We start from the raw sequence: 54870 nt of genomic DNA on the forward strand, positions 1-54870 counted from the left end.
AGGCCGGTGAGGCTCAGGGTCTCGCCGCCGGTCGCCGGCAGGGAGAAGTCGGGGGCGGGGTCGCCCGGGTTCAACGCCATCGTGCCTTCCTTTCGGCCGATTGATGGTGTGCCTCTGGGTGAGGCGATCGGGGCGCGGCGGCGGCGGGGTCCGGCCCGGCGCGCCGTCCGAGGCTTTAGCGGCGGGACGTTACCCTCCGGTCACCGGATCGGGCAATCATTGGCGGTGGGCCTCGGGCGCCCGGAGCGCGGGCTCCGGCCCAAGGGTCCCTCAAACGGCGGCGCCCGCGGGCGCCCGGAGTGGCGGCGCACGCGTGACGACAGGTCGAGCGACACCAGGAGACGCCACGCCCCAGGGGGAGAATGCGGTCGGGCCGGCCTGCGCCGTGCCGGCCAAGCTGCGCCGCTCGTTCCTGCGGACCTGCATCCGCGGCGTGCTGTTCCTGAAGCTCGCGGCCGTTCTCCTCCTCCTGACGGGGATCGGCCTCGCCTATCTGCGCCTCGCCAGCGGGCCGATGAGCTTCGCCTGGCTCGAGCCCCGGGTGGCGGCGGGCATCGCCGAGCGCCTCGGCCCGGGCTGGACCGCGAGCCTGCACGACAGCGCCATCGAAATCGACCGCGACGGCGCGCTGGCGCTGCGCACCACCGGCCTCGACATCCGCAACCCAGAGGGCGACCTCGTGGTGCGGGCGCCGCTCGCGGTCGTCGCCATCGACCTGTGGTCGCTGTTCGGCCTCTCGGTCCAGGCCCGCTCGGTCGAGTTCCGCGACCTGCAATTGCGCGCGCTCCTCCACCACGACGGCTCGATCGCCTTCGCGGCCTCCAACGACCCGGCCGAGGCCAAGCCCCACACGCCCCCCGCGGTGGTGGCCGCCCGCGGCACCGTCTCGCCGGTCTCCGCCACGGTGGCGTCGATCCTGAGCGTGGTGCTCGACCCGTCCGGGGTCATCGGCAGCCTCGACCGGGCCCGCCTGACCAATGCCCGCCTGACGCTGCTCGACGAATCCGGCGCCGAGCGGGTGGTGTTTCCGCGGGTCGACGGCCTGTTCAGCCGCGACGCGACCCGGCCGGCCCGGGTGTTCGAGATGCGCATCGTCGGCCCGCACGGGGCCTGGCGCTTCGGCGGCGACGTCGAGGAGGCGCCCGACGGCGGCCGCCACGGCGTCCTCACCCTCGACGACCTGCCCGCGCCCGACCTGCTGCTGCTGTCGGGCCAGTCGCGCCTGCCGCTCACCACCGACCTGAAGCTCTCCGGCCGCGCCCAGGTGGCGATGCACGGCGCGCGACTCGACGGCATGACCTTCCGGCTCGCCACCAGCGAGGGCAGCCTGCTGATCGAGGAGAAGGACTTCAACCCGGTGACGATCGAGGCGGTGACGGTCGACGGCGCCTGGGACGAGGCCCGCCGGACGCTGGCGATCGAATCCCTCGACTATCGCGGCGGCGGCAACCGGGTGCGGCTCGCCGGGACCTGGGCGGCGCCCCCCGACGGCGGCCCCGCCTGGACCGCCGCACTCTCGGGCACCGACGCGGTGCTGCGCGGCGCCGCCCCGGGCGACGCCCCGGTCAAGATCGCCAAGGTCGATGCTCGCCTCACCGGCCGCGACGGCGGCGTGCAGATCGACGGGCTGACGCTCACCGGCGAGAGCGTGCGCGGCACGGTCAGCGGCACGCTCGGCACCAAGGCCGACGACGGCGGCCTCACCCTTCGCATCACCGCCGAGCGCACCGACGGCCGCGCCGCCCTGCGGCTGTGGCCCGAGAACGTCGCGCCGCCGATCCGCGCCTACCTCGTCGACAACCTGCGCACCGGGCGGCTCGACAGCCTCGACGTCGTGGTCGACATGAGCATGGCCGAGTTCGCCGCCGCCACCCGCGGCGAGCCGATGCCCGACCAGGCGGTGCGGATCGCCTTCGCGGTGAGCGAGGGCGGCCTGACGATCTCGTCCGAGGCGCCTCCGCTCTCCCGCGCCCGGGTGTCCGGGCTCGTCACCGGGCGCAACACCACGATCCGCGGTGCCACCGCCGAGATCCGGATGCCGGACGGGCGCGCGCTCACCCTCCAGGACGGCTCCTTCGTCATCAAGGACGCGGTGCCCCACGACGTCTCGGCCCAGATCGGGCTGCGCCTGACCGGCGGGGCCGACGCGCTCGCCTCGCTCCTGCAGACCAAGCTCTTCCGCTCGCTCGCCGGCGCCGAGGTCGATCCCGCGTCCTTGCGCGGCCAGGCCGACCTGCGCATCGACTTCCCGCTCTCCCTCGAGGCGGTGCCCGACATCGCCGACCTGCCGGTGACCCTGAGCGGCAGCCTCACCGACATCGTCGCCGACCGCATCGTCGGCAAGGAGCGGCTCGAGAACGGCCGCTTCACGCTCGCCTACGACCGCAACGGCTTCAGCTTGAAGGGCGACGGGCGCCTCGCCGGGGCGCCGCTCACCGTCGACCTGCACCAGGCCAAAGCCGGCGCCCCCGGCGAGGCGGTGGTGACGCTCGCCCTCGACGACGCGGCCCGCGCCCGCAAGGGCCTGCCGACGGCGCCCCAGCTCGCCGGACCGATCAATGCCCGCGTCGTCGTGCCGTTCGGCCGTCCGGGCAAGAATCCGGTCCGGATCGAAGCCGATCTCGCCCGGGCGAGCGTCGACGGGCTCCTGCCGGGCTGGACCAAGGCCGCCGGCCGGCCCGGCCGCCTGACCCTCGCCCTCACCGAGACCCCGCAGGGCAGCGAGTTGCGCGACATCGTGCTCGAATCCGGCCAGGTCCAGCTGCGCGGCAGCGCCTTCCTCAACGGCGAGGGCGGGTTCGAGCGGGCCGACCTCACGAGCCTCAAGCTCTCGCCGGGCGACGACATCCGCGCCCAGGTCGAGCGCAGCGGCAACGGCTACCGGATCACCGCCAAGGGCGGCGTCGCCGATGCCCGGCCGTTCCTGCGCGCCATGACGGCGCCGCCGCGCAAGGGCGGGCGGGACGCCAATTCCCGCGACGTCGAGGCCGACCTCAGCTTCGCGATCCTCACCGGATTCAACGACGAGGCCCTGACCAACGCGAGCCTGAAGCTGTCGCTGCGCGGCGACGACCTGCGCCAGGCGCGGATCCAGGGTCGCCTGCGCTCGGCCGGGGTGAGCCTCGAGGTGGCGAAGGCCGACCGCTCCGGCCCGCCGGTCCTCAACGCCGAGACCAGCGACGCCGGCGCGGCGCTGCGCTTCCTCGACATCTACAAGCGCATGCAGGGCGGCTTCCTGTCGCTGCAGATGGGCCTGAACGACGGGCCGCAATCGGGCCTCGTCCAGATCCGCTCCTTCGCCCTGCGCAACGAGCCGGCGCTCGGCCGGATCATGGCCCAGGGCGAGGAGGGCGCCGACCGGCGCAGCGACGCCAACGACGTCGGCTTCGACCGCCTGCGCGCCGCCTTCCAGCGCAACGGCACCCGCGTCGCCTTCGCGGAGGCCGCGATCTCCGGCCCGGCGATGGGCTTCACCCTCGGCGGCTGGATCGACACCGCCAAGGACCGCACCGACATCGCCGGCACCTTCGTGCCGCTCTACGGCCTCAACAACGTGGTGTCCCAGGTGCCGATCTTCGGCCCGATCCTCGGCGGCGGCCACAACGAGGGCCTGTTCGCGATCAACTTCCGGGTCGCCGGCGCGATGAGCGCCCCCAACATCAGCGTCAACCCGCTCTCGGCGATCGCCCCGGGCTTCCTGCGCAAGCTCTTCGGCGCCGGCGGCGGCGACCCGACCGCCGCCCAGGCCCCCCGCTAGAGCGTCGCCATTTCGGGGTGGACAGCGCCGGGGCGAGCCCGTATGACGGACCCCGCTGCGGGCGTAGTTCAGTGGTAGAACGTCAGCTTCCCAAGCTGAATGTCGTCGGTTCGATCCCGATCGCCCGCTCCAATCCTCTCAAGCACTTAGCCGGGGATTGTGGTACGCCAGAAACCGAGCGTACCACCAGCGTACCACCATCAGACTAGATTAACGGGCCTAGCGGCGCGCCGATTCGAGGGCGATCTTCGCCTCGACCCGTGCGGGCGCAGGCGAGAGCCGAGGCCCCTAGCGAACGCCGCGAGGCTTGTCGGGACCGCCTACGCCCACGGGCTAGGGCACCCGGTATAAGGCACGGGCCGCAAGATCGTCGACCACCAGCGTTAGGGTCCCCGGCAGCCGCCTAGTCCGGCCAGGTCACCTCAAGGGCGGAAGCGCCGCGGCGGCGCCTGGGGACGTTCGCAAGCCCCTTTGACGGTCCCGGCGCGAGATGACACGGTACCGGCATGACCGGCCCCCTCTACCCCTCGCACGACGGCCCCGGCGCCGGGCGCGTCGTGGAGGTCACCGTCCGCGTCATGGTCGGCGCGGACCGGAGCACGGTCGTCGTCCGCCGCGGCGGCGAGCCCGCCATCCTGCACGAGGTCCGCCCGCACGGGGCGGAGGCAGACGGCATCGGCGCCGCCGTCGAGGCCGCCGTGCTAGACGGCGTTAAGCTTTCTAAGTAGTGAACACGGTTTTTTCAACATTGCGTCGCATTTTAATAAATCGATTCAGGTAAATATGATTCGCGCCAGAGCATGATGACGCCATCGAAAGTTGGGGAATACACCATGCGCATTTTTTAGAAGAACGCCATCAGCGCCGACAAGCTCGGCGCTGAGCTCGAAGAGGCTCGGCGCTTCTAGGAGCAGTGCCTCGCCAGCGGCGTGAACCCCAGCACTTGGATGGAGAACGCTTTCGAGGGAGCCGACTTCGCGTTCGGCTACTGGCCGGATGACACCGGCATCGAGCGGGCCATTCTGAAAGGAGATAATCTCCTGAAGGAAATTGGAGAAGGGAAGGAGGTCGCGCAGTTTCGCGTTCTGCGTGTTCTCTGCCGTGAGCAGGCGGAGGCGGAAGCCATGTCCCAGTTGTGGGGCGACGACCGTCCCAAGGCGGCCCAAGCGGCGCTGGCCTTCCCCGCCCTCCGCTCGGCATCCCGCCGGGCGTAGGGGTCGCTCACCACAGCGGCATCGCGGGGCAGCCTCTCCTGGCTGTGGGGCGCCTCGCGCAACGCGTGGGCGAGCCGCGGGCTAAGGGGATGACCGGCCGGAGCGGCGGCCTCACAATTCCCCTCCGTCCTGCCCAGCGAACCCCCTGACATTTAGGCGGACGTGGGTAATGCCAGTTTACGCCCACGCCACGTACACCCCGATCTAAGGATAGCTGCTCTCCCGAGAGGCTCTCAATCCTAACTTAAAGGGGGGATCTTGCGACATCGCTCGGGAGTTTGCCGCGTGCTGTGTTGACCCGTGCTTTTGACCCCTTTCGGACCTTCCACCCTGACTGTTCGGATGTCCGCTTAGAAAGCAAAAGCGGACCTGAAGCGGCGGCCATGACATGATCATGTCGTGGCCCATTAAGCGGTCCGTCGTAAGCGTCGTTCGAGTCATCCTAGGCTGCCGGCAAACCGCTCGGCCAGACGCTCCGCCTTGAAGGCCTCGCCCACCCAATCGACGAAGGCTCGCGTCTTCGCAGGCAGGTGGGCGCGCGAGGCGAAGTAGAGGGAGATCGCGCCGGCATCGGCGTACCAGCGCGGCAACAGGCGCACGAGGTCGCCCCGATCCAGGTCGGACCGCACGTCGGGCACCGCTACGAGCGCGACGCCCAGGCCCAGCAGCGCCGCCTCGCGCATCGCGCTGGGATCGTTGACGACGACGCTTTCCCGCTGCCCGGCCACCATCTCGCTGCCGGCGACGTCGCGCATGGTCCAGTGCCGGATGCGGCCGGTCTGTAGCGACCGCATAACGATGCCGTCGAAGGCTTGGAGCCCTGCCGGATCGGCGGGCGGCACCCGACCTCGCATGTAAGCCGGCGACGCCACCGCGATGATGTGGGCGGGAGCCAAGGTGCGTACCACGATGCCGGGGGACAGCGCGAAGCCGCCACCGATGGCGGCGTCGTACCCTTCGGCGACGAGATCGACCTGGCGGTTCTCGAAGTGCCATTCCGGCCGGACGCGCGGATGGCGGGCCAGGAAGCCCGGTAGGAGTGGCAGGACGTGGCTCATCCCGAAAGTTGGCGGCAGGCTGACCTTGAGCGTGCCGACCGGTTCGCCGCCGTCCGCGGAGACGCCGGCAATCGCGGCTTGCAGCCCTTCCAAGTTCCCCGCGACCGCCTGGCGGAAGCCCTCCCCGGCCTCGGTCAGGGTGAGCTTGCGGGTCGAGCGGTGGAACAGCCGCACGCCAAGGTTGCGCTCCAGCATGGCCACGTTGCGGCTGACCGCGGCCGGCGTCAGCGACAGCCGCCGGGCGGCCTCGGAGAAGCTGCCGCATTCGGCGCTGCGCACGAAGGCTTCGAGGTTGGCCAAGGTCTCCATGTCACCACCTTCAACGATCCGTTGAAGGCATAACAAGCCATTCGCGGCTAAAACAGGAGGAGTGCTCGGGCCATCCTCATCCCATCGAACACGCGATGGAGCGATGACATGACCCAAGTATCCCCCCCCCTCGCAGGCAAGGTAGCCCTTGTGACTGGTGGATCGCGCGGCATCGGGGCGGCCATCGTCCGCCGCCTCGCCCGCGACGGCGCTGACGTCGCCTTCAGCTACGCCGCCTCGCGCGAGCGGGCCGAGGACGTCGTCCGCGAGGTCGAGGCGCTCGGCCGGCGGGCGGTCGCCATAAGGGCGGACCAGGCCGACACCGGCGAGGTCGAGGCCTTGGTGCAGGAGGCCCACGCCGAACTCGGACGCCTCGACATCCTCGTCAACTCCGCGGGCGTTTTCGTCACCGGCATGGTCGACGATGCCAAGGCCGACCGGGCCGCGTTCGACCGGCAGCTCGACGTCAACGTCAAGGGCGTCGCCGCGGCGGTCCGGGCCGCCGTGCCGCTGATGACGGATGGCGGGCGCATCGTGTCCATCGGTACCACCGGCGCGGTCCACGTTCCGTTCGCCGGCGCCGCCGACTACATCGCCACCAAGGCGGCGGTGGCGGCCTACACCCGCGGCTGGGCCCGCGACCTCGGACCCCGCAACATCACGGTCAACCTAGTCCAGCCCGGTGCGATCAACACCGACATGAACCCGCAGGACGGCCCTTTCGCCGAGACGCTGAAGGGCTTGGCCGCGCTCGGCCGCTACGGACAGCCGGAGGACATCGCGGCGGCGGTCGCGTTCCTGGCCGGACCGGATGCCGGGTACGTCACCGGCGCCACGCTGAACGTCGACGGCGGCCAGTCCGCCTGAACCCTTGCCCCTCTATCTCGACCCACTATCAAGAGAGACAGGACCATGACGTCCATCGGCATCATCGGCGCCGGACAGATCGGCCTCGCCATCGCGACGGCGCTCGCCCGGCACGCTATTCCCGCCACGCTCGCGAACAGCCGCGGGCCTGACAGTCTCGCGGAGACCGTCGCCGCGCTGGGACCGAGCATCACGGCGGGCACCCGCGAGGAGGCCGCGGCGAAGGACATCGTCTTCGTCGCCGTGAACTGGTCGAAGCTGGAGGCCGCCCTCGCCGGCCTGCCGGACTTCGGCGGCCGCATCGTCGTCGACGCCAACAACCCCATCGAGGCGCCGCTATTCAAGCCGTTCGACCTCGGCGGTCGCTCATCGTCCGAGGTCTTCGTCGGCTGGGCGCCGGGCGCGCGGGTCGTGAAGGCGTTTAATCACTTGCAGCCGCAGCTAGTCGCCGGCGACCCAGCCAGCGATGGCGGACGGCGCGTGCTGTTCTACTCAGGGGACGAGGCCGAGGCGAAGGCGCAGGTGAGCACGCTGATCGAACGGCTCGGCTTCTTCGGCATCGACCTTGGTCCGCTCGCACTCGGCAGCCGCCTCGTTCAGTTCCCCGGCGGTCCGCTGCCGGCACTGAACCTCGTGAAGATCAACTGACCCCACAGCTCGACAACTCATGGAGGTATTCCGTGACTGACACCAACCAAGCCAGCCAAGGATCGGCAGAGCCCGATTACGACGGGCTGCTGCGTGCCAACCTGGAGAGCGTTTTTAACGAGCGTGATTCCGGTAGGCGCGCGGCTGCGCTGAACGAACTCTTCGTGGCTGAGCCGATCATGTACGAGCCGACCAACGTCGTTCAGGGGCGCGCAGCCATTTCCGCGGTCGCCGGCAACTTGCTGGACCAGTTCGGTCCGACGTTCCGGTTCATCCCGATAGGACGTGCAGTCGGCCATCACGGCCTGGGTTCGCTGCGGTGGGAAGCCGGTCCGGAGGGAGGATCAGTCGCGGTAACCGGGACGGACGTCGTAGAAGTCGTCGGCGGCAGGATCGCGCGCCTCTGGGTGCTCCTCAACCCACCTGCAGCCTGAGCCTGCGATGCGGGTTGCCGCATAGTCAGCAAGTAAAGGACTATTGGCGACGTACAGTCCATCCGTGGCGCCCGCCCAGGCAGATGTCAGGTTCTCGGCACCCCATGCCACGACTGGCCACCGGATGCTCACCAACTCTCCCCGGCCGGCGGTCAACGCCGGCCGGGGAGCAGTCAGCTTACATCATCAGGCCTGCGCCTGACCGCCGTCGACGAACAACTCGGTGCCGTTGACGAAGGCTGCCTCGTCGGAGGCCAGGAACAGGACCGCGTTGGCGACCTCCGTCGGCTCGCCGACGCGTCCAAGCGGGATGCGCGTCCCCAGGTAGTCGAGCAGGCCCTGCTGCTTCTCGACATCGTCGCCGGCGAGGCCGACGAGGCCCGGAGTGCGCGTCGCGCCGGGGCTGACCACGTTGACGCGGATGCGACGGTCCTTCAGGTCGAGGATCCAGGTGCGGGCGAAGTTGCGGATGGCCGCTTTGCTGGCCGAATACACGCTGAAGGCCGGCGTCCCCTCGGTGCCAGCGGTTGAGCCGGTCAGCACCACGGCGCCGCCGTCCTTCAGGAGCGGCAGCACCTTCTGGACGGTGAAGAGCGTGCCCTTCACGTTCGTGTCGAAGGTCGTATCAAAGTGCTCCTCGGTGATGGCGCCGAGTGGCGCGAACTCGCCCCCGCCGGCGTTGGCGAAGACGACGTCGATCTGCGCGTGCTTCTGCTGGACCGCGTCGTAGAGACGGTCGATGTCGGCGAGGTTCGCCATGTCGCCGCGCACGCCGGTAACCCGGCCGCCGATCTCCTTCGCCGCCGCGTCGAGCGCGTCTTGGCGGCGGCCCGTGACGAACACCGAGGCGCCCTCCCGCGAGAAGGCTCGGGCTGTGGCGAGTCCGATGCCGCTTGTGCCCCCGGTCACCACCACAACCTTGTTCTGGAACCTGCCGGTCATCGTCATTCTCCTTAGCTCGGCTGCGTGTCAGCCGCTGGCGGGAGAGATGCCTCCAGAACGATGATGCGGACAGACCGCAACTCTGGCACGTAGCGTTCCAATCGGGGAACGATGATGCGCCCAGACCTCAACGACTACGTCACCTTCGCCGAGGTCGTCGCACATGGCGGGTTCACCGCCGCGGGCCGGGCTCTCCGTGAGCCGAAGTCGAAGCTGAGCCGCCGTGTCTCGGCGCTGGAGGCCCGGCTCGGGGTGCGGCTCATTGAGCGCTCCAGCCGGCGCTTCCGCGTCACCGAGATTGGGCAGACCTTCTACGAGCGCTGCCGCGCCACGATGCTGGAGGCAGAGCGGGCCGAGGCGCTCGTCGCAGAGGCCCAGGCCGAACCGCACGGGCGCATCCGCATGAGTTGCCCACGCAACCTCGTGAAGTTCGCATCCGGCATCGTGCGGAGCTTCCTCGACCGCTACCCGAAGGTCCAGTTGCAGCTCGTCGCCTCGGACCGCGCCGTCGACCTTATCGAGGAGCGGATCGACGTCGCGCTCCGCGTCCGACACGAGCTCACCAGCGATGCGTCGCTCACGATGCGGTCGCTGGGACGTTCACGCTGGATCCTCGTCGCCAGCCCGCAGGTCGCGAGCGGCCTCGGCGCCGACCTCGCCGAGCTCGCCTCCGTCGCGACCATGGGCACGAGCGACGAGGCCGGCGAGATCACCTGGGTGCTGGAGCGCGACGACGGGGAGAGACATGAGCTGCGTCACGAGCCGCGGCTGACCTGCGCCGACTACGCGGTTCTCTGCGATGCCGCGGCGGACGGCTTGGGTGTTGCCTTCTTGCCCGATCACGCCTGCGCGGCGCACATCGCTGCCGGCAAGCTCGTTCGCGTCTTCCGGGACTGGCGGAGCCGGGACGGCATCGTCCATATCGTCTTCACGACCCGGCGCGGCCTGCCGCCCGCCGTCCGCGCCCTCATCAACCACTTGGCGAAAGAATTCCCGGACCTGTGAGGGCGTAGAGCCTGCCGTGGACACACGGCGCTTGCGGCGTGTCGACGTCGGCCCATAACCTTCTTAGAAGCCTGCGATAGAGGGCGGTCTGCCTCCGGCCCCCTCGGCAGTCCGATCGTGAGCAGCTACGGGCACATTAGCGACCGACGGGTAGCAGGCATGTCAGTGCGGTTCACTACGTGGTGGAAGGCTATGGGTCCGGCTCTCGACGCGCTCCGGCCTCGCAACCGACCTCCACCGTTGCACCTTCCGCTGCGCGCCCCGGTCGAGTTCGACAATTCCATCGAGGGACACGACCGGCGCGCGGATCGCGCGATCAACCAGCGAGTATGTTCCCGCTGAACATGCCACCGCGGAAAACTGGTGCGTCCTGATCGGTCACGAAGAGGACGAGGTCGGCGTCGGAGACGGCCAGTACCCTCCCGCCGTCCCCCTTGAGGTACGCCGTATCACCCGCCCGCAGCATCAAGCCGCCGACCTCGACGTCGCCGCCGAAGACGTGGAGCAGGCGAACCGCATCGGGCACCGGAAGCGGCGGCAGGGACAACGCTGGCCCGGCCGCAACATGCGCGTCGGAGACCCATGCCTGGGCTCGGACCTCCAGCGGCGCGCCCTCGGGCCCCGCGATGAGGCGCCACTTGCCGCGGCTCATCACCTCCCCGAAGTCGTGGAGCTGGACCTTGGGTCCGAGGTCGGCCGCCCGCGGCCGCAGGAAGATCTGCAATGCCTCGACCGGGCCGTGGTCGAGCATGCGCTCCTCGTGCTGGAAGGCATGGCCGGCGTTCATCATCATCAGGCGCGTCGCCGTGATCTCCTGCTCGTTCCCGACCGTGTCCCGGTGGAGCATCCGCCCGGCCCGGACATAGGTCAGGATCTCGTCGTCGCGGTGCGGGTGCATCCCGATGACGTGCCCGGGCGCCACGGTGGCGCGGTCGATCCGGCCGATGGCGCCTAGGCCGCTATCTCCGCCGCCGAGGCTCAGCCCGGGACGGATGATCTCGACGGCGAAGCCGCGGGCCGGGTCGCCCATGCGGTCGCCGCGTTTGAGCTTGGTCGCGTCCATGGTCTCGTCCCTTATCAGTGGGCATCTCCGCCATGGAACGTAGCGTCGTCGTGCCGGGGACGGTATCGTCCGATCCGGGCAAGCTCCGTCCCGGGAAGCGGAACGCGCATGGACGTCGACGACCTGAGGACCTTCGTGGAGGTCGCCGACGCGGGAGGGGTCTCGGCCGCCTCCCGCCGCCTCAACATGGCGAAGTCCATCGTCAGCCGGCGGCTGCTGCGGCTGGAGGCCGAGCTCGGCACCCAGCTTCTCGCCCGCACCACCCGGGGCGCGGCCCTGACCGAGGCGGGCACGACGTTCCGGGAGCACGCCGGCCGGATCTGCGCCGAGGTGGACGCGGCCCTGGAGGCGGTCTCGGTCGGCGGCGAGCTCCGCGGCCTCCTGCGGGTCGCCGTACCCTCCACGTTCGGCCCGACGCACTTCGCGCCGGCCATCGCCGAGCTCACCCGCCGCCATCCACGACTGCAGGTCAACTGCCGTTACAGCGACCGCTACGTCGACCTCGTCACGGAGGGCTTCGACTGCGGCATCCGGGTCGGCTACCTGGCGGATTCGAACCTCGTCGCGCGCCGCATCGGGTCCTTCTCGGTTCGGCTGTTCGCAAGTCCCGACTACGTCGCCGCGCACGGCGCGCCCAAGACGCCGGAGGACGTGCCCGGACACCCGGCCGTGATGATCGGCACGGAGACTTGGACGTTCAGCGCCGGGGGCAAGTCGTTCCCGGTCCGCCCGACGGGCCGCTTCCGCGCCGACAGCGCGGTGGCCATCGCGGAGGCGACGGCCGCGGGCGCGGGCATCGCCGCGCTGCCCGACGTCATCGCGGAGCCCTACGTGTCGGCCGGCTCCCTGGTGCCGGTCATGCCGGGATACGCCCTGCCCTCCATCGGCATGTTCGTCGTGCGCCCGCCCGGGCAGCACCCGTCTCGCAAGGTGCAGGCGCTGACGGACCTGCTGATCGAGCGCCTCGGCCGGCAAGCCACCTAGCGGTGGACGTGGGAGCCCGCCCGAGGACGCGGTCGCCTTCGCCGCGTCCCGCATTGAGGGACGCAGCGTGCCTGTAAAGACGGCTAGTGGCGCCGTACGTGGGACGGCATCTTCGGGGTGTCAGGCGGTTCCGGAGCGGGGCCGCCCCACCCGAAGGAGAACGTCATGTCCTACGAGAGATTGACCGCCGAGAACGCCGCTGTGCTGTTTGTCGACCACCAGACCGGGCTCGCCAACGGCGTGCAGACCCAGTCGCCCGCGGACTTCCAGAACAACGTCAAGGCGCTCGTGACCATCGCGCAGGTCTACGGCCTGCCGGCCGTGGTCACGACCAGCGCCTCGGACGGCCCGAACGGCCCGATCATGCCGGTGGTGGCCCAGGGCCTGCCGAACGCCGCCGTCGTGCACCGGCCGGGCGAGATCAACGCCTTCGACAACGCCGACTTCGCCGCCGCCGTGAAGGCGACCGGCCGCAGGAAGCTCCTGATCGCGGGCATCTCGACGGACGTGTGCGTCGCCTTCGCGGCGCTGTCGGCGAAGGAGGCGGGATACGACGTCTACGCGGTCGTCGACGCCTCCGGCACCTGGAGCAAGCTTGTCGAGGACGCCGCCATCACCCGCATGGTCCAGGCCGGCATCGTGCCGATCAACTGGGTCGCTGTCGGCGCCGAGCTCCTCGCCCACTGGCAGTCCGCCACCGGCGAGGCGCACGCGAGGCTGATGGGCGACCACCTGCCCTTCGCCGGCAACAACTACGCCGGCTTCCTGGCCGCGAAGGGCCATGCGTGACGGTTTCATACCGCCCCGCATCTCATCGATGGCCCCCGCCGCCCGCCGGTCCGGGGGTCAGGTCTTCGGCACCTCCATCCCGCGTTTGACCGCCGGACGCTCGCCGATCCGCTCCAACCAGCCATGGACGTTCGGGACCGAGCCAAGCGTGTCCGCGAGCGGGTCCTTCAGGAAAGACGTGGCGGCCAGCGTCCAGGCGTAGCAGGCCATGTCGGCGATGGAGTAGTCCTGGCCCGCCAGGTAGGGACCCTCGCCGAGGCGCTTGTCCATCACCCGCAGCAGCCGGTCCGCCTCTTCGGTGAACCGCTTGATGGCCAGCGGTGCCTTCTCGTCCGAACGCACCGCGAAGAAGCCGAGTTGGCCCAGCATCGGGCCCAAGCCGCCGACCTGCCAGTGAAGCCACTCCAGGGCCTTGTAACGGGCGGGACCCGACGGCGCGAGGAAACGTCCGGTCTTCTCGGCGAGATAGGTAAGGATCGCCCCGCTCTCGAACACCGAGAGCGGACCGCCCTCCGCTTCGTCGTCGACGATGGCCGGGATCTTGTTGTTCGGCGAGACCCTCAGGAACTCGGGGGCGAACTGCTCGTCCTTGCCGATGTTCACCGGCACGACCGAGTACGGCAGACCGCACTCCTCCAGCATGATCGGGATCTTGCGACCGTTCGGGGTCGACCAGGTGTAGAGCGTGATCATGGCGGATGCCTCGTGGTCGGGGTGGTGCTGGTTGCTCCCTCAGGCCCGAACTAGGGCGGCTGGCGCCGGACCGAGCATCCCGGTTCGGCTCCGGTTGACAGAATCCCGTATCATGCAACATCATAAGTTCCATGAGACGGGACGGCAGGTTGTCGGGCGTGCTGCACGTCCTCCTCCACATGGCGGAGGCCGACGGACCGGTGACGTCCGAGCGGTTGGCCATGATGATGGGGACCAACCCGGTCGTGGTGCGCCGGACCATGGCGGGCCTGCGCGACCTGGGGCTCGTGGCTTCCGGGAAGGGGCATGGCGGTGGCTGGACCATCGCCTGCGACCTCGACCGGGTGACCTTGCACGACGTCTACGTCGCGCTCGGGTCCCCGGAGGTGTTCGCGATGGGACACCGGAGCGAGGAGCCGACCTGCCTCGTCGAGCAGGTGGTCAACGCCGCGCTCGCAGACGCCTTACGGGAAGCCGAGGCACTTCTGCTCTCGCGCCTGGGCGACGTCACGCTGGGCCGTCTCAGCGCCGATTTCCACGCGCGCCTGGCAAAGCGCGGACCGTGCGGGCAGGAGGCCCATCCGATGACGCATAGCGCGCAGCCTGAACCGACCAACTTCGTGGCTGCCTTCTCGGACCCGGCGGCCGCCGCACGGTATGCCGACGGACCACCCCGTTTCGTGCCGGGCTTCGAGGCCCTGCACAGGATGACCGGCATCCTGCTCGCCGAGCACGCGCCGGCCGATGCGCGCCTCCTAGTGCTCGGAGCCGGAGGGGGACTGGAACTGCGGGCGCTGGCCCAGGCGCACCCGGGATGGACGTTCGTCGGTGTCGACCCGGCGGGGGAGATGCTTCGCCAGGCCGAGCGCACGCTCGGCCCGCTGATGGACCGGGTCACCCTCATCGAGGGCTACATCGACGACGCGCCCCTCGGTCCCTTCGATGCGGCGACCTGCCTGCTCACCCTGCACTTCCTCGACCCGGAAGCGCGCGAGGACACCGTCCGGGCCATCCACCGGCGCCTGAAGCCGGGTGCGCCGTTCGTGGCGGCGCACGGTAGCTTCCCGCAGGACGACAGCCGCTCGCGCTGGATTGCGCGGTACGAGGCCTATGCGGTCGCGTCCGGCGTCGACGGCGAGCAGGCGGCGAAGGCCCGGAGCGCCGTGCAGGCCCACCTGCACACCCTCACGCCCGAGACGGATGCCGCCGTGCTACGGGCGGGCGGCTTCCAGGATGTCGAACTCTTCTTCGCCGCCTTCACGTGGCGCGGATGGGTCGGACGGGCGTAAGGGCGCGCCGGCACCCTGCCACGTCAGCGGAAGCGCGCTACGCCGTTCCGTTGCCGCCGCTGGCGCCGTCCGAACCGCGCCGGGGAGCAAGGCCGGGGTTAGTACGCTCCCTCGTCGGGGATGTTCAGGATGTTGCCGCAGGCCTTGCAGTGAACGGCATCCGGCTCGTGGCGCTGCAGCCCGCAGGCGGTGCAGGGGAAGCGCACCTTGTAGGGGCGGAACACCACCTGCGCGAGGCGGAAGAACAGCGTCACGCCGCAGATCATCACGAAGACGGACAGCAGCCGGCCCGTCGGCCCGGGCAGGGTGATGTCGCCGTAGCCGGTCGTCGTCAGCGACGTGACCGTGAAGTACAGCGCGTCGACCGGTGTCTGGATCGCCGGATTGCCGCCGTGTTGGGTGGCGTAGACGATGCCCGTCATGACGAACACGAACACCACCAGGTTCGTGGCCGCCAGGATCGCGTCCTCGTTGCGGCGGAACAGGTCGCTGTCCTGCCGCAGCCGCTCCAGCAGGTGGTAGGTGCGCAGCAGGCGCAGCGTCCGCAGGATGCGCAGGAAGCCGACGCCCTCGACGACGACGGGCGCGAGGAACGAGGCCACCGCCACGAGGTCCGTCCACGTGCTCAGGTGCCGGAACTCGCGCAGCGGCGCGCGGCTGATGAGCAGTCGGGCGGCGAAGTCGGCCAGGACGCAGGCGCCCACCGCGAGGTCGCAGGCGACGATCCAAGGCGACAGCGGCAGGAACGAGGTGACGACGACGAAGGCGATGGTCGCCACGTCGAACACCAGCAGGGCGTAGCGGAAGCGGTGAGCGCCCCGCGTGTCCCCCTCGTACATCTCGCGCAGCGTCGCGGTGATCATCGTCATCGGTCGTGTGACTGGAAGGGCCTGGATCTCAAGAATCCCGTGTAAGGGCGTACCCGGCCACGGCGCCTGCGGCATCGCCGGATAGCCAGGACAGCAGCATGAGCACCCCCACCCCGAGCAGCAGGATCCCGGTGAGGGCGAGGATGAGGTCCGACAGGCGGCCTTCGATGGCGCCGGGACGACGCCGCGGCAACTGACGGGGCATGATGCTTCACCCGCTTCCGGGAAGTGGACGGAGACGTCGCGCTCCGGCGGAGCGCGACAGGTGCCGGCTCAGTGGTGGGCCGGGCGTCCCGGGGCGAGGCGTAGGACCAGCGCACCCGCGGCCATGCAGGCGAGGGAGCCGATCAGCACGCCGACCTTGGTCTCGGCCTCAAGCTCCGGGGCGTTCGCGAAGGCGAGTAGGCCGATGAACAGGCTCATGGTGAAGCCGACGCCGCAGAGGAGGGAGACGCCGTAGACCTGCGCCCAGGTCGCATGGGCCGGGCGCTGCGCCAGCCCGAGCCTTACCGCGGCGAGCACGAGCCCGAACACGCCGACCTGCTTGCCCACGAACAACCCGAGCGCCACGCCGAGCGTCACCGGGTCGAGCAGCATGCGGGGCGTGATCCCCGCCAGCGACACGCCCGCATTCGCGAAACCGAAGACCGGCAGGATGAGGTAGGCCGACCAGGGATGGACCGCGTGCTCCAGGATGTGGAGCGGCGAGGTCGGGTCGTCCGGCTTGCCGACGCTCAGCCGCAACGGGACCGTCAGCGCCAGCAGCACGCCGGCGATGGTCGCGTGGACGCCCGACTTGAGCACGAACACCCACAGCACCGCGCCGAGCAGCAGGTAGGGCCACAGGCGCGCCACGCCGGCCTTGTTCATCCCGTAGAGGACCGCGAGCGTGACCGCCGCCCCGCCGAGCATCGGCAGCGACAGGTCGGCGGTATAGAACGCCGCGATGATGAGGACCGCGCCCAGGTCGTCGATGATGGCAAGGGCCGTCAGGAACACCTTGAGCGAGACCGGCACCCGGGGGCCGAGCAGCGCCAGGACGCCGAGGGCGAACGCGATGTCGGTGGCGGCCGGGATCGCCCAGCCCCGCAGGGTCTCGGGCGAGTTCCAGTTCACGGCGGCGTAGACGATGGCCGGGACCGCCATGCCGCCAAGGGCGGCCAGCCCCGGCAGGATGCGGTCGGGCCAAGTGCGCAGGCGCCCGTCGAGCACCTCGCGCTTGATCTCCAAGCCGACGAGCAGGAAGAACACCGCCATCAGGGCGTCGTTGATCCAGTGCAGGACCGAGAGCGGACCCACGTAGGCCTTGAGCGCGGCAAAGTAGGTGTCCGCCAGGGGCGAGTTGGCGATCACCAGGGCGAGCGCGGCGCTCGCCATCAGGACGAGGCCGCCGCCGGCCTCGCTGGTGAGGACGTTGCGCAGGGCCGACAGGGGACGGCGGCGAGGCCGCGGAACGGCATGGGAGGGCGACGGCACGGGCACGGATCTCCTGCGCTGGCGGCCCGACCAGCGCTCGTCCTGCCGGTCCGACCCACGGACCGCGCACCCTGCGCGGGCTATCGCATCCCGGACCGTGAGGCACAACCCGCGCTCCCTCGGATCCACAAGGAGGGTTCCCGGCACCGGCGACAGGGACGCGGAACGGTCTCCGGTCGGCACCGTCGGGCCTGCCTGGCGTTATCCGGTATTCGGTCAACTGACCCGCTACCCCGCCTCTCGTTCGCTGGACCCGTTCGGAGGGCAACCATAGGTTCCGACTGAGCGGAGGGTTGAGCCATGACGCGTCCCGACGAAATCGGCATCTGACGAGAGCCTCCGCGGAGACCCACGCCCTGGCGTGGGCCGGGATGGCGTTACAAGACAAACGAAAAGGCGCGGCGCCCACCGCGCCTTTTCGTTTGTTCGAAGGACCGCGGACCGGGCGGCTGCCTTTGTTCAGCGTCCTGTCAGGTCATCGGCCTCGACGTTCACCGCCCGCCATACCCTTCCGACCGCCCTGCGCAGGACCTGGGAGACCTGCTCGGCCGAGTACGGCTTGCGCAGGAGCTCGAAGCCGTGGGCACCCTCCTGCGCGAGGACATGGCTGTAACCCGAGGCGAGCACCACCGGCAGGTTCGGCAACCGCCGCCTCAGGAGCCGGGCGAACGCGATCCCGCCCATGCCCGGCATCACGACGTCCGAGAACACCACGTCGAAGTCCGATCCGTCGTGGCCGATCCTGTCGAGCGCCTCCTCGGCGTTCGTCGCCCAGGTCGTGCGGTAGCCGAGATCCTCAAGGATCTGCGTGGCGAAGGTCCCGACCTCGACGTTGTCCTCCACGACGAGCACCCGCTGGCCGGACCCGACGTGCGACACGGAAGCGGCGGCATCCTTGGCGGCCAGGGGCTTGGGCTCCGCGGGCACCTCGGGCAGGTAGAGCGTGAAGGTCGAGCCACCTCCCGGGACGCTCTCGACATCGACGTCGCCGCCAGACTGCTTGGCGAAGCCGAACACCTGGCTGAGCCCAAGGCCGGTGCCCTTGCCGACCTCCTTCGTCGTGAAGAACGGCTCGAAGATGCGCGGCAGCACCTCCGAGGCGATGCCCGCGCCGGTGTCCGAGAGCGAGACGGCGGCGAACGGATGCGAGCTCCCGGCGTGTCGGCGGATCGGCGGCAGCGTGCCGCCGCAGGCCAGCCGCAGGGTCAGCGTCCCCTCGCCGTCCATGGCGTCGCGGGCGTTCACCGCCATGTTCACCAGCGCGGTCTCGAACTGGCTGAGGTCGGCGCGCACGTGGCAGGGCGCCCCCGCGATATCCAGCACCACCCGGATGCGGGCCCCCGTGACCGTGTCGAGGAGGTCCGCCATGGCACGCAGCCGCTCGTCGAGGGCGAACACCTGCGGGTCGAGGGTCTGCCGGCGGGCGAAGGCGAGGAGCTGCCCGGTGAGCTTGGCCGCACGCTCGACGGTCTCGGAGACCGCGTCGAGGTAGCGGGCCTTGCGCGCCTCGGGCAGGTCCGGGCGGCGCAGGAAGTCGACCGACGAGCGGATGATGGTCAGCAGGTTGTTGAAGTCGTGCGCCACGCCGCCCGTCAGCTGCCCGATGGCCTCCAGCTTCTGCGACTGCCGCAAGGCCTCCTCGGCCTTCAGCAACTCGTCGGTACGTTCGGCGACGCGGCTCTCCAGCGTCTCGTTCAACTCGCGCAGGCGGTCCTCGGCGAGCCTGCGGTCATGGATGTCGGTCGAGGTGCCGAACCAGGCCGTCACCGTCCCACCGGCGTCGCGCAGGGGCTCGGCCCGGGCCAGGTACCAGCGATAGGCGCCGTCGTGTCGCCGGTAGCGTATCTCGATATCGTAGGAGACCTCGCGCGCCCGCGCATCGGCCCAGACCGCGGCGGTCCGGGCCCGGTCGTCCGGGTTGACGGCGTCGATCCACCCGTCGGGCAGCGCTGCCTCAAGGGACTGGCCGGTGAACTCGCACCAGCGGTCGTTGAGGAAATGCAGGTGCCCGTCCGGCGAGGCGAACCAGACGAAGGCCGGGACGACGTCGGTCAGGGTGCGTAGCCGCGCCTCGGCCTGCCGGCGCTCGTCGATGTCGATGACCGAGCCGAAGTAGCCGAGGAAGGCCCCGTTCGCCGCGATCCGCGGCGAGGCGGCGTCGATGGCCCAGCGGTAGGCGCCGTCCCGACCGCGCAACCGGTACTCCAGGCGGAAGGGCTTCCGCTCGGCGTTGGCGGCCAGGAAGGTCTGCTCCGAGGGACGGCGGTCGTCAGGATAGATGGCGTCGAGCCAGCCGAGGCCGAGCCCCTCCGCCTCGGTCTGGCCGGTGAACTCGTACCAGCGCCAGTTCAGGTAAATGCAGGCGCCGTCCTCGTCGGTGATCCAGGTCATCACCGGCGCGTCGTCGGCCATCGTGCGGAAGCGGGCCTCGCTCTCCCGCAGGCGCGCCTCCGCCTCGTGCCGGAAGGTCACGTCGCTTGCCGTGCCGAACCACTCGACGATCTCTCCCGCCTGGTCGAGCAACGGGACGGCACGGGAGAACGTCCAGCCGACCGTGCCGTCGGCCCGCCGCACCCTGTGCTCCAGCTCGAACAGCCCCTTGCGCCGGATGGCGTCGGCGATGGCGGCGAGGACCTCGGCCCGGTCCTCCGGCTCGATGTTGCGGTCGAGCCAGCGCTCGCTCGGCTCCGTGGCGTCGGCCAGGATGCCGCGACCGTCGAGCCGGATCATCCCACGCCAGTCCGCGCCCATCCGGTACACCGCGTCGGACGTCGCGTTGACCAGGGCCCGCAGCCGTCCCTCGCTCACGCGCAGGTTGGCCTCGGCGCCGACGCGCTCGATGTAGGCCCAGCAGCGTTCCGTCACCTCGCGCAGCATCAGCAGCTCGGCGTCGGACCAGCGGTGCGGCACGGCATGGTGGATGGCCATGAGGGCCGTGAGGCGGCCCTCCTTGATCAGCGGCATACAGATGGTCGCGGCGATGCCGATGGCTTGGAAGGTCCGTGCCTCGTGCGGGGCGAGCTCGGCGGCGTTGTCGTTGACGACGAGGGGCCTGCCGGCATTGAGCTCCCGGACCGCGAGTTCGCCGAAGTCGGCGAGGCTGTAGTGTCCGAGGATCGAGGGTGCGTCCGGCGCGTGCCAGTTGCCGCGGATGGTGAAGCCGTCGCCGTCGGCGTCCATGTCGGCGTAGGCGCAGTTCGACACGTCCAGGTGCTCGCCGAGGAGACGCGTCGTGGCCTCCAGCACCGCGGCGGCGTCGCGGGCGTCCGCGGTCGCCCGCGCCAAGCCGTCGAGGAAGCGGAATCGGTCCTCGCTCTCGGCGAGGCGGCGTTCGGCCAGCACGCGCTCGGTGATGTCGAGCACCGTCGCGAGCGTGCCGACGGGCCGATGACGGGCTCGATCCTGGCAACCCGCCGAGGAGGTACGGAACCGAATGCGCGCCGTCCCGTTTCCACGACGCATATGACAGCTACCTGTCATTATAGCAGCCAGCTAATTAAGTCGGAGCGTTCCATGGGGCGCAAGCCCAGTGCGGTCTTGGAGGACCGCCTTCCGGCACGCCGCGCCTGGTCCGGTCTCGTCATCGACGTCTTCCGCTTGAACGGGGACCTGATCGAGGCCGGCGACGCCTTGGTGCGTGACCTCGGCCTGACTAGCGCCCGCTGGCAGGTGCTGGGAGCGATTGCCCTGTCCCCGGTCCCGCTGCCGGTCGCCCACATCGCCCGCAACATGGGCCTCGCCCGCCAGTCGGTTCAGCGCGTCGTCGACGACATGCGTGACGACGGTCTGGTCCGGCTCGAACCCAACCCCCACCACCGCCGCGCGCCGCTCGTCGCGATGACCCCGCGCGGCGAGGCCGCTTACGCACAAGCCATGGCACGCAAGGACCTCTGGGCCGACGTGCTCACCGAAGGGATGTCGGCGGAGACCATCGAGGCGGCAGGCACGCTCCTGCGCACGATGCAGCAGCGGATCGCCGCCTCCCACGAACACATCGCTTCCATTGCCGCCACACGAAAGGAGACACAGGAATGAACCGCGCCGAAGCCACGCAGGAGTACGATGCCGACGTGATCGTCGTCGGCGCCGGGCCCATCGGCCTGACGACGGGCAACGCCTTGCGCCACCACGGCGTGTCATGCCTGCTCCTGGAGGAACGCACCGACGTGAAGGCGTACTCGCGGGCGAACAACCTTTGGGCGCGCCCGCAGGAACTGCTCGCCGGCATCGGCCTGCGCGACGTGTTGGCCGAGAACAGCTACGCCATCGACACCATCAACTTCTTCGTCAACGGCACCCCGACGACGTCCATCCCCGTCGCCGATGTCGCCAGTCCCTACCCGAAGGTGCTCTACAGTGGGCAGGACGTGATCGAGCGGACCCTGATCGGCGAGTTCGAGGCGCGGGGCGGTCGGCTCGACCGCGGCTGCACGGTGACCGACCTCCTCCAGGACGAGACCGGCGTCACCGTGGTGCTCCGTCGAGGCAAGGACGGGCCGCAGGAGCGTCGACGCTGCCGCTACGTCGTGGCCGCCGACGGCGCCAAGAGCACGATCCGGCCGATGCTCGACCTCGACTTCGAGCCGGTTCGGCTACCGGACTGCATGAACCGACAGGTGGACGCCAAGCTGTCCTGGCGCCGCTCGCGTGAGCCGAACCAGCTCTGGTTCTTCTACTACGAGCACGGCTTCGCCGGCATCCTGCCGGTCTGGGGCGGCTACCACCGGCTGTTCTTCCTCGCCGACGACACCGGCGTACCGGACCGCGACCCGACGCTCGACGAGATGCAGGCGGTCGCGCGCGAGGTCACGGGCGACGAAACCCTGACCCTGTCGGACCCGCAGTGGGTCACCCATAGCCGCTTCCAGTACGGCGTCTCGCCCGGCTACGCCCGCGGCCGCGTCTTCCTGGCGGGCGACGCCGGACACCTCTCGCTGCCGATAGGCGGCCAGGGCATGAACGCGGGCCTGCACGATGCTGTCGAGATCGCGTGGCGGCTGGCCATGACCCTGCGCGGCGAGGCGGCGCCGGTGATCCTCGATTCCTACGACGGCGAGCGGGGCGGCGAGCACGCCCGGTTGAGCGCCCAGCAGGCGCGCGGGTTCCGTTGGACGGTTTATCGCGGGGCGGTCACCGACACGGTGCTGGGCTTGGCGGCGAAGGCTCTGCCGAACCTGGGCTCGCTGCTGCAGGGGACCGACGACATGCAGCAGATGGGCGTCGAATACCCCAAAAGCCTCCTGAACGAGGACCGACTGTCCGGTCTGGCGACCATGCTGCGGCCGGGGCCGAAGCCCGGCGAGCGGGCGCCGGACGCGGAGGTGACCCATGACGGCGAGACCACGAGCCTGTTCCGGTTCCTCACCAACCCGGACGGCCATACGACCGGCTGGGCGCTGCTCTGCTTCGACGGACGGTCGTCGGATGCGGGCGCCTCGCTCCTCGACGCCGTCGAGGCCGTGACGCCCTGGACCTGGGTGCGGCCGCGCCTCGTGCTGGCAGGCCCCTTGCTCGACGGCATGAGCATCCCCGTGCTCTCCGACATGGACGGGAAGGCGCACGGAGCCTACGGGCTGGAGGGCCGGCCGGCCTTCGTCCTCGTCCGGCCAGACGGGCACATCGCCTTCCGCGGCGACGCCGGCCGGGCCGACCGCTTGGTCGCCTATTGCCGGAAGGCTTTCGGTGCGGAACCGGTACGGTCGACGGGCGTGCTCCTCGCCGCCCAATAGGGCGGAAGACCCGGACTATGCCGAAACGGTAGCACGCCGCGCGACGGTCGGCTCGAAACTTCTCGGTTCCCGGGACCAACCGTCGCTTCGGCTCGGAAGCGGCTGGAACGACCGTGCCGAGGGCTGGTGGCTAGGCCGGCATCCGGCCATCCGGCGTGTAGCGGTCGACGGCCTGGGGGAGCTCCCGGGACAGGCGGGAGAGGAGCTCCTCGCGGGACAGGCCCGTGCGCTGGGTTAGGGTCGCGAGGACATCCGGCCCGATGGCCTGCTCAAGGTGCTGCGGCGGGAGCTCCTGGTTCGGCCCCTGGGCGATCCAGGACTGCGCGGCCGCCCCGTGGCCGGCCTGCTGGAAGCGATCGAGCATTTCGCCCAAACCGCTGTGCAGGAAGCCGCCAGGGGCTTGGTCCCGCAGGTTGCCCAGCAGACCGCCGAGAAGGCCTCCCAACCCGCCACCGGAGGCATTGGACGCCGCACCGGGACCGGTGGGTGAAGGGGCCGATTGGCCAGCGCCCCCGAGCAGTTCGGCAAGCTTGTCCCGGTTCTGGTAGCCGGCGAGGGCGAGGAGGCCGAGCAGGGCCGTCATCGAGGGGTAGCCGTCACTCATGGTTCGTCTCCCGCTTGCGGGCGGGGTGGAGCCCGTCCGCTTGAGTTCGAACCCTACGAACGCGCTCGTGCGCCGAGTTGATGCACAAGAAAAGCCGTCATGATGCCCGACCTCAGCCGCGCTTGGTCATGTTCATGGACATGCCCTCGCAGCAGCATCCGCCCTTCTTCCCCTTCATGGCGCCGTGGTTCATGGCCATGCCGCCCTTCGGCCCGGCCTTGCCGCACATCATGGCACCCTTGCCCTTGCCGCCGCCGCAACACGACATCGCCATGGCGGGGGACGCCGCCAGCAGCAGCAGGGCGGCCGAGGCCAGTACGATCCGCTTCATGAACCCCCTCCATACCCGATGAACCCGTCGGTCTCGCTTTCGATAGGGCTTCCCATCGTGGGAGGATCAAGCCGCGGTGCCGTCGGTCGCTCAGTGGTGCACCGCCAGCATCCAAACGGCCATGGCAACCATCATAAGATTTTCGGTCAGCGAGACGAAGCCGAGCGGCACCTTGCTCGAGCCGCCGACGCAGGCGCACTTGATGTCCCGCTTGTCGACGTAGACCGCCTTGAACACCGAGACCGCCCCGACCGTACCGATGAACAGGGCCACCGGGATCGAGATCCAGTTCAGGGCGCCCGCCACCATCAGGACGCCGGCGACACCCTCCAGGAATGGGTAGGCGTAGGCGTAGCGCACCCACCGCTGCCCGAGCAGGTCGTAGCCAAGGAACATCGAGGAGAAGCTCTCGACGTCTTGCAGCTTCAGGAGGGCGAGCACGCACATGCTGAAGGCGATGAACCATTCGGCGGCGCGCATCGTGAGCGGCGTTCCGTAGACGGCCTGGCTCGCCGCCAGGGCCATCAGCGCGGTCATCGAGAACACTGCGACGACGGGCGTGTAGGTCGTCGCGTTCGGGTCGTTGACGGCCTTGCCGAAGTGGCGCCTGAGGTCGCCGAAGCCCCCGACCCGCTCGCCGTTGATGAAGGTCTGCGGCGTGGTCCTGACTTGATGCTCGGCCTTGAAGCGGTCGGTCTCCTCCTGCGTGGTCAGGAGGTGGTCATCGACCTGGAAGCCCTTACGTTCGAGCAGGTCCTTGGCCTTGAGCCCGTAAGGGCAGGTGTGTTCGGGGGTGGCCATCCGATGGAGGGCGGCCTTGCGGACGGTGGCTTCGGGCATCGTGCTCTCCTGCCTGATCTCGGGTGACGGGGGGGGCGGACCGGGGCCGCCGAAGGGCCGCCCCGATCCGGCGTTTCCGCTACTTGCCGTGCTGCTTCAGCCAGGCCTCCATCTCGGAGATCTCCTTCTCCTGATCGTCGATGATCTTTTGAGCCATCGCCTTGGTGGCCGGGTCCTTGGCGTGCTTGAGCGCCACCTTGGACATCGCCACCGCGCCCTTGTGGTGCGGGATCATGTGCGTGCGGAAGTCGACGTCGGCGTTGCCGGTGTAGGGGACGTCCATGTCCTTCATCATCGCCATGTCGGCGGCCTTGAAGTCCTTGGTCGAGGCGTTGTCCTTCGGGGCCGGCTTCATCGAGACCGTCTCCTTGCCGGACATTGAGCCGTGGTCGTGCATGCCCTGCGCGAGCGTAGGACCGGCGAGGCCGGCCGACAGCAGGGCGACGACGGATAGGGTGTGGAGGTGGGTCATGGGTCTTCCTCGCTCGATGGGGGTCAGTTGAACTTGCCGCTGGCGGTCGCGCCGTCGGGGCCGGTGAGCTGCACGGCGCCCTTCGGGCTCGCGCCGAGGGCGGTCGCGGCCTTGCCGGTGAGGCGGTTGCCGTCGGCCGGCTCCAGCGTCACGCGGGCCGGCTTGCCGCCGACGACGAGGATGGCAGTGCCCTTGTAGCCGGCGGCCGGGACCGGCTTCTGGCCCTCGTCGGACAGGAACACGTCGACGGTGTCGCCCTTGGCGACGAGCTCAACGTGGAACTTGCCGGCGTCCGCCACCCGGCCGCCGTGCTGGCCGGAGGTCTCGTGGGCGCACACGGTCGTCGCGGCGAGCAGGCCGGCGACCAGGGTCACTCTGGGTAGGATCACGCTCTCGTCTCCTCTTGTGGGTCAGTAGGCCTCGGCTGGGCGCGGGCGCGCGCCGTCCGGGGATGGTTTCGCCGGCGCCTCGGCGTGGAGGGCGCGCAACCGCTCCAGCGGCTTGCGTCCGAAGCGCAGGAACAGGACGGGGGTCAGGAAGGTGTCGAGCAGGGTTGCGCTGACGAGGCCGCCGAAGATCGTCACCGCGACCGGGTGCAGGATCTCCTTGCCAGGGCTCGCGGCGTCGTAGAGCAGCGGCACCAGGGCCACGCCGGCCGACAGGGCCGTCATCAGCACCGGGGTCAGCCGCTCCAGGCTGCCGCGCACCACGAGGTCCGGCCCGAACGGCACGCCCTCGTGCAGCGACAGGTTCAGGTAGTGGCTGATCTTGAGGATGCCGTTGCGCGCGGCGATGCCGGTCAGCGTGATGAAGCCGATCATCGACGCCACCGAGAGCGGCTGCCCGACGAGCCGCAGCGCAGCGACCGACCCGATCAACGCCAGGGGCACGTTGCCCATGATGATCAGCGCGAGGGCGGCCGACCGATAGCGGCTGAACAGGACGGCGAAGACCAGCGCCAAGGACAGCGCGGACAGCGCCGCGATGGTCCGGCTCGCCTCCTCCTGCGCCTGGAAGGTGCCCTCCAGGCTGGTGAAGAAGCCGGGCGGAAGCGGCTCCTTCGCCAAGGCCTCGCGGATGGCCGCCACCACGGTCGCCATGTCGCTCGCGCCGTCGGTGTTGGCCTGCACCACGATGCGGCGGCGGGCGTTCTCGCGCAGGATCTGGTTCGGCCCGTCCGTCTCGCGGATGTCGGCCACCTGCTTCGCCGGCACCCAGCCCGAGGGCGTCTCCAGCAGCAGGTCGCCCAGCCCCGTGGTCGTCCGGCGGTTCTCGGAGAGGCGCAGGACCACGTCGAAGCGGCGCACGCCGTCGACGACCGTAGAGACCACCCGTCCGTTCGATAGGCGGCTGATCTGCTCGACGACCGCGGCCGGCTGCACGCCGTAGAGGGCGGCCCGGGTGTAGTCGACGCGCACCTCAAGCTGCGGGATGCGCACCTGCCGCTCGACCTGCAGGTCGACTAGACCCGGAATCGCGGCCATCCGGTCGCGCAGGGAGTTGGCGACCCGGCGCAGGGCGTCGAGATCCTCGCCGAACACCTTAAGCGCGATCTCCGCCCGCACGCCGGACAGCATGTGGTCGAGCCGGTGCGAGATGGGCTGGCCGACGTTCACCGCCACCGGCAGGGACGCGAGGCGCCCGCGCATGTCGGCGACGAGCGCCTCCTTCGGGCGCTTCTGGTCTTCGTCGAGCGCCACCTCGATCTCCGAGGAGTGAACACCCTCCGCGTGCTCGTCGAGTTCGGCCCGTCCCGTGCGGCGGCCGACCGCCTTCACGCCCGGGATGTCGAGGAGCAGCTTCTCGGCGATCAGCCCGACCCGGTTGCTCTCGGCGAGCGAGATGCCCGGGTTGAAGGTCATGTTGACCGTGAACGAACCTTCGTTGAACGGCGGCAGGAAGGCCCGCGGCAGGTTCCAGGCGGCGACGCCCGCAGCCACCACCGCCACCGCGACGCTGCCGACGAGCAGGCCCTGGTGCCGAAAGGCGACCCGGAGCAGGGCGGCGTTGCCGCGCTTGAGCAGCTTGAGGAGGCGGCTGTCGTGCTCCTCCAGTTTCCTCAGGCCCGGCAGCAGCAGGGACGCCAGGACAGGCGTCAGGGTGATGGATGTCAGCAGGCTCGCCAGGATCGAAATGATGTAGGCCTGCCCCAGGGGGGCGAAGAGCCGGCCCTCGATGCCCGAGAGTGCGAACAGCGGCACGAACACCAGGATGATGATCAGCGTCGCGTAGACGATGCCGGAGCGCACCTCGTTCGAGGCCTCGACCACCACCTGGAACACGCCCTTGGGGTTGCCCTCCCGCCGGTTCTCGCCGAGGCGCCGGTAGATGTTCTCGACGTCGACCACGGCGTCGTCGACGAGTTCGCCGATAGCGATGGCGATCCCGCCCAGCGTCATCGTGTTGATCGACAGCCCGAACAGGTGGAACACCACTGCGGTGGTCAGGATCGACACCGGGATGGCGAGCAGCGAGATCGCGGTGGTGCGCACGTTCAGCAGGAAGGCGAAAAGCACCACCGCCACCACCAGCATGGCCTCGACGAGGACGCGCTCGACGTTGCGGATCGAGGTCTCGATGAAGTCGGCCTGCCGGAACAGGACCTGGTCGGCCCGGATGCCGGCCGGCAGGGTCGAGGACATCTCCCTCAGGGCGGTCTCGATGCTGCGGGTCAGCCGCACCGTGTCGACGTCGGGCTGCTTCTCGACCGAGACGATGACCGCGGGCTTGGCCATGTAGCCGGCGTCTCCGCGTTTGACCTTCGCGCCGAAGGACACCTCGGCGACTTGGCGCAGGTGGACCGGCGTATCGGCGACCGTGGCGACCACGAGGTTGCGCAGGTCGTCGAGGCTCATGGTCCGGCCGATGCTCCGGATGAGGTACTCGCGGGAATGCTGGTCGGTGAAGCCGCCGCCGGCATTGGTGCCGAACTGGGCGAGCGCCGCCTCAAGCCCGGCGTTCGTCACCCCGAGCGAGCGCATGGCGGCCGGGTTCGGGCTGACCCTGAACTGGCGCACCTCGCCGCCGATAGGGATGACCTGCGCCACGCCCGGGATGGTCAGGAGCCGCGGCCTAATGGTGAAGTCGGCGACCTCGCGGACTTGCATGGGGGTCGCGGCCTCGCCGGTGACCGCCACCAGCAAAATCTGCCCCATGATGGACGAGACGGGCCCCATCACCGGGGTGACGCCCCGCGGCAGCTGGTCCTGCACCATGGCGAGGCGCTCGGCGACCTGCTGGCGGTTGCGGTAGATGTCGGTGCCCCAGTCGAACTCGACGTAGGTGACCGACAGGCCGACGCCCGAGACCGAGCGCACGCGGGTCACCCCCGGCAACCCGTTCATCCGGGTCTCGATGGGATAGGTGACGAGCTGCTCGACCTCCTGGGGGGCGTAGCCCTCCGCCTCCGTCATGATGGTGACGGTGGGCTTGGTGAGGTCGGGGAAGACGTCGACGGGCAGCTTGGTCGCGGTGAAGGCGCCGAAGAGCACCAGCACCGTGGCCATGGCGAGGACGAGCAGGCGGTTGCGGACCGACTGGCTGACGAGGAAGGTGAACATCGGGCGGTCTCCTCAGCGAACCTGGTCGAGGAGTTCGGCGCCCTGGGTCACCACCCGCTTTCCGGGTCCGATCCCCTCGGCGACCAGCACGCGGCCGCCGTCGAGCGGCTCGACCCGCACCGGCCGGGCCTCGAAGCGCTCGGCGGTGGTGTGCTCGTAGACGACGTCCTGCCCGTTGCCGGCGCGCACGACGGCGGCGCGCGGCAGCGCCAGGCCGGACTGCTCGGTGTCGGTTCCGGCCAGCACGGTCACGAATTGCCCGACCCGCAGGCCGGTGGCGTCGCCCTGCACCGCGAACTGGACCGGGATGGCCTGGTTGCGGGCGGCGAGGCCCGTGCCCTGGTAGGCGAGCCCCAGGGTGCGTCCGTCGGCGAGCCGCGCCGTGGCGTCCTGCGCCGCGGTCAGGGCGTCGAAGCTCAGCGCCTCGACCCAGAGTCGGTTCGGGTCGACGATCTGGAAGACCATGGCGCCGGGCGCCGCCATCTGGCCGGCGACCGCGGTGGCCTGCGCCACGACCCCGTCCACCGGAGAGACGAGGGTCTCGGGCTGTTGCCTGATCTTGTCGAGGGCGGCGCGGCGGTCGTGCAGGCCGTCGAGCTCGGCCTGGGCGTCGTCGAGTTGGGTCCGGGTGACAGCGCCCGAGATGGCGAGGCGCTTGAAGCGCTCGACCCGGCGCTCGACGATGGCGATTTGCTGATCGAGTTCGCCCTGGCGCTGGCGCATGTCGGAGACGTCGATGGCCTGAACCGGCGGGGTCACGGTGGCGAGCACGTCGCCCTTGCGCACCTTGGTGCCGAGGCGGGGGAACAGCCCGGAGGGCGGGGGCGAGAGCCGACCGCCGACCGAGGACTGCACGACGCCGCTGGCGTTCGGGTCCGGGATGATGCGGCCCGGGAGCTCGACCGAGCGGTGGAAGCTGCCCTGCTCGGAAATGGTGGTGCGCAGGACGAGGAGCCGCTGCGTGGGCTTCGGCACGAAGACGGAGCCGTCAGGCAGGCGCTGCGCGAGGTCGGAGGAGCCCGGGGCCCGGGGCTCGATCAGCGCCGCCCCCTGCACGGGCACGCCGTGGTCCTCGTCGCCATGCGCGAAGGCGGCGGTGCCGAGGACGAGGGTGATGCCGATGGCGACTACGGCCAGGACCGGAGCGGCCCGGCGTCCGCGGGCGAGCGCCGTCACGAGGACGCCGAGGAGGAAGGCGACGGCGACCGCGGCCACGAGGGTCGGGTCCTTGGCGCTCAGGCGATCCGTGACGCCGTGGGCGACCTCGGACACCCGCGCCAGGGCCGCCTTCGCCGGAGCCGGCTTGGCGGTTGCCGCCGCGGAAACCTTCGGGTCGGGCACGGTGACCGCGAGGGTGAGCACGTCCACGGCGTCGCCCGCGGTGACGGTCGCGACGAGCTCGTGGCGGCCCGGCTTAGACAGCCACGGGGCCGGTAGCGCGTAGCCGCCGTCGGCCGTGGCGGTCGCTACCTTGGGGCCATCCGGCGTCTCGACCTCGATGGTCGCGCCGGAGACCGGCTCGTTCGTCCGGAAGCGGTCGAGGAACAGCGTCAGGGTGCCGTCGCGCGGGATGGCGACGAGCTCGAAGGCATCAGAGAGCGCCTCGCCGCGCGGGGCGATGGTCTTCGAGACGGGCGGCGGGGCGGCGCCGTGGTCGTGCCCCTCGTGGGCGCGCACGGGCCCCGCCAGGACGGCGGCAAGCAGCGCCACCGCGCCAAAGGCGGCGGCAAGACGGATCGGCATGAAAGGGAATCCTAGCGTCGGGAAGTCCGGACGGCGCCGTTCGCGGGCGCAATCCGGGCGTTGCGCGCCTCGGGCGCGCCCTACTTCACGCGAGGGTTCGTGGGGGCTTGGGCAGGGCCTCGGGGCCGGCGCCCGAGCGGCCGACGACGTCGCGCGGGATCAGCGTGACGGTCCGGAACAGCGATGGGGATAGGACCGAGGGTCCGGATAGGACGCCGGTAGCGCAGCAGGCCATCGTCCCGCAGCAGCGGGTTTGGCAACCGGGCCGGCAGCAATCGTCCTGTACGGGTTCGATGCGCGCCAACGCGACAGCCGAGAGCGCGACCTTGGACAAGGTCGGGGCCTCGGACCGGATCGCCGGCTTGGCGGGGGTAGTCACCGCCGCATCGGTCGTCGCGGGGACGGCCTTGTGCTGGGGCGCGGCCACGTGGTGGCCGTGGTGCGAGTGGCCCTCGTGGGCCTGAACGGCGGACGGCGCGACGTAGGCGATGATCGCGAGGATCATCGCCGCCATCAGGCGCGCGATTTGCCGGTCGAGGCACATGGGTCTGGCTTACACCGTTTCGGGTGGCGGGACTATGCCCACGGGTGGGACGAGAATGCCGGATTGAGGCTTATGGTTGCCGCCGTTCCGGTTCAGGCCGCGGCCAACGGCGCGGCGGGGAAGCCGGCATTCGCGATAGCCCGGGCGATCTGGTCGTCCGGGACGGTCGCACCCGACACCGTGACGAGCTTCGCACCGAGGTCGACCTCGACCCGGTCGTTCGGCTCGATGTCCTGGACGGCGCGGGTCACCAACTTGGCGCAGCCACCGCAGCCCATCTTCTCGGACTTGAAGCGTTGCATGGCGCTCTCCCATGGGTAACGTCTCACCCAGATGGGGTTTCCCATGATGGGAAGGTCAAGGGCCACTTAGGCTCCGCTCAGCCAAGCCCGCCGCTCCCTTCGACGGCGTTCGGCCGTGCGCCCCACAAGGCTATTGCCAGCCCCAGGTTCAACAGCGCGAGCGCCGCCAGCAGGCCGTAGGCGGCGTCGGCGCCGCCGTAGGTAAGCGCCACCGCTCCAAGGGAGGGTGCCACGGCCTGTGCGATCAGGCCCGGCCGTGCCAGGCGCCCCACAAGAACCGGGTAGCGGACCGGGCCGAACAGGGCCAGCGGCACCGTGCCCCGGGCGATGGAGTAGATCCCGTTGCCCGCGCCGTAGAGCACCAGGGCGAGGCCGACCGCCGGCACGCCCGCCGCCAAGATGACCAGCCCCAGGACCACCAGCGCCATGGCCACGGTCAGGGTCCAGAGCGGGTGGTGCCGGCCCTTGTTCGCCATCTCGACGATGCGAGCCCCGACCTGGGCCGGCCCGATCAGCGCGCCGTAGGAGACGGCCGCGGCCAGCGCGACGCCACGGGCCTGCAGCAGAGCGATCAGGTGCACCGAGACCAGCGTCATCACGGTGCCGCCCAGCACGAGCACGCTGGCCATCAGCCGGTAGGCCCGGCGTTCGCGGGGTGTCAAAGGACCGTCCGCGTGGTGCTCCTCACCTGTTGCGGGCTTCCGGGCAGGTGCCTTTGGGATCAGGCCCAGTACCAGTGGCAGGGTCACGACGAGGTGCAACCCGGCATAGGCGACGCAGGCGTGGCGCCAGCCGACCTGCTCCACGAGGGCGGCCGAGAGCGGCCAGCAGACGGTGCTAGCGAACCCGCCCCAGAGCGTCAGGGTGGTGATGGCCGGACGCGCCTCGGCGCCGTAGAGCCGGCCGAGGGTGGCGAAGGCGGGATCGTAGAGGCCGCAGCCCATGCCAAGGCCGAGCAGAAGCCAACCGGCGAGGAACACCGGCAGGCTCGGTGCCAGGCCGAGCACGACGTGGCCCGCCGCCAGCAGCAGGGCGGCGCATGCCAGGACCGGGCGACCCCCGTGCCGGTGGATGGCGATTCCGACCCGGGGCGAGGCCAAGGCCGCCACCAGCAAGCCGATGGACAGGCCGCCGACCACCCATGCCAGGGGCCATCCGGTATCCGCCGCGATGGGCCCGGCGAGCACCGCTGGCAGGTAGAAGGACGAGCCCCAGGCGAAAATCTCCACCACGCCCAGGGCGGAAATGACGACGAGGCGGCTGCAGGCCTCAGACCTCACGGGAGGCGGGCTTGAGCGCCGCTACCTTGCCTACCGCCCCACGCTCGTACCAACCCTGCGAGCGGTTCACGATCCACACCACCGACAACATAACCGGCACCTCGATGAGCACGCCGACCACGGTGGCGAGCGCCGCGCCCGAGTTGAAGCCGAACAGGCTGATGGCGGCGGCCACCGCGAGCTCGAAGAAGTTGGAAGCGCCGATCAGCGCCGAGGGGCCGGCTACGCAGTGCTGCTCGCCCGCGGCGCGGTTCAGGAGGTAGGCCAATCCCGAGTTCAGGTAGACCTGGATGAGGATGGGGACCGCGAGCAGGCCGATGACCGCCGGCTGCGCAAGGATCTGCTCACCCTGGAAGCCGAACAGCAACACCAGGGTGGCCAGGAGGGCGACGAGCGACACCGGCCCAAGCTTGCCGAGCAGCCGGTCGAGAGAGGCTTGGCCGCCGGTGGCTAGCACGCTTCGGCGAACCACCTGCGCGATCACAACCGGGATTACGATGTAGAGGATCACCGACAGCACCAGCGTGCCCCAGGGCACCGTGATGGCCGAGAGCCCGAGCAGCAGGCCGACGATTGGGGCGAAGGCCACCACCATGATGGTGTCGTTGAGCGCCACCTGGCTCAGGGTGAAGTGCGGCTCGCCCTTCGTCAGGTTCGACCAGACGAACACCATCGCGGTGCAGGGCGCTGCCGCCAGGATGATGAGCCCGGCAATGTAGCTGTCGACTTGGTCGGCGGGCAGGTAGGGTCTGAACAGGTACCCGATGAACAGCCAGCCGAGCGCGGCCATCGAGAACGGCTTCACCGCCCAGTTGATGAATAGCGTCACGCCGATGCCGCGCCAGTGCCGCCCGACGTGGCGCAGCGAGGCGAAGTCGATCTTGAGCAGCATGGGGATGACCATGAGCCAGATCAGGGCGGCCACCGGCAGGTTCACCTTGGCGACCTCGGCGTCGCCGACGGCGTGGAAGAAGCCCGGCATGACGTGGCCGAGCGCGATGCCGGCCAGGATGCAGAGGGCGACCCAGAGGGTCAGGTAGCGTTCGAAGGTGCTCATGGTGTTCTCAGGCGGTGGCGACGCGGCGGCCGCGCTCGTCGACGACACGCTCGCCGTCCTCCTTCACGAACTCGCCCTGCTGGTCCGGCAGGAGGTCGAGCACCGCCTCGGAGGGACGGCAGAGGCGCACGCCCTTCGGGCTGACCACGAGCGGGCGGTTCAGCAGGATCGGATGGTCCTCGATGGCGTCGAGCAACTGCTCGTCGGTGAGCGCCGGGTCGCCGAGCCCGAGCTCGCCATAGGGCGTGCCCTTCTCGCGCAGCGCGTCCCGGACCGAGAGCCCAGCGCGGGCGAGCAGTTGCTTGAGGAGCGCCCAGCTCGGCGGGGTCTTGAGGTACTCAACCACGTGCGGCTCGACCCCGGCGTTGCGGATCATCGCGAGCGTGTTGCGGGACGTGCCGCACTCCGGGTTGTGGTAGATCACGACATCGAACGGCTCAGGCATGGGCGGTTTCTCCGGTGGTGCAATCGCAGGCGGCGAGTGCGGCGACCGCAGGGGCGCAGACCTCCGGGTGGCCCTGGCAGCAGTCGCGCATGAGGAACTGGACGAGGTCGGACAGGCCGGCGTAGGCGGCGCTGTAGATGACCGACTTGCCCTCGCGCCGGGATGTGATCAGCCCGGCGTGGGAGAGCTCCTTCAGGTGGAAGGACAGGTTGTTGCCGGCGACGTTCACCGTCTCGGCGAGGACGCCGGCGGCGAGCCCGTCCGGGCCGGCGGTGACCAGGGCGCGCACGACCCGGAGCCGATGCTCCTGGCCGAGGGCGGCGAAGGCGGCGAGTGCTTGCCGTTCGTCCATCGAATGACCTACATATCAACTATCGTTGAAACGTAGAGGAACGAAGCGCATTGGACAAGCCTCAGCAGCCGTTCGCCGACGGGATGTCGAACCTCTCCGAGGCGCATTTCGAGGTGCCGACCGAGGAGCAGATGGCGACGCCGACACCGCTCGACCATGCGCCTCGGTTCCTCGTCCTCTACGGGTCGCTCCGGGAGCGGTCGTTCAGCCGGTTCCTGGCCTACGAGACCGCGCGATTGCTGGAGGCGATGGGCGGCGAGGTCCGCATCTTCCACGCGGACGGGCTGCCGCTGCCGGACGACGGCACTGCCGACCACCCGAAGGTGCGGGACCTACGGCAGCTCTCGATCTGGTCGGAGGGACAGGTCTGGGTCAGCCCCGAGCGGCACGGCAACATGACCGGGGTGATGAAGAGCCAGATCGACTGGCTGCCGCTGAGCGAGGGCTCGGTCCGCCCGACGCAGGGTCGCACCCTGGCAGTCATGCAGGTCTCGGGCGGTTCGCAGAGCTTCAACGCCGTGAACAGCCTGCGGGTGCTGGGGCGCTGGATGCGGATGATCACCATCCCGAACCAGTCGTCGGTGCCGATGGCCTACAAGGAGTTCGACGATGCCGGCCGCATGAAGCCCGGGCCGCTCTACGACCGTGTCGTGGACGTCTGCGAGGAACTGATGAAGTTCACGCTGCTGACCCGCGGGCGTGCCGATTACCTCGTCGACCGCTACTCCGAGCGGAAGGAGCGCGAGCCCGAGCAACTCAAGGGCGTCGCCGCCGACATCGGGTTCGTGAAGCGGTAGGTCTGCTCTCGCACCGTAAGCGGACGCTTGATTGATTGAAGATGAATGCCTGCTTGTGGCGCACAGCCTACCAGACGGCATGCGAACTGCGGACCCCACGCGAACCTGCGATCCGCCGCCGAACGACCGCGTGGGGTGGTTTGCAGACGCTCACGAGCCGGGTCCGCCCTGCTACGATGTGCCGATGCGCAAAGGTGAAACCAAACTTGGGATGGTCCGGCGGCACGTCGAAGTCGGCGCGCGGCACGTTGCGAAGCAGCACGCTCTCATCGCTCGCTGGCGGCGGCAGAATTTACCAACCGAGGAGGCGGAAGCGATCCTAATCCTCTTCGAGGACGTTCAGCGCCAGCATGAAGAGCACCTTGCTCGTCTCGAAGCACGGGAAAAAGGGGAACTCGCTTAAAGTGGGAAGCGGCTCACTGCTAGGAGTTCGTGTTTGTAGCGGCGGCTTGCGCGGATTGACCCATACCAAGTCGGCTTCTTGGATCCAGCACTCCCACTAAGCGCCTCCACCTGCTGATTGTTCATCTTCTTCCCATTGCGCCTCCGCCTTGGTCCACATCGGGTGGTTTGCCGACGTAAGCTAACGCTGCTCGTCATCAACAATTCGACGAAGGCACTCAAGCGCGCGCCTGCGGCCATCCTCAGCCCGGATTGCAAACCAAAGTTGCAACAACTCACTTGCTTCTATACTATTTCCAGGAATATTTTCTCCTGAAGATATCTCATGAACGGACATTCCGAGAGCGTCAGCAATCGATTTTAGGCGACGGAGGATTTCGCTGTGTTCATCACTCATCGATAAACCAATCCATCATTGCAGATGTTTTTTTCTTTAACATATGTTAGTTTTTTTATGCTTTTCCGTTTGCTTGAATGTAGCCTATTTTGCACGGGTTGCTTTCAAGGTATGCGCCAACACCCTGGAACCAGATGCGCTGCAAAGCGTATCGGTCTTCGGCGGAGCACTCGACGTGGCAGGTGATGCAGATCTCTCGGGCTGCCGCGTCCTGGTGGTGGAGGACGACTTCTACCTCGCGACCGATGCCGCCCGGGCCCTCGAACGCGCAGGCGCTCACGTCATGGGCCCGTGCGCGACCGAGGAGGAAGCCCGCGCGGTGTTGGACGAGCAGCGCCCTGATGCCGTCGTAGTCGATATCAACCTCGGTCGAGGTCCCTCGTTCAAGCTGGCTGAGACGCTGAAGGACCGCGGCATCCCGTTCGTGTTCACGACTGGATATGACGCCAAGGTGATCCCGACCAAATTCGCCGGGATTGAGCGGTTGGAGAAGCCACTCCAACTCCGGCAGATCGTCAGTGCCGTCGCGAAGCTCATGACAGCGGTATAGCCCAGGGGCGGACCTTCCCAGGGTCTGCAACGGGTCGGGAGTGGCGGTTCCGCGCCAAAGGGCCTCAGGTCAGTTCATGCCGCCAGGCGGCAGACGAACTCCTGACCCCATGCAGACATTGATCTCACCCATCTCAAAGGTCCGCTTCGAAGAGTATAGCGGCGGCTGGCCCGCACTCCTTACCAAGACTGCCTGAGCAGATGCTTCTCAAGAATCCCGAGCGCCGCAAAGCTCCCGATGCGGCCGAGGCCGAGACGCAGATGGTCCTGGGAGACCGGCGCCAGCGACGAGCGCCACAGGATCGAGGGCAGGACGAGAAGACCGGCCTCGGATGCGAGCGTCCGCGCGAAGTCGGTCGCCCCCTCGTGCCCGCGAAACCGCGGATACGCGAAGGCGAGATTCCTCGGTTCGTCCGGCTCGAAGACGTCGGAATGGCGATCGAGCAGAGCGCGCAAGCGGCGATGGTTGCGCCGTCCAATCGCGCGGGCGCGATCGGTGATGCGATGCTCGGCCCGCAGCGCGATCTCGCCCAGGATCTCGCTCGGAGCTGCAAGGCAGCTCGACAGCAGGTTCTTGGCGGCGACCGTGCGGCCGAGGACGGCGCGGTCGCGGCAGGCGGCCCAGCCGACGCGCAGGCCCGGCAGCCCGAACCCCTTCGACAGCCCGTTGATCGAGATACCGCGCTCGTAGAGGTCCACGACGGGCGGAACGGCCCGGTCCAGAGCGCAGTCGGTCTGGCGGTAGACCTCGTCGTTGACGAGCCAGAGCCCGTGCCGGCGGCAGAGGGCGATCAGGCCGTCCAGGGTCGGCCGATCCAGGGCCGCGCCGGTCGGGCTGTTGGGGAAGTTCGTCAGCACCAGCCGTGTGTTCGGGCGCAAGGCCGCGGCGAAGCGGTCGAGGTCGAGGCTCCAAGCCCGGTTCGCGGACAGGGCGACCCCGTCCGTGGCACACAGGCCCGTCACGACGAGTTCCAAGGGCTGGTAGATCGGCACCACCACCACGGCGTGGTCCTCCGGGGCCAGCAGCGCCTGGAGGAGGCAGGTCATCGTCTCCTGCGCGCCCGCACCGACGAGCACCTCGTCGGCCCCGACCATCGCGTAGCGGGCGGCGACCGCCTCGCGCAGGCGGAGGGAGCCGCGCGGATCGGCGTAGCCAAGATCGAGGCTCCGCCAGCGCAGCCGGTCGTCGGAGCTTGCGAGGCGCAGCAACGCGGAGAGCTGGAGCGGCTGCGAATCGGAGGCTGCGAGATCGTGATATGCGCAGGCCGACCAGCTCCTCAGGTAATCCGCCATGGCGAAGGACCGGGAGGGCAGGCCACCGCCTTCTCGCTGGTCGATCCCGGCCTCCTCCCGCACGTCGTCGGTCCAGCGGTCGGTCGAGGCGTCCGCGTCGAGCTCCACGGCGATCCTCACGCGCGCGGCGCCGGACGGGCGGCGATGCGCAGGTAGGTCGCGCCGATGCGCGCCGAGGCCCGCAGCGTCCCGGACACCGAACCGGCGACCTTCGATGCGCCTCCGATCCGTCGCCGGTAGGGCATCGGCACCTCCAGCACGCGCAAACCCGCGCGAGCGGCCTGCAACTGCATCTCGATGTTCCAGCCGTAGGTCGTCTCACGCAGGCACAAGGCCCGGAGCGCGGCGCGGTCGATGGCCCGGAAGGCGCACATATCGGTATAGTGCACGCCGTAGCGCAGGCCGATGCCGAGTCCAGCGAGCCGCCCGGCGAGCACCTGGTGCCAGAGCATTGCGCCGGGCTCGCGCTGGCCGAGGGTCCGGGAGGCGAGGACGAGGTCCTGGGCGCCGGCGAGCATCGGGCCGGCAATCGCCTCGATCAGGTCCGCCCGGTCGGCCCCGTCGCCGTCGAGGAAGACGATGACGCGGCTTCCGGGATCGGCCGCCTCCGCTCCCGCCGCGCAGGCCCGGCCGTAGCCCCGGCCGGCCTCGATCACCCGGGCGCCCGCGGCCTGGGCGACCTCCCGGGTGCCGTCCGTCGAGCCGCCATCCGCCACGATCACGTCTCCAGAGTAAGGCAGCGGGATCTCGCGGATCACCGCGCCGATCGCCTCGGCCTCGTTCAGGGTCGGGATGACGATGCTGACCGGGTGCATCGGCTCACAGGCTCCAGCGCAGGCCGCAGTTGCGGCACGGGCTTGGAGGCGCGTCGGAGAGGAGCGCCGCACGGAAGTCGCGATAGGCCTCGCCGTTCCAGATCTCCCGGAGCGTGGCCTGGGTGGCGTCGCCGAGCGTGTAGTGCGAGTAGCCGCGCACGGAGAACGGCGCGATGCAGCAGGGCAGCGCCCGGCCATGGGCCGTGAAATACATCAGCGACCACGGCCGGCGGCAGGTCGCCCAGGCCCGGTCGTCCTGCTTCCTGAGGCTGATCCCGGGCTCGGTCGCCCCCGAGGCGTCGAGCGTCACCCCTAGCGAGCGGCCGAGCGCCTCCGCCTCGGCGATGGACGCACTCTCCTCGGACCGCGCGCTCTCGAACAGCGACAGGTCGGCCCGGGCCATGCCGTAGCCCGCTTCGTCGAAGACCAGGCGCTGGAGGTGCACCTCGGTCACGCCCATCGCGGCGGCCAGCCGCACGAAGGCCGGCAGCTGGTCGACGGTTTCCTTGAGGCCGGTGAGCCAGAGCGACACGCGGGGCGTCGTGGCGCCGGTCGCCTTCTGGTAGGCGATGAACTGTCCGACGTCGCGCACGATGCGGTCGAAGAAGTCCTTGCCGCGCACCCTGAGGTACGAAGCCCGGTCGGCGGCATCGAGGGAGACGCGCAGCTCGTCGAGCCCGGTCTCGATCAGCGCCCCGAACCGCTTCGGCTGCAGCAGGGTGCCGTTGGTGTTGAACAGCACGTAGGTGCCGCGGTCCTTCAGGTACCGGATCATGCGCGGCAGCGCCGGCACCAGCATCGGCTCGCCGACGCCGTGGAGCACGACCCGGGCGATGTTCGGCACCTGCTCGACGATCTGGGTGAACAGCTCCCAGCTCATGTCGGCCGGGGGTTCCAGGGTCTCGAAGGTGCGCGGGCAGGTCTCGCAAAGGAGGTTGCAGCGGTTCGTGACCTCCAGGTAGAGGCAGACCGGCGGCGCGACGGCCTCCGCTGTACGCGCAGCGCCGATCTCCTCGAAGTAGCGGCGCGGATCCTTCAGGGCGGCGGAGACGGTCATCGAGCGGTTCCTTGGGGGAGGAGGGCGGCCGGGCGCGGCCTGCGGGCCTGCCACGCCGCGCGGGCGGCCAGGACGAGGCCCGGCACGAAGACCAGCGCCGGCCAGAGGAAGCGGTCGTCGAACGGGTCGATCAGCAGCAGCAGGGGCGCCGCGCCGAGCCAGATCACCGCCGGAAGCGGCGCGACGACCGCGGGCAGCGTCAGCCAGGGGTAGTACCAGGCGTAGTGCGGGCTCGCCGCGCAGGTCGCCAGCGCCGCCAGGATCCCGGCGTCGCGGCACAGGGCGACGGCGTCGGCCGTGCCGGGCCTGTCGTTCCGCCCGAAGGCGATCCGAAGCGCGAGGGCGGCGAGCGCCAGGCCGGCGCACAGGAGGTAGGCCCGCACGAGGCCCGGGGGGCTGAAGCCGAGATGGCCGAGCCCGGCGAGCAGCCAGTAGCCCGCGCCGGTGTCGTAGCCTTCTTCCGTCCCGTAGGACCCGGCAAAGCCGAGCACGCCCCGGCCGACGCCGAGATAGGGCAGGTAGAGGACGATGATGACCGCGATCCCGGCGAGCACCGGCCGCCACAGCCGGCCGCCGCGCACGAAGGCGGGGGCGACCGCGAGGGGCAGCACCTTCACCAGCGCCGCCGCAGCCAGAAGGGCGCCCGCGAGCCCGTCGCGGCGGCGGGTGCGCGCGAGCAGCGCCACCCCGAGGAGCCCGACCGCCACGGCGTCGACGTGCCCGTCGCAGGCGAAGGACCACAGGGCGAGCGGGTTCCAGGCGTAGATCAGGATGCGCTCCAGCGGCAGGCCGGCGCGGCGCAGCACGGCGAGCATCGCCAGCACGCCCATCGCCTCGAAGCCCAGCATTGCGAGCTTCATCCCGGTGACCCCGCGCGAGACCTGGCCGACGGCGGCGAAGACGCCTTGCGCGGCGGGCGGGTAGATCGTGTGGGCGTAGTCCTTGCGGTTGATCAGCGGGTAGATCGCCGGATCGCGTAAGGGCTCCAGAGCCGGATCGGCCGGGATGTAGCGGTACGGGTTGATCCCGGCGGCCTGAACCTGCCCGTCCCAGACGTAGCGGTAGATGTCGCTCGACAGGAACGGCGGCGCCGGCACGAGCGCGGCGCGCATCGCCACGGCGAGGCCGAGGATCATCCACACGGCCGCACGGGGCAGCCGCTCGCGCAGCACCAGGCGCACGGCGAGGAGGTAAACGGCGAGACCGACAGTCACCACGGCGACGAAGGCGTTGGCGCGGGCCGGCGAGCCGACGGTGTCGGCGCCCGGGACATGGAGGGCGAGCGCGCCGAGATTGATGCCGGCGAGCAGGATTCCCAGCGCCGCGAGCCGGCGGCTCGGGCCGGCGAGGATCCGGATCATGCCGGCACGGCCTCGCGGGCGAGGCGCGCCAGGGCGGCGCGGGTCACCGGCGCCGGGGAGCCGGCTGTCTCGGCGGCGAGCCGCGCGAGCGAGGCCGCGTCGTCGACATCGTACCACGGCTCCAGCTCGACGAGGTCGAGGCCGATCTCGCGGGCCCTCGCCCGGGTCGCGTCGGCGACGGACGCGGTGCTCCAGGCGATGTTGGCGAACAGGTGAGCATGGGCCCGCTTGAGGCCGAGAAGGTAGTAGCCGCCGTCGTCGCAGGCGCCGAGCACGCCCCGGTCGCCCGGGGCGAGCAGGGTCCGGGCCGCCTCGATTAGGCGCCGCGTCGGCAGGGTCGGAACGTCGGCGCTGAGCACGCAGGCCGCCGCGTGGCCGCGATCGAGCATGCCCTGGACGGCCTGCAGCAGGCAGCGGCCGAAGCCCGCCACCGCCGCCGGAGCCGGCGCGGTGCCGTCCGCCAGCACGAGGGCGGTCCCGGGCGCGAGGTGGGGAGCGACCAGTCCCTTGGTACCCGGCGGGGCGTAGGCCGCGTAAGGAACGATCGGGGCGGATCGCGCCGCCCGCGCGAGGGTGTCGGTCGTGTCGCGCAGGAAGGCGGCGCTCAAGGACGCGGCCTCGTCCGCGGTCAGCGGCGGGCACAGCCGCGTCTTGGCGCGGCCGCTCTGCGGGGCTTTCGCCATCACGCCGATCGCGCAGGTCGCGGCCGCTTCGAGGCCCGGTCGTCGTGTCATGGGCGAGAATCCCGCGCTTGCTCAGTGGAAGGGCCGGACGATCCCGACGCGGATCGTCGCGTCCGGCGGGATCTCGGCGACGGAGTCTGGTGCGAGGCTCGGCAGGGCGCGCAGGCGCTCGGGCGTCAGGCCCATCAGGGCGACGTGCTCGCCGAGCAGCGCCACCGCCTCGACCGGCACCGCCACCAGGCGGGGCCCGAACCCGCTCCACTCGATCCGCTGCAGGCCGAGCCATCCCAGCCCCCACGCCCCGTCGAGGCGCACGACGACCTCGAGCGCCCCGTCGCCGCGGCGCACGAGCCCCGTCACCCGGCCGAGGACGGGCTGCGATTCCTCCGGCTGGAGCAGCAGACGGCCGGCGAGGTCGCCGACGCGCACCGGCTGGGGAAAGCGGCGCGCCGCCCGCGCCGCCATGTCGGGGACGGTCATGCCGGGCACCGGCATATGGCCGGGGGCCGGCGACGGGCCCGCCGTCTGCGCCTGCGCCGCGACGGACAGCGCCAGGGTGAGGCAGGCGGCGAGGCCGCTGGCCGTGCGGGCGCTCATAGCCCGGAAAACCAGTTGAAGCCCCGGCTCTCCCAGTACCCGCCCGGATAGGTATTGGTGACCTCGATGGCGGTGATCCATTTAGGATTCTTGAAGCCGAGCTTGACCGCCGTGCGCAGCCGCAGCGGATAGCCGTAGGGGTCGGGCAAGCTCTCCCCGGCGTACCTGGTGGCGAGCAGCGTCTGGGGATGCAGCGCGCTCGCCATGTCGATGCTGCTCGGGTAGTCGTCCGCCGTCTTGAAGGCGACGTACTTGGCGGTCAGGTCGGCCCCAACCCGTTCGAGGAAGGTGCGCAGCGGCACGCCCGACCACTGGCCGATATAGTCCCAGCCCTCGACGCAGACGTGACGGATGATGGTCTCGCGCTCGGGCAGCTCCGCGATCTGGCGCCGCGTCCAGGGCCGCTTGTCGGCGATCAGCCCGCCGAGTTCGAGCCGCCACGCGTCGCCGTCGACCGGCTTCACCTCCTCGACGTCGTAATAGGCGTTGAAGCGCGGCGGCTTCAGCACCATCGACGCCGGGTATTCGGGCGCGAGCTTCAGCGGATCGAAAAGGGCGGCCTGGACGCCGTCGTTGAGGTCGGAGACGGCGCGCAACGCCCGGCCGACCGCGCTCGAATCGCTCACGTCGCAGCCGGTCAGCATCGTGAGCGCGCCGAGCGACAGGCCGCCGCGCAGGAAGCCGCGGCGCTCGATCCGCCGCAGGAGCGGGCGATGGTCGTCGAGGATGCCGGGATCCGGCACCGTGAGGGGGCGGAAGGGGGATCTCATCGGGCGCACTCCGTCGCCGCGGCGGGAGGCAGGACGGGGCCGCCGGTCAGCATCGCCCGCAGCGTCCGCGGCACGAGCAGGGCGAGTGCGACGTGGACGAGGAGAAAGCCGGCGAGGACGCCCATGCCGGCGAAGTGGACGAGGCGCGCGCCCTGGAACCCGCCGAGCAGCGCGACGAGGCCGGAGAGCTGCACCGGCTTCCAGATCGCCAGGCCGCTGACGACCTGACTGACGCCGGCCAGGATCGCCACGATGTAGAGGATCTTCTGGACGGCGTTGTAGGTCGTCAGATCCTCGTGGGCGAGCTTGAGCTTGAGCGTGTCGCGCAGGGTCTGCCCGATGTCGCGGAGGCGGATCGGCAGCAGGCGCTCGCGCAGGCGCCCGGTCGCGATCCCGTAGGCCAGGTAGGCGGCGCCGTTGGCGACGAGCAGCCACATGGCGGCGAAATGCCAGAGCAGGCTCTCGGCCGCCCAGGACCCGATCCGGAACGCCTTGGGAAAGTAGATCCCGTGGATGATGACGGAGTCGTCGTAGATGCCCCAGCCGGAGCCAATCAGCACGACCATCGCCAGTGCATTGGTCCAGTGCATGATGCGCACCGGCAAAGGGTGCAGCCGGCGCCCGGCGCTGTCAGGATGCGGTCTCATGATGCGAAGCTTTTCCTCAAGTCGGCGCGTTGACACGCAAAGATGCATCGATGTTTATATCGAGCAAATCACGGATTTTTGTGCGTATATACTAATAAAATATCTTGCTCGACGTCATATTGATTGTCATTCATCACGAATGCGTAACGACGAGCGATCCATGGAGGCCACATGACTTGCACCGTGCTCGCCAGCCTGTTGCCCACCCTGTCCGTGCAGGTCCACGCCTTCGCGTTCTGCGAGATCCAGACCGGCTGGCGGCTGGCGAAGAGCGCCCTGGCCGACGCGCTCCTCGTCCACTACGTCCTGGCGGGCTCCGGCTCGGTCGTGGTCGCGGATCAGCCCCCGCTGCTCTTCGGCCCAAACAGCATGATCATCCTGCCCCGGGACGTCGATTACTCGATCGGGTCCGTGGACGCGGCCGGCACGGTGACGAGCGGCGAGGTGCGCCGGCTCCTTCCCAACGGCCTCGTCGCGTATACGGCGGGGGACGGGAGCCGGGACATCCTCCTGGCCTGCGGGTCGATCTCGGCGAGATATGCCGGCGCACTCGGCCTGTTCGACCGCCTGCATGGCGCGCTGGCGGAGGACCTGTCGGCCGACGCCCGCCTGCGCCACGCCTTCGCGTTCATGATCGAGGAACTGGTCCGGCCCGGCCTCGGCACGCAGGAGGTGACCAGCGCGCTGATGAAGCAGTGCCTGGCGATCCTGCTCCGCGTCCACCTGGAGGAGAAGGGGACCCGGTCGCCGATCTTCGAGGCCCTGCGCGATCCCCGGCTGGTGCCCGCCATCGCGGCGATCCTCGACGCGCCCGGCGCGCCGCACACCGTCGACAGCCTCGCCGCGCTCTGCGGCTTGAGCCGGACCGGCTTCGCCGAGCGCTTCTCCGCCACCTTCGACGAGGGGCCGATCGAGTTCCTGCAGCGGGCCCGCTTGCAGCTGGCCGCCAAGCTGCTGACGACGTCTCCGATGCCGGTGAAGGTCATCGCCGAGAGCGTCGGCTACGCCAGCCGCAGCTACTTCTCGCACGCCTTCAAGGCGGCCTATGGCTGCGATCCGAGCACGTACCGCCACCGCGCCGACCCCCTGGCCGCCACCCCGGACCAGCTGCCGGACGCAGGATCCGGCGTCGCGGGGAGGGTTGCCGGCGAGGAGTAGGGGCGGCAGCAAAAGCGCCGGACCTGGTGTGAGCATCGAAGGCATCGCTGTCGTCATCCCAGGTCACTGTCGCAAATGCGCCGCACCCGCAAAAGCCGGTCGACGTGCGCTATCGTTCAAATCTGGTGCGGCGGAGTGGATGAGGCGCACTAGGCTCATATATCGGACTATATGCAATCACATCCGGCGCATGCATCGCCCGGATGCAGGGGATATTGCATTCTGGAGAACCGTGAATGCTTGTATCGCCGAACGATCCACTTTGGGGATAGCATCCCGACGGAGGAGCCCGCGCTCCTGTTCGGTGACGGCGGCCCGCATCAATCCGCGAGGGCGGTCCTTCCCGCAGCCGGGCGCGGGTACGGCCGGGCCGCTCCCCATCATGCGCGTCCGCGTGGGTCGTGCAGTCTCTCCATCCGACCTGCAAAGGGATGTTCCATGCCCCACCCGCACGCATCCGCTCCCCTCGCAGCTGGCGCGCACAGCCTCGTCATCGATGGCGTGAGGCAGCAGGTTCGGGTCGCAGGACAAGGGCCCTGCTGCATCGTGCATGCGGGAGGCCCCGGCATCGACGCCGGCTACCTGCGGATGCCGCTCCTCGAACGGCATCTGACGATGGTGTATCTCGATCCCATCGGGACCGGAGCGTCGGGGCGCCTTCCGTCGCATCCGATGGGCTACACCGTCGACCGGTTCGCCGATCAGGTGCTGGCCTTCGTAGAAGCGACCGGTCTCGACACCCCCTTCCTTCTCGGTCATTCCCACGGGGCCTTCGTCGTCCTGCAGGCCGCCCTGAAGCGGCCGGGGGCGACGAGCGGCCTCATCCTGCATGCCGGCGCGGCCTGGACCGGAGGCGATTTCATGGCGGCTGCGAGCGCCGAGATCGACCGGTTCGTCGACAGAAACGTCGGAACCCGCGAGGCGGAGGAGGTCCGGAAGGCCTGGGCGGCACTGCCCGAAATCCGCAGCGACGAGGATTATACGGCGGTTCTGCGCGGCCTCCTGCCGGCCTACGTCTCGGATCACCGGCGATGCAGGGACGTCCTCGACGTACTGAGATCGCAGCTTTGCGCGACGATGCTGGTCGGCGATCGAACGCCCTTCGACGTTCGCGACGCCTTGCCGGGCCTCGCAGTTCCCACCCTCGTCCTGGCGGGAGCCGCCGATTTCATCCTGGGACCGCGGCACGCGGCGATCCTGGCCGGGACGCTTCCCCATGCCCGGCTCGTCACCTTCGGGAGCAGCGGCCATTTCGCCCATCTCGAGGAGCCGGATGCCTTCGCGGACGCGGTCATCCGCTTCACGCAGGACCCGGGTTCAGGCTTGCCCTGAGGGGTACCCTTGCGCCTCACGGTCGCCCCGGCTTCCGGCCGGCGGCCTCGAGGATGAGGTCCGCCACGGCCTGCGGTTGCGAGATCAGGGACAGGTGGCTCGCCTTCAGCTCCACCGTCTTCGCGTTCATGCGCTTGGCCATGAACCGTTCGAGGTCCGGGTCGATCGTCCGGTCCTCGGTCGAGACGGCGTAGAAGCTCGGCTTCGACCGCCAGGCCGCCCGGGTCGTCCGGCCGGTCAGCAGCGCCTTCCGGAACGGCTGCTGGACCGCGAACAGCACCCTGGCCCTGTCCGGGGGCAGGTCGCCCGCGAAGTCCCGCAGGAAAGCCGCCTCGGTCAGCCGGCCCTCGTCGCCGTCGTACACGATCCCGGCCGAGGCCGGCGGCGTCGGGAAGGTCCCGGCGAGTGCGGCGTAGTCCTCGCCCGCGTCCGGGGCCCGGGCGGCGACGTAGACGAGCGCGCCGACCTTCGGGTCGGCGCCGACCTCGGTCACGATCATGCCCGAGAACGAGTGCCCGACCAGAACGGTCGGCCCCTCCTGCCGGGCCAGCACGCGCCGAGCGGAGGCGACCGCCTCCTCCAGCGTGGTCAGCGGGTTCTGCACGGAGGTAGCGTCGAGGCCGGCCGCCTGCAGCCTCGGGATCACCTCCGACCAGCACGAGCCGTCGGCGAACAGCCCGTGCACGAGCACGACGCTGCGGGCCCGGGGCAGCGCCTGTGCGGACGCCGTGCCGGGAAGCAGCGCCGCCGCGGCCGCCACGAGGGCCTGGTTCATGGATCGACGTGTCGGCATGATGCGCGTCTCCGTTCGGGGGCTCCGGCGACCGAGAGGCCGGCCCGATCGTCATGGCGGAAAGGGTACACCCGTCAGTCGCGCGCAGGCATCCAGGAGCGCGTCCTGGCACGCCTCGTCCCGAGTGAGCGGGTCCGGCTCGCGCAGCGCCCGGTGGTAGAAGTACCGTCCCGTCGAGCGGGCGAGGGGCTCGTCGGCGACGGCGAGCCAGGCCTGGGTGAGGTGGGCCTGGGCCAAGTCGTCCGGTGCGCCCGGACCCCCCATCCGCGTCGGGACCCATCCCGGCTCGAGCGCGTTCGCTCGCACGTCCGGCCACCGGCGCGCCACCCCGAAGGCGAGCGCCACGTCGAGAAACTTGCTCTCGGCGTAGGCCTGCGACCCGTTCCACCGCCGCCGCTCCCATTGAAGGTCGTCCATGTCCGGCCGCCCCCCGGGATGCATGCCGGAGCTCAGGTAGACGAGCCGGTCGGGGCGCTCGATCAGGGCAGTCAGGAGGTAGGGGGCGAGCACGTTGATCGCGAAGAGGTGGGACAGCCCGTCCGCGGTCGGGATCCGGCGGGGCTCGCGGTAGCCGATCCCGACATTGTGGATGACGGCGTCGAAGCGACCAGTCGCGTTCGCCTGCGCGGCGACCGCCCTCATCCCGGCAATCGTCACGACGTCGTCGATCAGGACGCCAGCCGCCTCCGGCAGCGCCCGGCGGGCCGCTTCGCCGCGCGCGTCGCTGCGGGCATGCAGCACGACCTCGTGCCCGCTACGGGCGAGGTGCTGACCCGCCATGAGGCCGAGCCCGTCCGCGGACCCGGTGATGAGGATGCGTGCCACGGTCAGTCCTCCAGCAGTGCTTCGGCGAGGATCGGCGTCGAGCGCAGCCGCTTGCCCGTCGCGTGCCAGACCGCGTCCGAGATGGCCGCGGCGACCCCGGTGATCCCGATCTCGCCGACGCCCTTCACCCCGGCCGGGTTGATGAACGGGTCGGGGTCGTCGAGAAACGTGACGTCGATCACCGGCACGTCGAGGTTCACCGGGATCATGTATTCGGCCAGGTTCGTGTTGGTGAAGCGGCCGAAGCGCGGGTCCATGTGGGTCGCCTCGAACAGCGCCTGGCTCATCCCCCAGGTGATGCCACCGATCAGCTGGCTCTCTGAGAGCTTCGGATTGAGGATGCGGCCGCAGGCGTAGACCCCGGTGAGCTGCCGCACGCGGATCATCCCGAGATCGGGATCGACCGCCACCCTGGCGAAGATCGCGCCGAAGCTGTGCATCCCGCGCGGTCCGGCCCGCGCGTCGCGCTCGGGCTCGCCTGTGCGGACCTGGCCCGGGCCGCCGGGGTCGAAGCGGCCCTCGCACGACAGCTCCGTCAGGCCCGCACGACGCAGCACCGCCGCCACCGTCTCGCTCGCGCCGTCGCGGGCGACGATGCGGTTGTCCTCCAGCCTCAGGTCGTCCGTGCCGCGGCCACGGAACGGGCCGTCCTCCTGGCCGGCGGCCATCCCCAAGAGCCGCGCCGTGAGGTCGCGCGCCGCCTCCATCACGGCCGGGGCGAGCGATCCCGTCAGGGAGGCGCCCGCCTGCATCGGGGCCTCGGGCAGCCCGGTATCGCCGATCAGCGCCCGCACCGCGTCAATCGGCAACGCGAGGGCGTCGGCCGCGAGCTGGCGCATGAAGGTCGCGGTGCCGGTGCCGATATCGGTTGCACTGGCGGCGACATGCGCGGTGCCCCCCGCCGTGATCGTCACGCGCGCCCGGGCGGGCTGGCGATAGACCGTGTGCGAGGCGCTCGCCATGCCGATGCCGATCAGGAGGCCGTCCTCGCGCATCGTGCGCGGTTCGGGACGACGCTGAGGCCAGCCGAACCGCTCCGCCCCGACGCGGTAGCACTCCTTGAGCCGCTTGCTCGACCAGGGCGAGCCGTCGACCGGATAGGCGTCCGCGTGATTGCGCAGGCGCAGGTCGATCGGATCGATACCGAGCTCGGCCGCGAGTTCGTTCAAGGCGCATTCCTGCACCAGCATGCCGGGCGCCTCGCCGGGGGCCCGCATAAAGGTGGGCGCCATCACGTTGGCCCGCCTGAGCCGGCAGCGCGTCTCCAGAGCCGGCAGGTCGTACAGGAAGGTGAATGGGTACCAGCTCGGCTCGACCCAGTCCTCCCAGGCGGGGGTGGCCGAGAGCTTGGTCACCGCTGCGCCGACGAGTCTCCCATCGCGCGTCGCGCCGAGCGCCAGGTCGATACGCTGCTCCTCGCGGAAGCCGACCGAGGTGTACATCTCCGCGCGGCTGAGCACGAGCCGAACGGGCCGGCCGACCTCCCGGGCTGCCAGGGCGGCCAGCCAGCTGTGCGACCAGACCGGTCCCTTGCAGCCGAAGCCGCCGCCGACGTAAGCAGCCACCACCCGGACGTTCTCGCGCGGCAGGCCCAGCACCTTGGCGAGGCCGTTGCGGTGATTGGCGACGTGCTGGCTCGTCTCGTAGAGCGTCAGCCGGTCGCCATCCTCCCAGACCGCGACGGAGGCGGCAGGCTCCATCGGGTTGTGGTGGTTGTAGGCGAGCGTCCAGCGGCCTTCGATCGTCACCTCGGCGTGTGAGAGCGCGGCCGCCGCGTCCCCGCGCCTGACCGCGCCCGGGAGATGGCCGGCGAGGAAGCCGAGCCAGACCTGCTCGGGCTCGTGCCATGCCTCGCCGGAGAGATCGGCGTCGCCCTCGAGGCCGACGCACGGCCCGTCCTCGTCGAACGCGTAGCGGACGATCGCGGCGGCGTGCCTGGCCGCTTCGAGGGTCTCGGCCAGAACCAGCCCGATCGGCTGGCCGGCATAGTGGATCGTCGCGTCCGCCATCGGCACGAAGGCGGAGCCGTACATGATGTCCCAATCGGGCTGCTCGGGCGGGCTCACGAGACGCGGCATCGTTCCGGGCGTGAATACCCTCACGACGCCCGGCACCGCCGCGGCGGCGGTTGTGTCGGCCGAGCGGATCGTGCCGCGCGCGATCGGGCTCGGCACCAGCACGGCGTGGAGCAGGCCGGGCAGGACGACGTCACCCGCGTAAGTGATTGCGCCGGAGACCTTCAGCCCAGCTTCGGTGCGGGGGATCGGACGGCCGGTGAAGGGATGGGCTTCGCGGGTCACGTGCGCACCTCCGCATGGCGATCGGCGAGGGTCCGCAGCGCGCGGCCGATGGCCGCCCGTGCCTGCGGAAGCTTGTAGGCATTGCCGGTCTGCGGGTGGGCCCCGTCGAGCGCCGCCTCTACGAGGCGGGCGAGCGCCCGCGCGTCGTCGGGACGGCGGCCGGCGAGCAGCGCGGCCGCCGGCGCGACCCGCCACGGCACCGCGGCGAGACCGCCGAGCGCGAGGCGCGCATCCAGGATCGTGCCGTCGCCGGCGAACTCGGCGGCGACGGCGACCGAGACCGAGGCATACTCGTACGAGCTGCGGTCCCGCACCTTCAGGTAGTGCGACCAGCGGCTCAACGGGCCAGTCGGCAGCGTCACGCCGGTGACGATCTCGCCCGCACCGACCACCGTCTCGATCTCGGGCGTCCCGCCCGGGAGGTAGTGGAACCCGGCCGCAACCACGCTGCGCGCCCCGCTTGGGCCGTCGAGGTGCACCACGCCGTCGAGCGCCGCCAGCATGACGGCGAAGTCCCCGGGATAGTTCGCGATGCAGTGCTCCGAGGTGCCGAGCACCGCCAGGTTGCGGTTCTCGCCGCCGATCGCGCTGCACCCGGTGCCGGGGACGCGCTTGTTGCAGGGAAAATGCCGGTCGCGGAAGTAGACGCACCGCGTGCGCTGGAGGAGGTTGCCGCCGATCGACGCCATGTTGCGCAGCTGACCGGAGGCGGCGACCAGCAGCGACTCCGACAGGCCCGGCGCCTGCTCGCGCACCCCCGGATGACTGGCGACATCGCTCATCCGGGCGAGCGCGCCGATCGCGAGCGCATCCTCCGTCAGCCCGATCGCATCCAGGCCGGGCAGGCGGTTGACGTCGATCAAGAGGGTGGGCTGCATGACGCCCGACTTCATCAGGTCGACGAGCGTCGTGCCGCCTGCGAGGAAGCGCGCGTCCGGGTGCTCGCGGGCGAGGCGCAGCGCCTCGTCGCGCGTGCGTGGCTCGACGTAGCCGAAGGGCTGCATGACGATACTCCTCAGGCGTCCCTGGCCGCGGCGACCGCGCGGATCGCTGCGACGATGTTCTGGTAGGCGGCACAGCGACACAGATTGCCGCTCATCCGCTCGCGGATCTCGCGCTCGTCGAGATCGGGCCGGCCGGCGAAGCGACGCGTCGGGTCAGTCGCGGCGCTCGGGCGACCCTGGTCGACCTCGGCCAGCATCGCCACGGCCGATATCACCTGGCCGGGCGTGCAGTAGCCGCATTGGAGCGCGTCGTGCTCGGCGAAGGCGCGCTGCATCGGGTGAAGGGCGCAGTCGTCGCCGGCGAGCCCCTCGATCGTGGTGATCTCCCGGTCACGCACCGACAGCGCCAGGGTGAGGCAGGCCAGGACGCGCCGTCCGTCGACCAACACAGTGCAGGCGCCGCAGGCGCCGTGATCGCAGCCCTTCTTCGTGCCAGTGAGGCCGGCCCGCTCGCGCAGGGCGTCGAGCAGCGTCGTCCATGGCTCGACGACGAGAGGACGATCCGCCCCGTTGACGCGCAGCCGCAGCGGCACGGCGGCGAGGGGATCGTGGACCGCGAAGGTCGGTCCAGGCACCGCAGATGGCTCCAGCGGATCGGTCGGTGCAGGTGTGGAGGCCGTGTCGGTCGCCATGTCCGTCTCCCGTGGCCGGCGCCGCCATCGGCGGCCGGTTCGTGTCGAGGGCGCCCGTCACCAGGGAAGCTGCGCGCCGAACCGGTCGACGTAGCGCAGGCCCGCGCGGCCCCGGTTCGCCTCGATCATGTCGACGACGCGCGGGATGCTCTCCTCGATCGAGAGCAGCGCATCGCTGCCGCCCATCTCGGTCCGCACCCAGCCCGGGGCGACCAGCAGCACCGCATGCCCGCCGTCGGCGTGCTTGGCCGCGTAGCCCTTCATCAGCATGTTGAGCGCGGCCTTGCTGGAGGAGTAGAGCTGCCACCCGCCCGTGGCGTTCGCGATGCTGCCGAGTTCCGAGGTCATGATCGCGACGGTGCCCCCGGCCGGCACCAGGTCGCGCAACAGTTCGGCCGCGCGCACGGGCGAGAACGCGTTGGTCAGCATCATGTCGAGGAAGTCCGCCTCGCTCGCGCTGGCCGGGCTCGCCTCGATGGCCCGCGCGATGCCCGCATTGACGAACAGAACGTCGAGGCGCCGCCCGTCGAGCCGCCGGCGGAGCGCCTCGACGGTGGCGGCCTGGTTGATGTCGACGCTCTCGACCTCGAGGCTGCCGGGAAAGCGGGCGGCCAGCGCATCGAGCCCGGCGGAGCGCCCGCGGGCCGTGGCGATCACGTGCCAGCCGCGCCCGAGCCATTCCTCCGCGAGCGCGAGGCCGAGGCCGCGCGAGGCACCGACGACGAGCACCGTGGCAGGCTGTGTCATGCGAACCTCCTTCGGATCTGCTCCGGATTCCATGCCGCAAAGCCGCTTCCGAGATTAGCGCCGATCTGTCAGAACATTCCGGACTTGCAGTCATGGAACGATCTGGAGTCATGGACCGATGCCCTACGATGGCCGGCTGCTGGCCGGCGTGACGGTGCTCATGGCGGTGGTCGAGGCTGGGACCATGACCCGGGCCGCCGAGGCGCTCGGGCTGACCCAGTCGGGCGTGGGGCGCGCCATTCAGCGACTGGAGGTCCGCGTCGGCGTGCGGCTCCTCGACCGCACCACCCGGACCCTGCGGCTCACCGACGAAGGGCGGCGGTTCTGGGAGCGGGTCGGGCCGCTCCTCGATGGCATTGAGGAGGCGGCGCTCGACGCGGCAGGCAGCGCCCGGACGGTGCGCGGGCGCCTGAGGGTCAACGTCGACCCTTTCTTCTCGCGCCTCGTCCTGTCGCGCGAACTGGCGCGCTTCCTCGCGGCCCACCGCGAGCTGCGGCTCGAACTCATCATGCGCGACCAGATCGGCGACCTCGTCGCCGACGGCTTCGACATGGCGCTCCGGTTCGGGGAGCCGCCGGTCATGGGGTTTTTCGCCCGCAAGCTCCTTGAGTCCCGGATCCTGACGGTCGCCTCGCCCGCCTACCTCGCGGCGCACGGCCGCCCGGCGCATCCGCGCGATCTCCTCGATCACGCCTGCATCGACTACCAGGACCCGCTCACCGGCCGGCCGTTCGCGTGGGAGTTCCGCCGCGGCGACGAGGTGCTGCCGGTGCGCCAGCCGGCCCAGCTGATGGTGTCGGACGTCGAGACGATGATCGGTGCTTGTTGCGAAGGAGCGGGCATCGCCCAGGTCATGCAACTCGGTACCCGGCACATCCTCGCCCAGGGCCGGCTCGTAGAGATCTTCCCAGACTGGCCGGGCGAGACCTTCCCCCTCTACGCGATCTACCCGTCGCGGCAGCACCGGGCCGCCAAGGTCCGGGTGTTCACGGAATGGTGCCTGACGCTGCTCGGCGGGGAGAACGAGCTCGATGCGGCCGCGACGCGCTGATGGATGTCCAAGCAGAGTTGCACGGGGCAACTCTGCTTAGATTCCTGTTTTCGCATCATTTTCGTCGCCGAACCGGTGACCGCTTCGGCGAATGATGCTTAGAACGCCGCCTTGCCGATCGAGGCGCCGCCATCGACGTGGAGCGTCTGGCCGGTCATGAACGCCGCCCCGTCCGATAGCAGGAAGGCGATCGCCGCGGCGATCTCGTCGGGCCGGCCGAACCGCCCCATCGGCACGCCGGCGAGGTAGCGCTGCTCGCCCTCGCTGCCCGGCGGGTTGTTGGCGCGAAACAGCTCCGTCTCGGTCGGACCCGGCGCCACCGCGTTGACGGTGATCCCGGTCGCCGCGAGTTCGAGCGCCCAGGAGCGGGTGAAGCTCACGAGCGCCGCCTTCGCGGCCGCATAGGCCGTTCGCTCGACGCTGCCGAGGACCGTGAGGCTGGAAATGTTGATGACCCGGCCCCAGCCGCGCTGCCGCATCCCCGGCAGGGCCGCCTGCACGGCCTGGAGCGCGGGGTGGAGGTTGACGCGCAGCACCTCGTCGAGCGCCGGAAGCTCGACCGCGCCGAGCCGCTGCGGCCGCACGATGCCGACATTATTGATCACGCCGTCGAAGGCGTGGCGCTGCGACAGGTCGGCGAGAACCGCGGCGGTCGCGGCGTCGTCGGCGAGGTCGGCCGCCACCAGCGTGCCGGGAAAGCCCTCGGTGCGGTGGCGCGCGAGGCCGACGACGTGATGGCCGTCGCCCGCGAGGCGGTGCGCGAGGGCAAGCCCGATGCCCTTGCTGGCACCGGTGACGAGGAAGGTCCGGGACATCTCAGGTCTCCTGTTGGCTTGATCGCCCGGCCGCCCCACTCGGCCCGGGCGCTTCGGGTCAGGCGGCGACGAGCGCGCGGCGCAGCACCGGCAGCATGTCCTCGGGCTCAGGCCGGCGGGTGTAGTCCGGGTTCACCTCGGCGTAGAGGATCGTCCCGTCCTGCCCGATTACGAAGCGCCCGGGCATCG

General features: G+C 70.2%; 56 protein-coding genes, 1 tRNA gene and 1 pseudogene (2 of these 58 cut by a window edge). 20 read left to right on the top strand and 38 right to left on the bottom strand.

Annotated features, from left to right (window positions below):
- Positions 1-80, bottom strand: partial view of a peroxiredoxin gene (locus BMX97_RS08640; protein WP_091748134.1) — the 5' end (the start) only. Its footprint begins 385 nt before the window's first position; only the first 80 of its 465 coding nucleotides appear in the window; the start codon lies at positions 78-80; its stop codon lies off the left edge, out of view.
- A gap of 353 nt (positions 81-433) precedes the next feature.
- Here BMX97_RS08640 and BMX97_RS08645 point away from each other — a divergent pair, with 353 nt between their 5' ends.
- From BMX97_RS08645 to BMX97_RS08660, 4 genes are all read left to right on the top strand, one after another.
- Positions 434-3757 (top strand): YhdP family protein, encoded by a 3324-nt coding sequence (locus BMX97_RS08645; protein ID WP_091748974.1) that lies wholly within the window; start codon positions 434-436, stop codon positions 3755-3757.
- Between the two features lie 57 nt (positions 3758-3814).
- Positions 3815-3889 (top strand) — tRNA-Gly (locus BMX97_RS08650).
- A 374-nt stretch (positions 3890-4263) separates the two neighbouring features.
- Positions 4264-4485 carry a hypothetical protein gene (locus tag BMX97_RS08655; protein ID WP_091748137.1) on the top strand — a complete coding sequence of 74 codons (222 nt, stop codon included), beginning with the start codon at positions 4264-4266 and terminating at the stop codon, positions 4483-4485.
- Positions 4486-4704: 219 nt separating this feature from the next.
- Positions 4705-4971 (top strand): hypothetical protein, encoded by a 267-nt coding sequence (locus BMX97_RS08660; protein WP_143074584.1) that lies wholly within the window; start codon positions 4705-4707, stop codon positions 4969-4971.
- Between the two features lie 437 nt (positions 4972-5408).
- Here BMX97_RS08660 and BMX97_RS08665 read toward each other — a convergent pair whose 3' ends face one another.
- Entirely contained in the window at positions 5409-6338 is a 930-nt protein-coding gene (locus BMX97_RS08665; RefSeq protein WP_091748142.1) for a LysR family transcriptional regulator, read from the bottom strand.
- Between the two features lie 108 nt (positions 6339-6446).
- Between BMX97_RS08665 and BMX97_RS08670 the strand changes: the two genes are divergently transcribed.
- Genes BMX97_RS08670 through BMX97_RS08680 form a run of 3 tightly spaced genes read left to right on the top strand, consistent with a single transcriptional unit; the run spans position 6447 to position 8287 of the window.
- Positions 6447-7205 carry an SDR family oxidoreductase gene (locus tag BMX97_RS08670; RefSeq protein WP_091748145.1) on the top strand — a complete coding sequence of 253 codons (759 nt, stop codon included), beginning with the start codon at positions 6447-6449 and terminating at the stop codon, positions 7203-7205.
- A 45-nt stretch (positions 7206-7250) separates the two neighbouring features.
- Entirely contained in the window at positions 7251-7853 is a 603-nt protein-coding gene (locus BMX97_RS08675; RefSeq protein ID WP_091748148.1) for an NADPH-dependent F420 reductase, read from the top strand.
- Positions 7854-7885: 32 nt separating this feature from the next.
- On the top strand, positions 7886-8287 hold the full coding sequence (locus BMX97_RS08680) for a nuclear transport factor 2 family protein (protein WP_091748151.1): 402 nt from the start codon (positions 7886-7888) through the stop codon (positions 8285-8287).
- Between the two features lie 186 nt (positions 8288-8473).
- On the opposite strand, the gene BMX97_RS08685 is transcribed toward BMX97_RS08680, so the two are convergent.
- On the bottom strand, positions 8474-9229 hold the full coding sequence (locus BMX97_RS08685; protein WP_091748154.1) for an SDR family NAD(P)-dependent oxidoreductase: 756 nt from the start codon (positions 9227-9229) through the stop codon (positions 8474-8476).
- Between the two features lie 111 nt (positions 9230-9340).
- Between BMX97_RS08685 and BMX97_RS08690 the strand changes: the two genes are divergently transcribed.
- On the top strand, positions 9341-10234 hold the full coding sequence (locus BMX97_RS08690) for a LysR substrate-binding domain-containing protein (protein ID WP_091748157.1): 894 nt from the start codon (positions 9341-9343) through the stop codon (positions 10232-10234).
- Between the two features lie 316 nt (positions 10235-10550).
- On the opposite strand, the gene BMX97_RS08695 is transcribed toward BMX97_RS08690, so the two are convergent.
- Complete coding sequence (locus BMX97_RS08695; RefSeq protein WP_091748160.1) at positions 10551-11297, bottom strand: pirin family protein; 747 nt, start codon at positions 11295-11297, stop codon at positions 10551-10553.
- A gap of 108 nt (positions 11298-11405) precedes the next feature.
- Between BMX97_RS08695 and BMX97_RS08700 the strand changes: the two genes are divergently transcribed.
- Positions 11406-12281, top strand: coding sequence for a LysR family transcriptional regulator (locus BMX97_RS08700; protein WP_091748163.1), 876 nt, complete (start codon positions 11406-11408; stop codon positions 12279-12281).
- 165 nt (positions 12282-12446) lie between these two features.
- The gene (locus BMX97_RS08705; RefSeq protein WP_091748166.1) at positions 12447-13070 is read left to right on the top strand and encodes an isochorismatase family protein; all 624 of its coding nucleotides are present in this window, start codon (positions 12447-12449) and stop codon (positions 13068-13070) included.
- Positions 13071-13127: 57 nt separating this feature from the next.
- Here the strand turns inward: BMX97_RS08705 and BMX97_RS08710 are convergent, their stop codons facing one another.
- Positions 13128-13763 carry a glutathione S-transferase family protein gene (locus BMX97_RS08710; protein WP_091748169.1) on the bottom strand — a complete coding sequence of 212 codons (636 nt, stop codon included), beginning with the start codon at positions 13761-13763 and terminating at the stop codon, positions 13128-13130.
- 131 nt (positions 13764-13894) lie between these two features.
- Between BMX97_RS08710 and BMX97_RS33305 the strand changes: the two are divergent.
- Together BMX97_RS33305 and BMX97_RS33310 are read left to right on the top strand one after the other, a co-directional pair.
- Positions 13895-14323 (top strand): annotated as a pseudogene (locus BMX97_RS33305) (Rrf2 family transcriptional regulator); the annotation flags it as partial.
- A 147-nt stretch (positions 14324-14470) separates the two neighbouring features.
- On the top strand, positions 14471-15052 hold the full coding sequence (locus BMX97_RS33310; protein WP_348273118.1) for a class I SAM-dependent methyltransferase: 582 nt from the start codon (positions 14471-14473) through the stop codon (positions 15050-15052).
- 98 nt (positions 15053-15150) lie between these two features.
- Here BMX97_RS33310 and BMX97_RS08720 read toward each other — a convergent pair whose 3' ends face one another.
- The 4 genes from BMX97_RS08720 to BMX97_RS08730 all read right to left on the bottom strand — a co-directional run bounded on the left by BMX97_RS08720 (position 15151) and on the right by BMX97_RS08730 (position 20760).
- Positions 15151-15921 (bottom strand): potassium channel family protein, encoded by a 771-nt coding sequence (locus BMX97_RS08720; protein ID WP_091748174.1) that lies wholly within the window; start codon positions 15919-15921, stop codon positions 15151-15153.
- Positions 15922-15949: 28 nt separating this feature from the next.
- On the bottom strand, positions 15950-16126 hold the full coding sequence (locus tag BMX97_RS32755; protein ID WP_177202164.1) for a hypothetical protein: 177 nt from the start codon (positions 16124-16126) through the stop codon (positions 15950-15952).
- 68 nt (positions 16127-16194) lie between these two features.
- The gene (nhaA, locus tag BMX97_RS08725; protein WP_091748177.1) at positions 16195-17397 is read right to left on the bottom strand and encodes a Na+/H+ antiporter NhaA; all 1203 of its coding nucleotides are present in this window, start codon (positions 17395-17397) and stop codon (positions 16195-16197) included.
- A 459-nt stretch (positions 17398-17856) separates the two neighbouring features.
- On the bottom strand, positions 17857-20760 hold the full coding sequence (locus BMX97_RS08730; RefSeq protein WP_244538347.1) for a PAS domain S-box protein: 2904 nt from the start codon (positions 20758-20760) through the stop codon (positions 17857-17859).
- Between the two features lie 150 nt (positions 20761-20910).
- Between BMX97_RS08730 and BMX97_RS08735 the strand changes: the two genes are divergently transcribed.
- Complete coding sequence (locus BMX97_RS08735) at positions 20911-21432, top strand: MarR family winged helix-turn-helix transcriptional regulator (RefSeq protein ID WP_091748182.1); 522 nt, start codon at positions 20911-20913, stop codon at positions 21430-21432.
- Positions 21429-23126: an FAD-dependent monooxygenase gene (locus tag BMX97_RS08740; RefSeq protein WP_091748185.1), complete on the top strand. Its 1698-nt coding sequence runs from the start codon at positions 21429-21431 to the stop codon at positions 23124-23126. The genes BMX97_RS08735 and BMX97_RS08740 overlap by 4 nt, the downstream gene beginning before the upstream one ends.
- A 130-nt stretch (positions 23127-23256) precedes the next feature.
- On the opposite strand, the gene BMX97_RS08745 is transcribed toward BMX97_RS08740, so the two are convergent.
- The 13 genes from BMX97_RS08745 to BMX97_RS08805 form a co-directional block, all read right to left on the bottom strand.
- Positions 23257-23730 carry a YidB family protein gene (locus BMX97_RS08745; protein WP_091748188.1) on the bottom strand — a complete coding sequence of 158 codons (474 nt, stop codon included), beginning with the start codon at positions 23728-23730 and terminating at the stop codon, positions 23257-23259.
- A gap of 112 nt (positions 23731-23842) precedes the next feature.
- Positions 23843-24061, bottom strand: coding sequence for a hypothetical protein (locus tag BMX97_RS08750; RefSeq protein WP_091748191.1), 219 nt, complete (start codon positions 24059-24061; stop codon positions 23843-23845).
- Between the two features lie 90 nt (positions 24062-24151).
- A complete protein-coding gene (locus tag BMX97_RS08755; RefSeq protein ID WP_091748193.1) occupies positions 24152-24901 on the bottom strand; it encodes a glutaredoxin family protein in 750 nt (249 codons plus the stop codon).
- 79 nt (positions 24902-24980) lie between these two features.
- Complete coding sequence (locus tag BMX97_RS08760) at positions 24981-25373, bottom strand: CopM family metallochaperone (RefSeq protein WP_091748196.1); 393 nt, start codon at positions 25371-25373, stop codon at positions 24981-24983.
- Positions 25374-25396: 23 nt separating this feature from the next.
- Positions 25397-25762 carry a hypothetical protein gene (locus BMX97_RS08765; RefSeq protein WP_091748199.1) on the bottom strand — a complete coding sequence of 122 codons (366 nt, stop codon included), beginning with the start codon at positions 25760-25762 and terminating at the stop codon, positions 25397-25399.
- A gap of 21 nt (positions 25763-25783) precedes the next feature.
- Entirely contained in the window at positions 25784-28933 is a 3150-nt protein-coding gene (locus BMX97_RS08770; RefSeq protein ID WP_091748202.1) for an efflux RND transporter permease subunit, read from the bottom strand.
- A 12-nt stretch (positions 28934-28945) separates the two neighbouring features.
- A complete protein-coding gene (locus tag BMX97_RS08775) occupies positions 28946-30676 on the bottom strand; it encodes an efflux RND transporter periplasmic adaptor subunit (RefSeq protein WP_091748205.1) in 1731 nt (576 codons plus the stop codon).
- Positions 30677-30761: 85 nt separating this feature from the next.
- On the bottom strand, positions 30762-31220 hold the full coding sequence (locus tag BMX97_RS08780) for a hypothetical protein (protein WP_091748210.1): 459 nt from the start codon (positions 31218-31220) through the stop codon (positions 30762-30764).
- 92 nt (positions 31221-31312) lie between these two features.
- Positions 31313-31522, bottom strand: coding sequence for a heavy-metal-associated domain-containing protein (locus BMX97_RS08785; protein WP_091748213.1), 210 nt, complete (start codon positions 31520-31522; stop codon positions 31313-31315).
- A 77-nt stretch (positions 31523-31599) separates the two neighbouring features.
- Positions 31600-32802: an MFS transporter gene (locus tag BMX97_RS08790; RefSeq protein WP_091748215.1), complete on the bottom strand. Its 1203-nt coding sequence runs from the start codon at positions 32800-32802 to the stop codon at positions 31600-31602.
- Positions 32792-33859 carry an ACR3 family arsenite efflux transporter gene (gene arsB, locus BMX97_RS08795; protein ID WP_091748977.1) on the bottom strand — a complete coding sequence of 356 codons (1068 nt, stop codon included), beginning with the start codon at positions 33857-33859 and terminating at the stop codon, positions 32792-32794. The genes BMX97_RS08790 and arsB overlap by 11 nt, the downstream gene beginning before the upstream one ends.
- 7 nt (positions 33860-33866) lie before the next feature.
- Complete coding sequence (gene arsC, locus BMX97_RS08800; protein WP_091748218.1) at positions 33867-34304, bottom strand: arsenate reductase (glutaredoxin); 438 nt, start codon at positions 34302-34304, stop codon at positions 33867-33869.
- Positions 34297-34656, bottom strand: coding sequence for an ArsR/SmtB family transcription factor (locus BMX97_RS08805; protein ID WP_091748223.1), 360 nt, complete (start codon positions 34654-34656; stop codon positions 34297-34299). The genes arsC and BMX97_RS08805 overlap by 8 nt, the downstream gene beginning before the upstream one ends.
- A 50-nt stretch (positions 34657-34706) precedes the next feature.
- On the opposite strand from BMX97_RS08805, the gene arsH reads away from it, so the two are divergent.
- The 3 genes from arsH (at position 34707) to BMX97_RS08820 (ending at position 36802) form a co-directional block, all read left to right on the top strand.
- Complete coding sequence (gene arsH, locus BMX97_RS08810; RefSeq protein WP_091748225.1) at positions 34707-35453, top strand: arsenical resistance protein ArsH; 747 nt, start codon at positions 34707-34709, stop codon at positions 35451-35453.
- A gap of 184 nt (positions 35454-35637) precedes the next feature.
- Positions 35638-35856, top strand: coding sequence for a hypothetical protein (locus BMX97_RS08815; protein ID WP_091748229.1), 219 nt, complete (start codon positions 35638-35640; stop codon positions 35854-35856).
- Between the two features lie 571 nt (positions 35857-36427).
- Positions 36428-36802, top strand: coding sequence for a response regulator (locus BMX97_RS08820; RefSeq protein ID WP_244538348.1), 375 nt, complete (start codon positions 36428-36430; stop codon positions 36800-36802).
- Between the two features lie 179 nt (positions 36803-36981).
- Here the strand turns inward: BMX97_RS08820 and BMX97_RS08825 are convergent, their stop codons facing one another.
- Genes BMX97_RS08825 through BMX97_RS08860 form a run of 8 tightly spaced genes read right to left on the bottom strand, consistent with a single transcriptional unit; the run spans position 36982 to position 44024 of the window.
- Positions 36982-38202 carry a pyridoxal phosphate-dependent aminotransferase gene (locus tag BMX97_RS08825; protein WP_244538349.1) on the bottom strand — a complete coding sequence of 407 codons (1221 nt, stop codon included), beginning with the start codon at positions 38200-38202 and terminating at the stop codon, positions 36982-36984.
- Positions 38203-38210: 8 nt separating this feature from the next.
- Positions 38211-38909, bottom strand: a complete 699-nt coding sequence (locus BMX97_RS08830) for a glycosyltransferase family 2 protein (protein WP_091748236.1) — start codon at positions 38907-38909, stop codon at positions 38211-38213.
- 4 nt (positions 38910-38913) lie between these two features.
- Positions 38914-39966 (bottom strand): radical SAM/SPASM domain-containing protein, encoded by a 1053-nt coding sequence (locus tag BMX97_RS08835; RefSeq protein ID WP_091748238.1) that lies wholly within the window; start codon positions 39964-39966, stop codon positions 38914-38916.
- Positions 39963-41327, bottom strand: coding sequence for an MptA/MptB family glycosyltransferase (locus tag BMX97_RS08840; protein WP_091748241.1), 1365 nt, complete (start codon positions 41325-41327; stop codon positions 39963-39965). Before BMX97_RS08840 ends, BMX97_RS08835 begins: the two co-directional genes overlap by 4 nt.
- Entirely contained in the window at positions 41324-42061 is a 738-nt protein-coding gene (locus BMX97_RS08845; RefSeq protein ID WP_091748244.1) for a TIGR04282 family arsenosugar biosynthesis glycosyltransferase, read from the bottom strand. Before BMX97_RS08845 ends, BMX97_RS08840 begins: the two co-directional genes overlap by 4 nt.
- A 21-nt stretch (positions 42062-42082) precedes the next feature.
- The gene (locus tag BMX97_RS08850) at positions 42083-42607 is read right to left on the bottom strand and encodes a hypothetical protein (protein ID WP_060851030.1); all 525 of its coding nucleotides are present in this window, start codon (positions 42605-42607) and stop codon (positions 42083-42085) included.
- Positions 42604-43377 carry a molybdopterin-dependent oxidoreductase gene (locus tag BMX97_RS08855; RefSeq protein WP_091748247.1) on the bottom strand — a complete coding sequence of 258 codons (774 nt, stop codon included), beginning with the start codon at positions 43375-43377 and terminating at the stop codon, positions 42604-42606. Before BMX97_RS08855 ends, BMX97_RS08850 begins: the two co-directional genes overlap by 4 nt.
- On the bottom strand, positions 43374-44024 hold the full coding sequence (locus tag BMX97_RS08860) for a cytochrome b/b6 domain-containing protein (RefSeq protein ID WP_060851032.1): 651 nt from the start codon (positions 44022-44024) through the stop codon (positions 43374-43376). The genes BMX97_RS08855 and BMX97_RS08860 overlap by 4 nt, the downstream gene beginning before the upstream one ends.
- A 171-nt stretch (positions 44025-44195) precedes the next feature.
- Here BMX97_RS08860 and BMX97_RS08865 point away from each other — a divergent pair, with 171 nt between their 5' ends.
- Complete coding sequence (locus tag BMX97_RS08865; RefSeq protein ID WP_091748249.1) at positions 44196-45182, top strand: helix-turn-helix transcriptional regulator; 987 nt, start codon at positions 44196-44198, stop codon at positions 45180-45182.
- Between the two features lie 240 nt (positions 45183-45422).
- Complete coding sequence (locus BMX97_RS08870) at positions 45423-46514, top strand: alpha/beta fold hydrolase (RefSeq protein WP_244538350.1); 1092 nt, start codon at positions 45423-45425, stop codon at positions 46512-46514.
- A 16-nt stretch (positions 46515-46530) separates the two neighbouring features.
- Here the strand turns inward: BMX97_RS08870 and BMX97_RS08875 are convergent, their stop codons facing one another.
- The 6 genes from BMX97_RS08875 to BMX97_RS08900 are packed head-to-tail and all read right to left on the bottom strand — an operon-like array spanning position 46531 to position 52815.
- Complete coding sequence (locus tag BMX97_RS08875; protein WP_091748255.1) at positions 46531-47307, bottom strand: alpha/beta fold hydrolase; 777 nt, start codon at positions 47305-47307, stop codon at positions 46531-46533.
- 51 nt (positions 47308-47358) lie between these two features.
- Positions 47359-48132 carry an SDR family NAD(P)-dependent oxidoreductase gene (locus tag BMX97_RS08880; protein WP_060851035.1) on the bottom strand — a complete coding sequence of 258 codons (774 nt, stop codon included), beginning with the start codon at positions 48130-48132 and terminating at the stop codon, positions 47359-47361.
- A gap of 2 nt (positions 48133-48134) precedes the next feature.
- A complete protein-coding gene (locus tag BMX97_RS08885; RefSeq protein ID WP_091748258.1) occupies positions 48135-50432 on the bottom strand; it encodes a xanthine dehydrogenase family protein molybdopterin-binding subunit in 2298 nt (765 codons plus the stop codon).
- A complete protein-coding gene (locus BMX97_RS08890; RefSeq protein WP_091748261.1) occupies positions 50429-51436 on the bottom strand; it encodes an FAD binding domain-containing protein in 1008 nt (335 codons plus the stop codon). The genes BMX97_RS08885 and BMX97_RS08890 overlap by 4 nt, the downstream gene beginning before the upstream one ends.
- 11 nt (positions 51437-51447) lie before the next feature.
- Positions 51448-52068: a (2Fe-2S)-binding protein gene (locus tag BMX97_RS08895; protein WP_063920198.1), complete on the bottom strand. Its 621-nt coding sequence runs from the start codon at positions 52066-52068 to the stop codon at positions 51448-51450.
- A gap of 57 nt (positions 52069-52125) precedes the next feature.
- Entirely contained in the window at positions 52126-52815 is a 690-nt protein-coding gene (locus BMX97_RS08900; protein ID WP_091748263.1) for an SDR family NAD(P)-dependent oxidoreductase, read from the bottom strand.
- A gap of 118 nt (positions 52816-52933) precedes the next feature.
- Here BMX97_RS08900 and BMX97_RS08905 point away from each other — a divergent pair, with 118 nt between their 5' ends.
- Complete coding sequence (locus tag BMX97_RS08905) at positions 52934-53866, top strand: LysR family transcriptional regulator (protein WP_091748266.1); 933 nt, start codon at positions 52934-52936, stop codon at positions 53864-53866.
- Positions 53867-53964: 98 nt separating this feature from the next.
- Here BMX97_RS08905 and BMX97_RS08910 read toward each other — a convergent pair whose 3' ends face one another.
- Together BMX97_RS08910 and BMX97_RS08915 are read right to left on the bottom strand one after the other, a co-directional pair.
- The gene (locus BMX97_RS08910) at positions 53965-54681 is read right to left on the bottom strand and encodes an SDR family oxidoreductase (RefSeq protein WP_091748269.1); all 717 of its coding nucleotides are present in this window, start codon (positions 54679-54681) and stop codon (positions 53965-53967) included.
- A 58-nt stretch (positions 54682-54739) separates the two neighbouring features.
- A protein-coding gene (locus BMX97_RS08915) for a peroxiredoxin-like family protein (RefSeq protein ID WP_091748272.1) crosses the window boundary here: on the bottom strand, positions 54740-54870 show its 3' portion. 541 nt of this gene lie beyond the right edge of the window; the window shows 131 of its 672 coding nt (coding positions 542-672); the start codon falls outside the window, past its right edge — the gene reads right to left on this strand; it ends in the stop codon at positions 54740-54742.

Origin of the sequence: Methylobacterium sp. ap11, from assembly GCF_900110515.1 — a bacterium.
Taxonomy (GTDB): domain Bacteria; phylum Pseudomonadota; class Alphaproteobacteria; order Rhizobiales; family Beijerinckiaceae; genus Methylobacterium; species Methylobacterium ajmalii.

What these genes read in the sequence shown, in the direction of transcription:
- BMX97_RS08690 (WP_091748157.1), top strand. Translation starts at nt 9,341, where the DNA reads ATGATGCGCCCAGACCTCAACGACTACGTCACCTTCGCCGAGGTCGTC.
- BMX97_RS08905 (WP_091748266.1), top strand. Translation starts at nt 52,934, where the DNA reads ATGCCCTACGATGGCCGGCTGCTGGCCGGCGTGACGGTGCTCATGGCG.
- BMX97_RS08685 (WP_091748154.1), bottom strand. Translation starts at nt 9,229, where the DNA reads ATGACCGGCAGGTTCCAGAACAAGGTTGTGGTGGTGACCGGGGGCACA.
- BMX97_RS08890 (WP_091748261.1), bottom strand. Translation starts at nt 51,436, where the DNA reads ATGCAGCCCTTCGGCTACGTCGAGCCACGCACGCGCGACGAGGCGCTG.
- BMX97_RS08770 (WP_091748202.1), bottom strand. Translation starts at nt 28,933, where the DNA reads ATGTTCACCTTCCTCGTCAGCCAGTCGGTCCGCAACCGCCTGCTCGTC.
- BMX97_RS08815 (WP_091748229.1), top strand. Translation starts at nt 35,638, where the DNA reads ATGCGCAAAGGTGAAACCAAACTTGGGATGGTCCGGCGGCACGTCGAA.
- BMX97_RS08735 (WP_091748182.1), top strand. Translation starts at nt 20,911, where the DNA reads ATGGGGCGCAAGCCCAGTGCGGTCTTGGAGGACCGCCTTCCGGCACGC.
- BMX97_RS08850 (WP_060851030.1), bottom strand. Translation starts at nt 42,607, where the DNA reads ATGAGCGCCCGCACGGCCAGCGGCCTCGCCGCCTGCCTCACCCTGGCG.
- BMX97_RS08700 (WP_091748163.1), top strand. Translation starts at nt 11,406, where the DNA reads ATGGACGTCGACGACCTGAGGACCTTCGTGGAGGTCGCCGACGCGGGA.
- BMX97_RS08845 (WP_091748244.1), bottom strand. Translation starts at nt 42,061, where the DNA reads ATGACACGACGACCGGGCCTCGAAGCGGCCGCGACCTGCGCGATCGGC.
- BMX97_RS08665 (WP_091748142.1), bottom strand. Translation starts at nt 6,338, where the DNA reads ATGGAGACCTTGGCCAACCTCGAAGCCTTCGTGCGCAGCGCCGAATGC.
- BMX97_RS08740 (WP_091748185.1), top strand. Translation starts at nt 21,429, where the DNA reads ATGAACCGCGCCGAAGCCACGCAGGAGTACGATGCCGACGTGATCGTC.
- BMX97_RS08840 (WP_091748241.1), bottom strand. Translation starts at nt 41,327, where the DNA reads ATGATCCGGATCCTCGCCGGCCCGAGCCGCCGGCTCGCGGCGCTGGGA.
- BMX97_RS08745 (WP_091748188.1), bottom strand. Translation starts at nt 23,730, where the DNA reads ATGAGTGACGGCTACCCCTCGATGACGGCCCTGCTCGGCCTCCTCGCC.
- BMX97_RS08670 (WP_091748145.1), top strand. Translation starts at nt 6,447, where the DNA reads ATGACCCAAGTATCCCCCCCCCTCGCAGGCAAGGTAGCCCTTGTGACT.
- BMX97_RS08860 (WP_060851032.1), bottom strand. Translation starts at nt 44,024, where the DNA reads ATGAGACCGCATCCTGACAGCGCCGGGCGCCGGCTGCACCCTTTGCCG.
- BMX97_RS08805 (WP_091748223.1), bottom strand. Translation starts at nt 34,656, where the DNA reads ATGGACGAACGGCAAGCACTCGCCGCCTTCGCCGCCCTCGGCCAGGAG.
- BMX97_RS08660 (WP_143074584.1), top strand. Translation starts at nt 4,705, where the DNA reads ATGGAGAACGCTTTCGAGGGAGCCGACTTCGCGTTCGGCTACTGGCCG.
- BMX97_RS08780 (WP_091748210.1), bottom strand. Translation starts at nt 31,220, where the DNA reads ATGTGCCTCGACCGGCAAATCGCGCGCCTGATGGCGGCGATGATCCTC.
- BMX97_RS08855 (WP_091748247.1), bottom strand. Translation starts at nt 43,377, where the DNA reads ATGAGATCCCCCTTCCGCCCCCTCACGGTGCCGGATCCCGGCATCCTC.
- BMX97_RS08775 (WP_091748205.1), bottom strand. Translation starts at nt 30,676, where the DNA reads ATGCCGATCCGTCTTGCCGCCGCCTTTGGCGCGGTGGCGCTGCTTGCC.
- BMX97_RS08760 (WP_091748196.1), bottom strand. Translation starts at nt 25,373, where the DNA reads ATGACCCACCTCCACACCCTATCCGTCGTCGCCCTGCTGTCGGCCGGC.
- BMX97_RS08710 (WP_091748169.1), bottom strand. Translation starts at nt 13,763, where the DNA reads ATGATCACGCTCTACACCTGGTCGACCCCGAACGGTCGCAAGATCCCG.
- BMX97_RS08865 (WP_091748249.1), top strand. Translation starts at nt 44,196, where the DNA reads ATGACTTGCACCGTGCTCGCCAGCCTGTTGCCCACCCTGTCCGTGCAG.
- BMX97_RS32755 (WP_177202164.1), bottom strand. Translation starts at nt 16,126, where the DNA reads ATGCCCCGTCAGTTGCCGCGGCGTCGTCCCGGCGCCATCGAAGGCCGC.
- BMX97_RS08895 (WP_063920198.1), bottom strand. Translation starts at nt 52,068, where the DNA reads ATGGCGACCGACACGGCCTCCACACCTGCACCGACCGATCCGCTGGAG.
- BMX97_RS08755 (WP_091748193.1), bottom strand. Translation starts at nt 24,901, where the DNA reads ATGCCCGAAGCCACCGTCCGCAAGGCCGCCCTCCATCGGATGGCCACC.
- arsB (WP_091748977.1), bottom strand. Translation starts at nt 33,859, where the DNA reads ATGAGCACCTTCGAACGCTACCTGACCCTCTGGGTCGCCCTCTGCATC.
- BMX97_RS08655 (WP_091748137.1), top strand. Translation starts at nt 4,264, where the DNA reads ATGACCGGCCCCCTCTACCCCTCGCACGACGGCCCCGGCGCCGGGCGC.
- BMX97_RS08900 (WP_091748263.1), bottom strand. Translation starts at nt 52,815, where the DNA reads ATGACACAGCCTGCCACGGTGCTCGTCGTCGGTGCCTCGCGCGGCCTC.
- arsC (WP_091748218.1), bottom strand. Translation starts at nt 34,304, where the DNA reads ATGCCTGAGCCGTTCGATGTCGTGATCTACCACAACCCGGAGTGCGGC.
- BMX97_RS08695 (WP_091748160.1), bottom strand. Translation starts at nt 11,297, where the DNA reads ATGGACGCGACCAAGCTCAAACGCGGCGACCGCATGGGCGACCCGGCC.
- BMX97_RS08910 (WP_091748269.1), bottom strand. Translation starts at nt 54,681, where the DNA reads ATGTCCCGGACCTTCCTCGTCACCGGTGCCAGCAAGGGCATCGGGCTT.
- BMX97_RS33310 (WP_348273118.1), top strand. Translation starts at nt 14,471, where the DNA reads ATGACCGGCATCCTGCTCGCCGAGCACGCGCCGGCCGATGCGCGCCTC.
- BMX97_RS08705 (WP_091748166.1), top strand. Translation starts at nt 12,447, where the DNA reads ATGTCCTACGAGAGATTGACCGCCGAGAACGCCGCTGTGCTGTTTGTC.
- BMX97_RS08750 (WP_091748191.1), bottom strand. Translation starts at nt 24,061, where the DNA reads ATGAAGCGGATCGTACTGGCCTCGGCCGCCCTGCTGCTGCTGGCGGCG.
- BMX97_RS08675 (WP_091748148.1), top strand. Translation starts at nt 7,251, where the DNA reads ATGACGTCCATCGGCATCATCGGCGCCGGACAGATCGGCCTCGCCATC.
- BMX97_RS08875 (WP_091748255.1), bottom strand. Translation starts at nt 47,307, where the DNA reads ATGCCGACACGTCGATCCATGAACCAGGCCCTCGTGGCGGCCGCGGCG.
- BMX97_RS08835 (WP_091748238.1), bottom strand. Translation starts at nt 39,966, where the DNA reads ATGACCGTCTCCGCCGCCCTGAAGGATCCGCGCCGCTACTTCGAGGAG.
- BMX97_RS08830 (WP_091748236.1), bottom strand. Translation starts at nt 38,909, where the DNA reads ATGCACCCGGTCAGCATCGTCATCCCGACCCTGAACGAGGCCGAGGCG.
- BMX97_RS08720 (WP_091748174.1), bottom strand. Translation starts at nt 15,921, where the DNA reads ATGACGATGATCACCGCGACGCTGCGCGAGATGTACGAGGGGGACACG.
- BMX97_RS08785 (WP_091748213.1), bottom strand. Translation starts at nt 31,522, where the DNA reads ATGCAACGCTTCAAGTCCGAGAAGATGGGCTGCGGTGGCTGCGCCAAG.